Below are 57,339 nucleotides of genomic sequence, written 5' to 3'. Positions count from 1 at the left end.
TGGGCAGCCGGGGCCGATCGACACCTGGTGGCCTTCCGGGTCTCCCCCTGGCTCGTCCTGACGGCACTGGTGGCCTGCGGGATCACCCGGGCGGCGGACCTCTCCCCCGCCCTGGTGCTCGGCGTGCTGCTCGTGCCGGTCGGTCGGACCGACGTCGACACCGGCGCGATGCGGCTCGGTGCCGGGATCGCCGCCTGCGCTCGGAACGCGACCGCCCGGTCGACCGCGCTGCTCGTGCTCGCCGCCATGGGCTGGGTCCTGCACAGTGTGACCACGGGCTCCGGGTTCTGGACCGCGATCGTCTCGGAGTTCGCCATCACCCTGTGCGTCGGTGGGCTCGGCTCGCTCGTCGCGACGCTGTTGCCCCTCGCCGGGTCGGCCGGCAGCGCGCTGTGGGCGCACTCGCGGGCGCGCTACGCCTCGATCGCGGCCGTCGGCGTGGCCCTGGCCGCGGCGGTCTACTCCGGCCCCGCTGGCACCCACGTGTCGCCGGTCGCGCTGGCCCTGATCGCCTGTGCCTGCGTCGCCGCCGCGCTCGGCACCTGGCTGTGGGTCCGTGTCGCGGACGCCGACGCTGCCGACGCGCAGGCCTGACGGAGACGCCCACGCGCTGGCCTGTCGGCGGCGCCCACGCGCAGGCCTGTCGGCGGCGCCGCGTTCTGTCCACAGCCCCGACCAGCCGACGGCCTCCGTCCACAGCCCCGACCGACGTCCGCACCACCGCGTGGGCCGAGCATTACAGTGGCGGACGGCGCGCACCGAGCGACGGTGCGACGCACCACGACGGTGCCGGGGTGCACCGGACGAGCCCAGGGAGCGACGATGACCGAGACCCGATCCGACTACGACGCCACACGCTTCCGCGACGTCTTCGAGCACAGCTACACGTACGCCAACGGCTTCGCGCGGAACACCCACCGCTTCGCCGGACGCCCGGCCCTGCGCGACCCCGACACCGATCGCTCGTGGACCTACGCCGAGCTCGGTGACGCCGTCGACCGGGTCAGCGGGTGGCTGCTGCGGCACGGCGCCGAACGGGGCTCCGTCGTGATGGTCGAGCTGTTCAACGGCCCCGAGTTCGCCATGCTGTACCTGGCCTGCCACCGGATCGGCGCCGTGTTCTCCCCGACCAACTTCCGGCTCGCCCCGGACGAGGTCGCGTTCATCGTCGAGGACTCGGCGCCCGTCGTGCTCGTCCACGACGTCGTGCGGTCCACTGACGTCGCGGCGGCACTCGAGACCGCGCCGCACCGCCCCCGCCACGTCGTCGTGGTCGGCGCTGAGACGCACAAGGGTACGGGCACGGACGCCGCGACGCCCTTCGACGACCTGCTGACCGCTGACCCGGTCACCGCGGAGGAACTCGCCGCCACCGAGCCGCGCGACACCTTCGCCGAGACCACCCGGCTCTACACCTCCGGCACGACCGGCCGCCCGAAGCCGGTCCCGCTGCCGAGCCTGGTCGAGGTCCTCAGCGCCCACGACGTGGTCATGCACTTCCCGCTCAGCCCGTTCGACAAGACGCTCAACATGTCGCCGCTGTTCCACCGTGGCGGGCTGTACTCGGGCGGACCGAACCCCGTCTTCTACGTCGGCGCCGAGCTGACCACCCTGCGCCACTTCGACGCCGACCGTGTGCTCGACCTGGTGGAGTCGGAGCAGCTGACGTTCCTCATCGGAGCGCCGCCGAACCTCGTCCAGCTCGCCAACGCGCAGGAGCGCCGCCCGCGCGACCTGTCGAGCCTGCACGGCATCGTGACGATGGGCGCCCCGCTCGACCGCGCCGCCGCGCTCCGCTACCAGGAGCTGCTCTCACCGCGGATCTTCAACGGGTACGGCACCACCGAGACGTTCTGGAACACGTTCCTGCGCCCCGAGGACTTCCCCGACGGTGCTGGTTCGACCGGCCGCGCCTCGACCGACGACGACGTCGCGGTCGTGCGGGTGTACCCGGACCGGCTCGCCGACCCGTCGGACACGGTCCCGAAGGACGGCAGCGAGATCGGCGAGTTCGCGGTCCGCACCGTCAAGTCCGGCTACTCGTACCGGAACCCCGGGCTCGAGGCCGAGAAGTTCGCGAACGGCTGGTTCTACCCGGGTGACCTCGCCACGTGGGACGAGCACGAGCGCGTGACGATCGTCGGCCGCAAGGACGACATGGTCATCTCCGGCGGCGAGAACGTCCACCCGGTCCAGGTCGAGGCGGTGCTGCAGGAACACCCCGGCGTCGCCGACTCCATCGTCGTGGGCGTCCCCGACGAGCAGTGGGGCGAGGTCGTGGTGGCGTTCGTCGTCCGCGCCGACCGTGGCCTGCCCGAGGACGACACCGCGGCGGCCGCCGAGCTCGAGACGTGGACCAGCGACCACCCCGGCCTCGCGCGCTACAAGCGACCGCGCCGCTACCGGTTCGTCACCGAGCTGCCGTACAACGCGACCGGCAAGAAGGTGCACTACCTCGCCAAGGCGACCGCGCAGGACGAGGCGGACCGCTTCGTCGAGCCGTGAGTGGGCGGACAGGAGGCCCGTGGCGGGCCCGCCACGGGCCTCCCGTCCGACGACCGGACGCGGACCTGACGCGGACCTGACACGGACAGGACACGGACCGGCCGCGGACCGGCCGCGCGTCAGTGCGTGGGCGCGTTCCGCGCGAACAGCCCTGGCAGCAGCCCGCCGATCTTCGTGCCGACGCACAGGCTGACGAACGTCGCCAACGGGGTGGCCAACGCCACCGGGTCCAGCGTCGAGACGGCCACCAACCCGACGGTGCCGGGCACGAGCAGCAGGAACGCCGGGAAGAACGAGATCGTGGCCGGGACCACCGGCACCAGCCGCTCCACCAGGCGGGTCGCCACGAACAGCAGCGCGGCGGTCACGCCCGTCGCGACCACGCTGCCCCACAGCGGGCTCGTGCCGCTCACCAGGGCGTACGCCGTGACCATGACGGCGACCGACACCAGCGTCAGGCGCCAGCCGGAGCCGAAGACGAGTCCCAGGCCGAGCGCCAGCACGACCACCGCGACCCACGACACCCAGTAGGACGGCACCGCTTCCCAGCCGCCGCGGTCGGTCCCCACGCCGGCGACCTCACCGACCAGTGCCGCTGACCTCGGGTCGACGTGCAGCCCGGTGAGCGCACTGCCGGCCGCGATGCCGGCGGCCATGAAGCCGAGCATGATCACGCCCTGCACCAACCGCGATGCACCCGTGACGATGTCCGCCGCGGTCAGCTCCAGCAGCGCGTTCGTGATGAGCGCTCCGGGGACGAAGACCGCGACGGGGGCGCACACGGCGAACAGCGGCACGTGGGTGAACCCGGTCGAGGCGGCCACGAGCCCGACCACCGCGGTCGACATGAACGCCGCCAGGAAGGGGATGATCGCGACTGCCTCCCGGAAGCGACGGAGGAGCAGGCCGATCACGCCGACCAGCGCACCGACCCCGAGGACGACCAGGATCGCCCACCACGGGCAGCGGAACACGACGGCCAGCCCCGCGGCGGTCAGGGCGTTCCCGGCGATCCACGGCAGTGCTGCGGGCGGCCGGGTGCCCGCGCGGATGGCTCGGACGCGGGCCGGGATCTCGGTGAGCGCGATCGATCCGCTCTCGAGCCCGAGGACCAGCCGGTTCGCCCGGGCTGCCTGCCGGAAGGAGAGTTCGATCCCCTCGGCGTTGACGATCGTCGCCGAGCCGGTGGCGGTCTCGCTCACGATGACCAGAGCCGGCAACACCCCGACCGCGAGCTCCGGACCGATGCCCGCCGCGTCGCGGGCCTTCTCGAGCGCGGAGCGGACGTCCGTGACAGAGCTGCCCGCGTCGAGCAGCAGGGTGCCGAGCGTGCCGAGCAGCATGCCGACGGGCACGGTCTCGCCGTCGAGCACCTCGATGTGTGCCTCTGGTTGCCGGAGGACGCCACGCAGGTTGGCGAGTGCACTGCCGAGTCCGACCACAGGCGCCATGCTACCGACGCGACACGCCCCGGCTCGGACGCATCGGGACAGACGGTCTGCGCACTCCACGGTTGCTCCCCAGGTTCGACCCCTAGGTTTCCGAGCAATCGCAGATGCGAGAACTCACCTGTGCGGCCGAAGGGCTGTTCCTGATGGAAGCAGCGCTCTTGCCGTCTTCATCGACCCTGTACCGACCGACCACCCCTCGGGCTCCCGGAGCGACCTCCGGCACCTCGACCTACAAGGACCTCCTCGAGGAGGTCCGCGCCGCCGGACTCCTGGAACGCCGTGTCGGCTTCTACTGGACCGTCTTCGCCGTGCTCGTCACGATCGCCGCGGCCTGCTGGGTCGCCGTCGCGATGCTCGGCGGCTCGTGGTTCGTGCTCATCCCCGCCGGTGTGCTCGGCGCCGTCTTCACGCAGTTCGCGTTCCTGTCCCACGAAGCCGCGCACCGCCAGGTGTTCGCGTCGCGCAAGTGGAACGACAACGCCGGACGCGTCCTCGGCACCTTCATCGTCGGGCTGTCCTACACGTGGTGGATGAACAAGCACAACCGCCACCACGGCAACCCGAACACCATCGGCAAGGACCCCGACATCGCGCAGGACACGGTGTCCTTCATCGAGGAGGACGCAGCCGAGCGCAAGGGTCTGCTCCGCGCACTCACCCGTGTGCAGGGCTGGGCGTTCTTCCCGCTGCTGACGATGGAGGGCGCGAACCTGCACTTCCTCGGCGTCAAGGCGCTCGTCACCGGCCAGCACATCAAGGGCTCGGGGCGTGACCGCATCATCGAGGGCATCCTGCTCGTCGCCCGCTTCGGCCTGTACTTCTGGGCGGTCTTCGCGTTCATGCCGTTCCCCGTCGCCGTCGCCTTCATCGGCGTGCAGATGGCCGTCTTCGGCGTGATGATGGGCGGCTCGTTCGCGCCGAACCACAAGGGCATGCCGATCATCGCCGAGGGCGCCCGCATCGACTTCCTGTCCCGCCAGGTCCGCACCTCGCGCAACATCACCGGCGGCATCTGGGCGGACCACCTGTTCGGCGGCCTGAACCACCAGGCGGAGCACCACCTCTTCCCGAGCATGGCGCGCCCGAACCTGCGCAAGGCCAAGCCGATGGTGAAGGCACACTGCGCCAAGCACAACATCCCCTACACCGAGGCGTCGCTCGGCCGGTCGTACGCGATCGTCGTCGCGTACCTGAACCGCGTCGGGCTCGCTGCGCGTGATCCCTTCACCTGCCCGATGGTGACCGGATACCGCCTGCACTGAGCAGGTCCGCAACACTGGAACGGCGCGACCCCTCGGGGTCGCGCCGTTCCTGTGTGTGCCGGTGTGGTCGGGGCCGACAGGAGGCTCGGCGCACGGCGCGAGCACAGCCTCCTGTCCGGCGCGGTGCCGGCCCGACGGGCGGTACCCCCGGTGGGACTCGAACCCACAACTCAGCGATTTTAAGTCGCGTGCCTCTGCCAGTTGGGCCACGGGGGCGCGGCGGGACCAGCCTAGCGACGACGACGGCGGCCACCCCGTGGGGTGACCGCCGTCGTCGTGCGCTTGGGACTACTTCGAGTCGGCTGCGATCGGCTCGGCGTCCTTGGAGACGTCCTCGGCCGGGGTGGCGTACGCCGGACCAGCGGCGTCGGCGGGCTTGCCCTCCTCGGGAGCCGGGGCTGCGACGGCCTTGGGCTCGTCGGCGGCAGCGGGCTTGGGACGCGACGCGAACGCCTCGAACGCGGCGCGCGGGGTCTCACGGTCGTCGAGCGAGGCGATGTCACGGCCGAGGAAGAAGCCCCCGACCCAGTCGCCGATGACGCGCCACTTGCGCTCCCACGACGGCATCGCCAGGCCGTGGTAGCCGCGGTGAGCACCCCAGGCCAGGAAGCCCTTCATGGCGAACTTGCCCGACTGGAACACGCCGATGCCGAGGCCCAGGCCCGCGACGGCGCCGAGGTTCTCGTGCTTGTACTCGACCGTGGCCTCGTTCCGCATCACCGCGACCAGGTTCTTCGCGAGCTGCTTGGCCTGACGCACGGCGTGCTGGGCGTTCGGCACGCACATGCCGCCGACGCCGCCACCGGTCAGGTCGGGCACGGCCGCGACGTCACCACAGGCCCAGGCGTCGGGGACGACGGTGCCCTCGTTCACGACGCGCAGGTCGGGCTGCACGGTGATGCGGCCACGGGGCTCGAGCGGGAAGTCGGTGCCCTTGACCATCGGGTTCGCCATGACGCCGGCGGTCCAGATGATCAGGTCGGACTCGATGGTCTCGATCGACTCGTCCTTGGCCTTGAGCTGGCAGACGCCGCCCTCGGCCGACGCGAGCTGGGTCTCGAGGTGGACGGTCGCACCGCGGGACGCGAGGTTCTCGAGCACCCAGTGCGAGGTCTCCAGCGAGACCTCGGGCATGATGCGCCCCATGGCTTCGACCAGGTGGAAGTGCGTGTCGTCGAACGACAGCTCCGGGTAGCTCTTCAGCAGGTCGGACGCGAACGAGCGGAGCTCGGCGAAGACCTCGATGCCGGCGAAGCCACCACCGACGACGACGACGGTCAGCAGACGGTCGCGCTCGGGGCCGGCGGGCAGGGTCGCTGCCTTGGCGAAGTTCGTGAGGACCTTGTCGCGGATCGCGGCGGCTTCCTCGATGGTCTTGAGGCCGATCGCCTCGTCAGCGACACCGGGGATCGGGAACGTGCGGGAGACCGCGCCGGCCGTCATGACGATCTGGTCGTAGGACTCTTCCCACGGCTCGCCGAGCTCAGGGGTGATCGTCGCCGTCTTGGTGGCGTGGTCGACGTTCGTGACCTTCGCCGTGACGACCCGGGTCTTCTTGAGGTGACGACGGTGCGAGACGACCGCGTGACGCGGCTCGATCGAGCCGGCGGCGACCTCGGGCAGGAACGGCTGGTACGTCATGTACGGCAGCGGGTCCACCATGACGACTTCGGCTTCGCCCTGGCGAAGGTGCTTCTCGAGCTTCCAGGCGGTGTAGAAGCCGGCGTAACCGCCGCCGACGACGAGGATCTTGGGCACGGGGGATGATCTCCTTGGAGTGGGGTGGTTGCCGGGCGGCTGGTCAGTGTTCGCCGCCACCCGCCCCGACTCCAGCGTCTGCGAGCCCATCATACGCCCGGCACTCACACCGGTCGGGTGACCAGCTCGCGCGCTCGAGCGCGAGGTCACCGATGGGGTTCACGCCGGGTCCGGCAGCGAGGGCGTGGCCGACGAGGGCGTGCAGGCACTTCACCCGGACGGGCATGCCGCCCGCGCTGATGCCCTCGATCTCGTCGACGTGCTCGATCGACTCGCGGTCGGCGAGGTAGGACTCGTGCGCGGCGCGGTAGCGCTCTGCCATGTCGTCGGTCTCGAGCAGCGCGGCGAGTTCGGGCATGACGCCCGTCGCCTCGAGCGTGCTGACGGCAGCGGTGGCCGCCGGGTGGCACAGGTAGTACAGCGTCGGGAACGGGGTGCCGTTGCCCAGACGCGGCTTCGTCGCGACGACCGTGGGGTTGCCGCAGACGCAGCGTGCCGCGATGCCGACCACGTCACGAGCGGGGCGGCCGAGCTGCGCGGACACCACCTGCACGTCGTGGTCGGACGGCGGGTCGAACGGAGGGGTCGTCACGGGAACAAGAGGCTACCCGAGTTCCGCAGGGGCCGTGCGCCGTGTGACGCCCTCGCCCTACTTGCTGGTGCCGGTCCCGGAGACGTCCGGAGCGACGAGCTGCTGCGCGGTCTCGTCCGACAGACCGGACTTCAGGACCGAGGACATCATCGCCTGCACCCAGTCGACCTTGGGGGTCTGCACCTTCGCGCTGACGGGGGTCCCGGAGTCGGTGGTCGGGGTCGCGTCGCTGGTGCCGGCGCTCTCGCCCTTCCCCATCACGAGGAAGCTCTGCTCCCCCGGGTAGACGTAGAGGAGACGGTCGCGGGCCTGCGCCTCGATGTAGGCGGGGTCGTCCCAGCGTGCGACGTCCTTCTGCTTCTGCGCGACGTCGGACTTCTGCTCGGCGACCTGGCGCTGCTGCTGCGCGATCTGCTCCTGCTGCTGGATCAGCGTGCGGAGCGAGGGGGCCAGCACGACCACGAACAGCACGATGATCGCGAGCATGATCAGGCTGAAGCCGGAGAACCGGATCGAGCGCCACCAGGGCTGCTCGGCCACGGCACCCTCGGGCATGGCCACGGGGACGCGGCGGACGCGGGGGTTCTGGCTGGGCACGGTTCGATGATGACACGGCGGCGGAGGTGGGCCGATCCGCCGCGCGCGTGTTCTGCACCCTCTCAGCGACCGGCCAGGGCCTGGAGGCGCGACTCTCGTCCGCCCCGCGGCGCTCGGACCGTCCCGTGGTCGCGATGGGTGCCCGCAGCACACGCGACGGAACGCCGCCCTCCACGAGGAGGACGACGTTCCGGGACGTGCTGCGACCGGTTCGACTACGACCAGTGCGACGCGGACCGCGGGAAGGCCGTGCGACCGGCGTAGACCGCGGCGTCGCCGAGCTCTTCCTCGATGCGCAGGAGCTGGTTGTACTTGGCGACACGGTCCGATCGGGCCGGCGCACCGGTCTTGATCTGCCCACCGTCGACCGCCACCGCGATGTCGGCGATGGTGGTGTCCTCGGTCTCGCCCGAGCGGTGCGAGAGGATCGCGGTCATGCCGTGGCGCTGTGCCAGGGAGACGGCATCGAGGGTCTCGGTCAGCGTGCCGATCTGGTTCACCTTGACCAGGATCGAGTTGCCGGCCTTCTCGTCGATGCCCCGCTGCAGGCGCTTCGGGTTGGTGACGAAGAGGTCGTCGCCGACGATCTGGAGCTTGTCGCCGAGCTCGCTGGTGAGGTGCGTCCAGCCTTCCCAGTCGTCCTCGGCCAGCGGGTCCTCGATCGTGGCGAGCGGGTAGTCGCGGGCCAGGTCGACGAAGTACTGGGTGAACTCCTGGGAGGAGAGCTGCTTGCCCTCGAACGCGTACTTGCCCTCGGAGAAGAACTCGGTCGACGCGACGTCGAGCCCGAGTGCGATGTCCTTGCCGGGGGTGAAGCCGGCCTTCTCGATCGCGGCGAGCAGGAAGTCGAGCGCGGCGCGGTTCGACGCGAGCTCGGGGGCGAAGCCACCCTCGTCGCCGAGGCCGGTCGCCAGGCCCTGCTTCTTCAGCTCGCCCTTGAGTGCGTGGTACGTCTCGACGCCCCAGCGCAGGGCTTCGGAGAAGGACTCCGCGCCGTAGGGCACCAGGAAGAACTCCTGGATGTCGACGTTGGTGTCCGCGTGCGCGCCACCGTTGACGACGTTCATCAGCGGGACGGGCAGCGTGTGCGCGTTCGGGCCGCCGAGGTAGCGGAACAGCGGCAGGTCGGCCGAGTCGGCGGCGGCACGCGCGACGGCGAGCGAGGCGCCGAGGATCGCGTTCGCACCGAGGCGCGACTTGTTCTCGGTGCCGTCGAGCTCGATGAGCGCGGCGTCGACCAGGCGCTGGTCGGTGGCGTCGAAGCCCTCGAGCGCGGGGCCGACCTCGTCGAGGACGGCTTCGACGGCCTTGAGGACGCCCTTGCCGCCGTAGCGGGCCTTGTCTCCGTCACGGAGCTCGTACGCCTCGAAGGCGCCGGTGGAGGCACCGGACGGGACGAGCGCGCGCGAGACGACGCCGTCGTCGAGGAGGACCTCGACCTCGACCGTCGGGTTGCCTCGGGAATCGAGGACTTCGCGTGCTCCTACGGCATCGATCACGGCCACGGGGTACTCCCTACACGTTGCGGTTGTGGTGCTTGCGGAACGATCCTACCGACGCGCGGTGAACGGTTTCGCTGCACCCGGTGACGACTGTGGACGACTCAGTCGAAGGGGCGGAACTCCACACCCTCGAGTGACACGGTGTCGGCGTGCACGGTCGCGAACGCGCCGAAGCCCTGCGCCGCGAGTCCCGCCAGCAGGTTCTTCGTGTTCTTGGTCCGCCGTTCGAGCCGCACGCGCTGGTGCTGCTCGAGCGCCTCGGCCTTGAGCGCGGCGAGCTGGACTGGGTCGACGTCCTTGTCGTACACCAGGACGACGGCGTCGGCGGTGGCGTCCTCGGGCAGCGACACCAGGTCGACCAGGCGCTCGAACCCGAGCGAGAACCCGACCGCGGGGACGTCCTGCCCGAGGAAGCGGCCGATCATGCCGTCGTACCGGCCCCCGCCGCCCAGGCTGTAGCCGAAGTCGGGGTGCGCGACCTCGAAGATCGTGCCCGTGTAGTAGCCCATGCCGCGCACGAGCGTCGGGTCGAAGCGCAGGTCGACACCGGGCAGCGCCTCGCGCAGGCGCAGCAGGTCGGCGAACGCCTCGGCGTCGAGCCAGTCGGCCCCCGCGACGCTGTCCCAGTCGGCGGCCTCGAGCGCGCCGATGGTCGCTTCGAGCCCGGGCAGCTCGGCGCCCAGGTGCTCGCGGAGTTCGGTCGCGACGCCGCCGGCACCGATCTTGTCGAGCTTGTCGACGGTGATGAGGGCACGGTCGGCGGCCGCGGCGTCGGTGATGCCCCACGTCGCCAGGAGCGCGAGCAGGATGCGTCGGTCGTTGATCCGGATCGAGGTGCCCGTCACCCCGAGGGCGTCGAGCGCGGCGGTGGTGGCCCGGATGAGCTCGATCTCCGCCAGCTGCCCGGGTTCCCCGAGGACGTCGATGTCGCACTGCACGAACTGTCGGTAGCGCCCCTTCTGCGGCCGCTCGGCGCGCCACACGGGGGCGATCTGCACGGCGCGGAACACCGACGGCAGCTCGGCGCGGTGTGAGGCGTAGAAGCGTGCGAGCGGGACGGTCAGGTCGAAGCGCAGCCCCAGGTCGGCCAGGTCGAGCGGTGCTTCGGCACTGCGGAGGTCCTCGACCGACAGGCCGCGCTTCATGATGCCGAACGCGAGCTTCTCGTTGTCACCGCCGAGGCCCGAGTGCAGGCGTGCTGCGTCCTCGACGACAGGGGTCTCGATCTCGTCGAACCCGTGCCGGGCGTACACGCCGCGCACCACGCCGAGGACGTGCTCGCGCCGTGCCTTGTCGGCCGGGAGGAAGTCACGCATGCCACGGGGTGCCGTCACGGTCGTCGCCATGCGGTCAATCCTGTCAGATCGCGACCTCGGGGTTGCGGGCATGCTGAACCACTGATATTGTTCATCCAGAACCTCGGTTCGGCGGGTGCCTGATCCACCTGTCGAATCGTTCGCGAGGGCACCGTGCTGCAGAGTGCCCCGCGGTTCGAGCGGGCATCCCTGCCGGCGCACTGTCCCTGGTTGCGCCGACTGCCCGCTCGCGGGCGTCCTCCTTTTTTCGGGTTGGGAGGGCGCCCGCACTTCTCCCCCGCGTTCCCAGCCCGCCTGACCGCCGGCCTTCGGGGCCCGGTCCGCCGTCCCGCCATCTTCGGGAGGACCGCCCCGCGTCCGTCGCTCGGCCGTCCGGTCAGTCCCCTGCGCGTCCTCCGGCCTCCAGCGCTCGCACCGCGGCCCGCAGGCTCTCGATCGGGTCGATCCCGGCCCGACGCGCTGCCGCGATCTGCCCGAGCATGGAGACGCCCCAGGCATCGTCGACGCCAGGCGACTCGACGGCAACCGACCCGACGTCAGCCGACCCGACGCCAGCACCAGCCGCACCGACGACGGCCGCGACCACCGTGTCGGCGTCGCCCCGCTCCTCCAGGCGCTCCAGCAGCTTCACCGCACGCTCCATCGGCGGCATCGCCCGCGGGACCCCGTCGAACACGCTGGTGCGCGTCGACTTCTCCGCCGCCTTCGCCGCGCGCCACACCCTGACGACGTCCTCGACCGTGTCGGCCCGCTCGTCGCCGAACACGTGCGGGTGCCGCCGCACCATCTTCGCCCGCGCCGTCTCCGCCACGTCGTCCAGGTCGAACTCCCCCGCACGTTCGGCGATCCCCGCGTGCAGGACGACCTGGTAGAGCACGTCGCCGAGCTCCTCGCGGACGTCGTCGCGGTCACCGGCGTCGATGGCGTCGACGAGCTCGTACGACTCCTCGACGGCGTAGCGCGCGAGCGAGGCATGCGTCTGCTGCCGGTTCCAGACGCACCCGCTGTCCGGGTCGAGCAGGCGGTCGACGACGGCAGAGAGGTCCGAGACGGTCATCACATCAGTATCGGATAGGCTGGCGGAGGCGTGTCGGGAAGTCTGGTCGACGGACCGTTTCCCGAACCCTCACGGAGTCTCATGCTCGCAGCAGTCCGTTCCCCGCGCTTCAGCGCCGTCGCCCTCCTCACCGCAGCCGTGCTCGGGCTCGTCCTGGCGAACACGCCGATCGGCCCCGGCCTCGAAGCCCTGCTCGACGTCCACGCGCCGTGGGGTGCGATCGGGCTCGACCTGTCGGTGGCGCACTGGATCAGCGACGGGCTGCTCGCGGTGTTCTTCCTCCTCGTCGCGATCGAGCTGAAGCAGGAGCTCGTCGACGGTGAGCTCTCGAATCCGAAGACGGCCGTCGTGCCGGCCATCGCCGCGGTCGGCGGGGTGCTGGTGCCCGCTGGCATCTTCCTCGCGGTCACCTCGGGCACGCAGTACACGCACGGCTGGCCGATCCCGACGGCGACGGACATCGCGTTCGCCCTCGGGGTGCTGGCGATGTTCGGCCGGGGGCTGCCCTCGACCATCCGGGTCTTCCTGCTGGCGTTGGCGGTGCTCGACGACCTCATCGCGATCGTCATCATCGCCGTCGTGTTCGCCCACGACACCGACTTCCTGGCCCTCGGCGGCGCGGCGGTCGTCCTCGTGGCGTTCTGGCTGCTCGGTCGGATGCTCCGGCCCGGTCGCGCTGGGCAGACGTGGATCATCGTCGCGATGGTCGTGCTCGGTGTCCTGACGTGGTGGCTCGTGTACCACTCCGGTGTGCACGCCACGATCGCCGGGGTCGCCCTCGGGCTGGTGCTGCCGCGTCGCCCTGGGCACACCCTGCACGAGGGCGTCGAGCCCTGGTCGAACGCGATCGTGCTGCCGGTCTTCGCATTCGCCTCGGCCGCGGTGGTCATCCCCGCCGTGGGCATCGGCGAGCTCTCCCCCACGTTCTGGGCCGTCGTCCTGGCACTGCCCGTCGGCAAGGTGATCGGCATCACGCTGTTCGGCGCCGTCGCGACGCGGCTGTTCCGCGGTCCGGGTCGCCCGTCGCTGTCGTTCTGGTCGATCGTCACCGTGGGGGTGCTCGGCGGGATCGGGTTCACGGTGTCGTTGCTCATGAACGAGCTCGCGTTCGCGGGCAACGCCGAGATCGTCGACGAGGGTGTCCTCGCCGTCCTGGTCGGGTCTGGCATCGCGATGGTCGCCTCGGCGGTCGTGGTGTCGCTGCGGGCGCGGCACCACCGCGCGCGGCGCGCACTGTCCGAGGCCGAGGCGACGGAGTAGCTGCGCTTCCGACTCGGAACGACACCATCGATGTCGTACGACGTCGGATCTGTCGCGGGTCGCGCGGGTCTGCGCCCGGAACGACACGGCCGATGTCGTACGACTTCGGCCGTGTCGTTCGGGGTCGGCGACGGGCCGTGGGCGCGACCCCGTGACGGACGGGAGGCCCGGTGCCAGCTGGTACCGGGCCTCCCGTCCGACGCGGGGAGCGTCTAGGACGCGGCGGGCGCCTCCGCGGGGGCAGCCGCGCCGTACACCGCGGTGAGGATGCTCTCGACCCAGGTGATCAGCCCGTCGTCGGGCAGGGCCTCGCCGTGCGGCCGCGGCATCGGGATGCTCGACGCGTTCTGCTGCGGGAACCACTTGGCCCCGGGGAACATCCGCTTGAGGCGCACCTGCGACGAGTCCGCGAGCTCCTTGCCCGCGACCCGCAGGTTCGAGCCCATGACGACCACGTCGGACAGGCCCACCTGCTGCGCCATCCGCCGGAGGCGCGAGACCTCGACCAGCGTCTGCACCGGCTGCGGCGGCGTGCCGTACCGGTCGGTGAGCTCGTCGAGGACCATGGCGATCGCGTCGGGCTGCGCGGTCGGAGCCGAGGCCGCCGAGAGCTTCTGGTAGGCCTCGAGTCGGAGCCGCTCGGACTCGACGTAGTCCTCGGGGATGTGGGCGTCGACGGGGATCTCGAGCCGGAGCTCGGTCTGCCCCTCGGCCACGTCGCCACGGAACTGCGAGACGGCCTCGCCGATCATGCGCAGGTAGAGGTCGAAGCCGACCCCGGCGATGTGACCGGACTGCTCGCCGCCGAGCAGGTTGCCCGCGCCGCGGATCTCGAGGTCCTTCATCGCGACCTGCATGCCCGCGCCGAGCTCGTTGTTCGCGGCGATGGTCTCGAGGCGGTCCTGCGCGGTCTCGGACAGCGGCTTGTCGGCGTCGTAGAGGAAGTACGCGTAGCCGCGCTCACGACCACGACCGACGCGGCCACGGAGCTGGTGCAGCTGCGACAGCCCGTACTTGTCGGCCCGGTCGATGATGAGCGTGTTCGCGTTGGCGATGTCGAGGCCGGTCTCGATGATCGTCGTCGAGACGAGCACGTCGAAGCGCCGCTCCCAGAAGTCGACCATCACCTGCTCGAGCGTCCCCTCGGACATCTGGCCGTGCGCGACGGCGATGCGGGCGTCCGGCACGATCTCGGCCAGGTGCGCCGCGACCGACTGGATGTCCTTGACGCGGTTGTGCACGTAGAACACCTGCCCCTCGCGGAGCATCTCGCGCCGGATCGCCGCCGCGACCTGCAGGTCGGACTGCGGGCCGACGAAGGTCAGGATGGGGTGACGGTCCTCGGGCGGGGTGGCCAGGGTCGACATCTCGCGGATGCCCGTGACGGCCATCTCGAGCGAGCGCGGGATCGGTGTCGCCGACATCGCCAGGACGTCCACGTTGGTCTTGAGCTTCTTCAGCTGGTCCTTGTGCTCGACGCCGAAGCGCTGCTCCTCGTCGATGATGACCAGCCCGACGTCCTTGAACTGGACGCCCTGCGAGAGGATCCGGTGGGTGCCGATGACGATGTCGACCGTGCCGTCGGCCAGGCCCGCCAACGTCTCCTTCGACTCCTTCTCGGTCTGGAAGCGGCTGAGCGCACGGAGGTGCACGGGGAAGCCGGCGAAGCGCTCCTGGAAGGTCTCCATGTGCTGGCGGACGAGGAGGGTCGTGGGGACGAGCATCGCGACCTGCTTGCCGTCCTGCACGGCCTTGAACGCCGCTCGGATCGCCACCTCGGTCTTGCCGTAGCCGACGTCGCCGGAGAGCAGCCGGTCCATCGGGATCGGGCGCTCCATGTCGCGCTTGATCTCGTCGATGGTGGTGAGCTGGTCGGCGGTCTCGGCGAACGGGAACGCCTCTTCGAGTTCGCGCTGCCAGGGGGTGTCCGGGCCGAACGCGTGCCCCTTCGACGCCATGCGCGCGGAGTAGAGCTTGACGAGGTCGACGGCGATGTCGCGGACGGCCTTGCGCGCCTTGGACTTCGCCGACGCCCAGTCCGAGCCGCCCATCTTCGACAGGGTCGGGGACTCGCCGCCGACGTACCGCGAGAGCTGGTCGAGCTGGTCGGTCGGGACGAAGAGCTTGTCACCGGGGAACCCGCGCTTGGAGGGTGCGTACTCGAGCACCAGGTACTCGCGCTGCGTCTTCACGGCGTTGCGGCCGCCGCTGGACACCTCGCGCGAGACCAGCTCGACGAACTTGCCGATGCCGTGCGTGGCGTGCACGACGACGTCGCCCGGCTTGAGCTGCAGCGGGTCGACGACGTTCTTGCGGCGGCTGGCGAGCTTCTTGACGGTGCGGGCGCCCTGCTGTGCGGTCCGACCGTAGAACTCGGCCTCGGACAGCACCGCGATGCGCGGGTCGGGGATCGAGAAGCCGTGCTCGACCGCGGCCGTCGTGACGATCGCCACCCCGGGCTGCGGCGGCGCGGTCACGGCCTCGGCCCGGGCAGCGACCCCGGCGTCGGCGAGGACCTGCACGGCACGCTCGACGAGGCCCTGCCCCTGGGCGGTGACGACCACGGCCCACCCGTCGTCGGTGAGGGCCTTGACGTGGGCGATCGCACCGTCGGCGCTACCGGCGAAGCTCGGGACGGCGTCGGCCCGGACCCGGACGTACTCGCCTGCCTCGGCGGCGGCGTCCGCGTCGGACAGCGGCTCGTCCGCGCCGCTGTCGAACGGTGAGATCGTCCACCACGTGCGCTGCCCACGCGTCTGCTTGAGCTGCGGGACCGTCAGGAAGTTGCCGGCGTCGAGGTCGATCGGCGCCTGGGCCCCGGCCACGGCAGCGCTCCAGGCGGCCTGCAGGAACTCCTGGTTCGTCTCGGCCAGGCTGTGCGCCCGGCCACTGACACGCTCGGGCGAGAACACCGCGATCGTGGCGTCCGTCGGCAGGTACGTCGTCATCGGCACGAGTTCGCGGACCAGAGCGGGTGCCAGCGACTCCATGCCCTCGACCGGGATGCCCTCGGCGACCTTCGCCAGCATCTGCGACAGGTTCGGGAACTCGTGGAGCATCTCCCGAGCACGCTGTCGGACGTCCTCGCTGAGGAGGAGTTCGCGGGACGCCGTCAGCTCGACGGACTGCTGGTCGTCGTCCGTGGAGCGCTGGTCGGCGACCGAGAACGCCTTGATGCCGTCGATCTCGTCGCCGAAGAAGTCGACGCGCACCGGGTGGTCGGCCGTCGGCGGGAAGACGTCGAGGATCCCACCACGGACGGCGAACTCACCGCGGCGGGTGACCAGGTCGACACGGGCGTACGCCAGGTCCACGAGCTGCGCGGCGATCGCGGCGAGGTCGTTGCCCCGGCTGCCCGAGCGGAGCACCACGGGAGCGAGCTCGGTCAGGTTGCCGGCGATCGGCTGCAGCGCCGCGCGGACGCTCGCCACGACGACGGTGGTCGGGCGGTCCTCGCCCGACTCGGCAGCGGTCTGCCACCGCTGCAGGGCACGGAGCGTGGCGATCCGGGTGCCGACGGTCTGTGCGCTCGGCGACAGGCGCTCGTGCGGCAGGGTCTCCCATGCCGGGAACTCGAGGACCTGGGCGTCGGGGAGGTAGCTGGTGAGCGCGCCCCGGACGGCTTCGGCTTCGCGCCCGGTTGCCGTCACGACGAGGACGCACTGCGGGCCCTTCCGTTCGCCCATGAGCGCGGCCAGCAGCGGCACGCGCAGGCCGTCGACCACCGAGAAGTCGGCGTCACGGGGAGCGGCGCGGAGGACGCGATCGAACGCGGAGGCGCGCGAGAGCGCAGGGATGATGCCCGAGATCGTCACTCAGGACATGGTACCGGCGACGCCCGACAGCGACCGCGCCGTGCGCGACGGGCGAACGCCGCGGCCAGGTCAGGACGGCGCGTGGACGCGCTGCTGCGCCGCGAGGAGCCCGAGGTCCGCGATCGCCTCGACCGCGTCGGCGGCGTCCGCCAGCAGGTTCGGCAGGGTCTTCTTCTCAGTGGGCGAGAAGTCCCGCAGGACGTAGTCGGCCGGGTCCTGACGACCGGGCGGGCGGCCGATGCCGACGCGCACCCGGGAGAACTCGTTCGTGCCGGTGGCCTTGATGATGTCCCGCAGCCCGTTGTGCCCGCCGTGGCCGCCGTTGCCCTTGAGGCGCACGGTGTCGAACGGCAGGTCGAGCTCGTCGTGCACGACGACGAGGTCGGCGGGGGTCGCGCCGTAGAACCCGAGCACGCTCGAGACGGGACCGCCGGAGGTGTTCATGAACGACCCGGGCTTGGCCAGGACCAGTCGCGGGCCGCCCGGCACCAGGCGCCCCTCGGCCACGGTGTTCGGGGTCTTGTGCTTCTTGAACGTCGCACCCATCCGGGCGGCGAGTTCGTCGAGGACCATCTGGCCGACGTTGTGACGGTTGCCCGCGTAGTCGGGCCCGGGGTTCCCGAGCCCGACCACGACGAGCAACGCCGCGGGCGCAGCTTCCGTCATGAGCGCAGTGCCATCAGCGTCGACCAGACGTCCCTGACCGGGTGTTACTCGGAGTCGGAGGACTCGTCGACGGGCTCGGAGCCGCCCTCGGTGCCGGCCTCGGCACCCGCCTCGGCGGACTCCTCGTCGGCGGCGATGTCGTCGGCGGTCGCACGCGGGGTGACGATCTGGACGACGAGCGCCTCGGGGTCGGTCTCGAGCTCGGCGCCCTCGGGCAGCTGCAGCTCGGACGCGTGGACCTGCTTGCCGTCCTCGAGGCCCTCGACGTCGACGACGACGTGCTCGGGGATCGCCGTGGCGAGCACGAGCAGCGAGACGCTGGAGAGGTCCTGCACGTGGATGGTGCCGGAGAAGGACTCGCCCTCGATGACGACGGGGACGTCGACGGTGACCTTCTCGCCGCGACGCACGACGACCAGGTCGATGTGCTCGATGATCTGGCGCACCGGGTCACGCTGGACGTCCTTGACGAGGGCGAGCTGCGCCGAGCCCTCGATGTCGAGGTCCACGACCGCGTTCGCCGTACGGACGAGCAGCATGGTCTCGTGGCCCGGCAGGCTGACGTGCTGCGGCTCGGTGCCGTGGCCGTAGATCACGGCGGGGATCTTGTCGGCAGCGCGGAGCTTGCGTGCAGCGCCCTTGCCGAACTTGGTGCGGACTTCCGCTGCGAGCTTGGTGTAGTCGGCCATGGTGCCTCCTGGTCTGGGGACGACACCGGGGTGCCGGCATCGTGGGGGGTCTGTGGTGTTGCAACTCGAACGCGTGCACGCGTGAGGAACGTTCCCAGAGCTTGCCGGGCATCCGCCGCGTCGATCACGGCCGCGCGAACGCGACCCTCGCCGAAGTCGTCAGCAACTCTACCAGTACCCGTCCGGGCGTGTCGTCACGTCGGCGGTGCCCGGGCGCGCAGGCGGCTCGCGACCAGGGCGGGGCGGACGGGAGGCACGGGGCGGCGCCGCCACGTGCCTCCCGTCCGGCCGGTTCAACCAGCGTCGGCTGGCGCCGCCGGCGCGAGCCGCCGGATCGTGGTGTCGAGACGACGGTCGACGTCGCGCTGGTCCGGCCTGGTGCGCCGGAGCTCCGTGGAATCGCTCGCGGTCACGTGCAGCAGGCGGTCCCACGCAGCGTCGTAGAGCGCGTCGCGGTACCCGGAGGTCTCCTGACAGGCGACGTCCCGCTGTGCGATCGCGACCTCGGCGTCCTGCACCGGCGTCGAGCTGATGTTCGTGCCGTGGTCCATCTGGATCGACTGGGACGGCATGTCGCTCGGTGCCTGCGGCAGGTCGATCACGTCCGCGGGGGCCATGCACGTGCGCCACCGTCCAGCCGCGGTGACGACGGCGGGGTCCTCTCGTGCGGCCATCGTGGCCAGGTAGGTCAGGCGCTTCGCGACGATCGACGCCGACTGGACGGCTCCGTCCGGGTCCGCCGTCCCCAGCGTGCGGTACGCCTGCTGGAAGCACCGGTCCACCTCCCGCTGCGGCGCGTCGGCGAAGGCAGCGTTCCGCGCCGGGTCCTCACCCCAGGTCCGGATGCCGTCCGCGTCGGCGCCGGCCGTCGAGGCACCGTGGTACCCGCGTGTCCGGGCGGACTCGGCGTCGAGCGGGCGACTCCAGGCGAGCGCCGGCGCGGTGTTCCCCCCGGCCGGGGTGTCACGCTCGTCGGAGAGCGCATCGAGCCCGGCCGCGGTCGCCCACGGCGGTGCGGAGTCGATCCCGATGGTCCGCAGGCAGGGCTGGACCACCAGGCTGAACGCGTAGCTGTCCTTGTCGCTGCCCGGCTGCACGTACCCGTCCAGCGGCATCGTCCACGATCCCGGGTCGCGGTGGACGGTCGGTGCGACCGCGACGTCGGCAGGCTCGGGCAGGTGCTGGACGACGCCCGCCGCGAGGCCGATCACGACGAGGGCGAAGGTGCCGCGCTTCGCGGCGCGGGTGGTGATGTGCATGGGTCCCCCTGGACTGGTCCGTGCTGCGTGGTCTTCGGTCAGGAGCGGACGAGGCCGCGTTCGTGGGCGGTGATGACGACCTGGATGCGGTTCCGCAGTCCGAGCTTCTGCAGCACCGAGCGGACGTGCGACTTGACGGTCGCCTCGCTGAGGAAGACCGATTCGGCGATCTCCGCGTTGCTCAGTCCCTTCGCGACGAGCAGGAAGACCTCGCGCTCGCGGGCGCTCAGGACGTCGAGCACTTCGTCGCGCCGGCCCGTCCACTCCGGCACGCCGCCCTGGGCGCGGAGCAGGTCGAGCGCTTCGGCCTCGGTCGGCGCCGGACGCCCCTCGTGCACGTCGCGGATGGTGGCGGTGACCACGTCGGGCAGCGCGTCCTTCGTCAGGAAGGCGGCCGCCCCGGCGCGCAGCGCGGCCACCACGGCGTCGTCGCGGCGGATCGTGGTCAGTGCGACGACGCGGGGACGGTCGTCACCCGTGGAGCCGAGCCGGGTCATGGCCTCGATGCCGCTCATCACCGGCATCCGGAGGTCCAGCAGCAGGACGTCCGGACGCTCGGCGGCACACAGGTCGAGCGCGGCAGCACCGTCACCGGCTGTGCCGACGCAGGTCATGTCGTCCTGGGCCTCGACGAGCATCTGCATGCCCGAGGCGAAGAGGCGTTGGTCGTCGACGACGGCGACGCGGATCGCGGTCATCGGACGATCCCGTCGGCGGGGCCGACCACCGCGGTCGCGGCGTCCCCGTCGGCGGGGCCGGCCACCGCGGTCGCGGTGTCCCGCTCGGACTCCGTTGCTCCCCGGAGGGTCGGCACCCAGGCCGTGACGACGAACTCGTGCGGCAGGTCGCCGGCCCCGGCGCGCAGCCATCCGTCGACCAGCCGGGCACGCTCCTGCATCCCGAGGATCCCCGAGCCGTCACCGTCGAGTTCGACGAGCGGCGCTGATCCCCGGGAGGCGACCACGATGCCCAGCCCGGGCCCGCGCCAGTCCAGGACCACGCGGACGTCCGCCGTCCGACCCTGGTGCTTCAACACGTTCGTCAGGCTCTCCTGCACGATGCGGTGGACGGCGTTCCCGACCGTCGGCAGCACGTCGGCGCGGTCGCCGTGCTCGACGAGGTCCGCCGCCATGCCGAGCTCTCGCATGTCCGCGACCGACACGGGCAGGTCGCCGAGACAGTGCCGGACGTCGTCCCCCGCGCCCTGGATCCGTTCGACGAGCGCACGGACGTCCCCGAGCGCGGACCGACTCACCTCGGCGATGTCCTGCAGGGCTCGGGCCGCGTGCTCGTCGCGGACCGCGATCGCCGCCGCGCCCTGCGCCTGTGAGACGACCACGGCGAGGGAGTGTGCCAGCGAGTCGTGGACGTCCCGGGCGATGCGCGCGCGCTCCTGTTCGGCATGGAGCTCCACGGTCGTCACCTCGGTCTCGCGCTCGGCCTCGACGACCCGCACACGAGCGAGGCCGATGCGCCAGGACGCCCCGATCACCACACCGATCGCCCACCCGATGCCGCTCGCACCGGCGATCGCGAGTGCGACGAACGGGAGGTTGGTCCGCGTGCCGGCGGAGGAGGCGACCCAGAGCCCCCACACGTCCTGATCGGCCACGGTGGGGACGACCATCGCCCACGCAGCGGCCCCGCTGGCGACCGCGAGCGCCGGGACCGCGAGCCACCGGAGCAGGTCCGAGCGACCGGCACCGACGATGCCGACCACGATCGCGATGGCGAGGTATGCGGGCCACGTCGTGTCCGTGGGGCGGTGCAGCAGGCGGAGCGCCTGGAGCAGCGGCACGACGACGACCAGGCCGAGGGAGGTGGCCGGCATCCAGTTCCCCAGACCGATGGCGACCGCGAACGCGGACACGACGACGATGTGCTCGACGAGTCCCGAACGCCCCGCTTCGGCGACGATCCACAGCACGAGGTAGACGACGCCGATGGCCGGGGCGACCACGTGGCGACCGCGGCGACGGAGGAAGGAGCGCATGCCGTCGAGCGTATGGCGGAGCCCGGTGCGCCTGCGAGCCGCGGCGACGTCTTTCATCCGAGGTGATGAGGACGCGTCAGTGCGGACACGTCGCGTGCGTCACCGTCAGCGTCCGAGGTCGCGGCGGTGCCGCTGCGCGGCCGCCAGCACGTCGCGCGCCCGGTCGCTCGCGGTCTCGGCGTCGTCCCGGTCGCGTTCACGTCGGCGCACGTCGGCGGTGGCCCGGTCGAGCTCCTGCTGCAACGCGGCACGACGGTCCTCGGCGCTCGCGAGGTCCGTCTCGGCGCGGTCGAGGGCCGCGTCGGCGTCGCGGGACTCGCCGCGCGCCGTGCTCTCGGCCTGACGCGCGGCTCGGCGGTCCGCAGCGTGGTCGCGCGGAGGCGCTACCGCATCGGGCTCCGGCGCCGTCTTCGCCGTCTTCGTCGTCCTCGTCGTCTTCGTCGTCCTGGAGGCACGACTCGCCGTCGCGGTCCGGCGCGCGCTGGTGATCGGGATGGGGTCGGCGCCGCTGCCGGACCAGGCCTCCGGTACGGCGTCCGGCACGACGAGCGCGCCGTCGAGGTCGACGTCGTCGAAGCCCGCGCTCTCGAGCGGCTGGACGAGCAGGCCGGACCGGACCGCGGCACCGGCGTGCGGATCGGCCATCGCTGCCTCGATCGTCGCGCGGACCTGGGCGAGCACGGCGGCCGTCACGGGATGGCCCGCGTCGGACGCCAGGTCGGCGCCGGCCTGGGCGAGCGCTGCCACGACCTCGGCACGCTGATGCCGGAGTGCTGCGATCGCCGCCGGGTCCGCGTCCGCCTGGGCCTGGCGGATGGCCGGCCCGAGGGCGACCGCCTCGTCGAGGGCACCGTCGTGGGCGAGCAGGTCGACGACCCAGGCCGCGGGTGCGGGTTTCCGGAGCGCACCGATCGCGGTGGCGAGGTCGCGGTCCTGACCCCGTGTGGCGCGTTGCCGGGCGGTGCGCTCCGTGACGAAGTCGGCCGGGGCGACGAGGAGCAGGTCGCGGGCGGCCTCGGCGAGCGCGGTGGTGTCCACGCTCGCCGAGGCTACGCGCGCTGGCTCACCAGTCGTGGACGGTGCCGTCGGCCAGGCGGTTGAACGGCAGGTAGGCCTGTTCGTAGGGGTACTTGCCCGCTTCGTCCACGTCGAGGCTGACGCCGAGGCCCGGCTCGTCACCCGGGTGCAGGTACCCGTCGGTGAAGGTGAACGTCTGCCGGAACACCTGGTTGGTGCGGTCGCCGTGCTGCATGTACTCCTGGATGCCGAAGTTGTGGATCGCCATGCCGAGGTGCATCTGTGCGGCGAGCCCCACCGGCGAGATGTCGGTCGGCCCGTGGAAGCCGGACTTGATCTGGTACATCGCGGCGTAGTCCATCGTCTTCTTCAGCGGTGTCACGCCGCCCATGTGGGTGACGGCGCCGCGGACGTAGTCGATGAGCTGGTCGCGGATGATGTCCTTGAAGTCCCAGATCGTGTTGAACACCTCGCCGATCGCGAGCGGCGTGGTGGTGTGCTGCCGGACGAGCTTGAGCGCCTCTTGGTTCTCGGCCGGGGTGCAGTCCTCGAGCCAGAACAGGTCGTACGGCTCGAGGGACTTGCCGAGCTTGGCGGCCTGCAGCGGGGTCATCCGGTGGTGGCCGTCGTGCAGCAGCGGCAGCTCGGGGCCGAACTCGTTGCGGACGGCTTCGAACACGGTCGGCACGTGGCGCAGGTACGCGCGGGTGTCCCAGTCCTCCATCGCGGGGAACGCGCCCCGTTGCGCGGGCTCGAAGTCGTACCGCACGCCCTCGTTGCCCTCGGTGGTCTTGTTCGACGCGATGCCGTAGATCGACTCGAGCCCGGGGACGCCGGTCTGCACGCGGATGGACCGGTAGCCCTCTTCCTGGTGCGCGCGGATGGAGTCGAAGAGCTCGGGCAGTTCCTTGCCGGACGCGTGGCCGTACGCCATCAGTCCGGTGCGGGAGGCCCCGCCCAGCAACTGGTACAGCGGCATGCCGGCGACCTTGGCCTTGATGTCCCAGAGCGCCAAGTCGACCGCGGCGATGGCGGCCATCGTGACCGGGCCGCGACGCCAGTACGACGAGCGGTAGAGGAACTGCCAGGCGTCCTCGATCCGGCTGGCGTCCCGGCCGATGAGCAGCGGGACGACGTGCTCGGACAAGTAGGACGCGACGCCGAGTTCGCGGCCGTTCAGGGTCGCGTCGCCGAGGCCGGTGACACCGTCGGCCGTCGTGACCTTGAGCGTGACGAAGTTGCGGTCGGGGCTGGTGACGATGACCTCGGCCTTGTCGATCAGCTGCCCACGGTCGGCGCTCGCCCAGGTGTCCGGGCGGCCGGAGGTGACCCCGCCGGTCGAGCGCTCGTCGGTCGCTCCGGGGACGGGGGCAGCCGGGTTCGTGGTGCCGGTCTGGTCGTCGGTCATGCGGGGACTCCTTCGTGGTGGGCGGCGCGGACGGAACGGATGTGGTCGGCCGCTGCGGTGACGGCTGCGACCACCCCGGGGGTGTCGAGGTCGGGGGCGATCACGGCGAGGACGTCGTGCACGTCCGAGCCTGCACCGGGCGCGCCGCGGTCGGTCACGAGCTCGGGCTGCTCGGAGCAGTGCAGCCACCACGCGGCGAGCAGGGTGGCGGCACCGGGACCGATCTCGGCGTCCGGGTCGCGCTCGAGTCGGTGACGGAGGACGTCGACCACGCGGACGGGCAGCTTCTCGGAGCCGCCCGACGCGATCTGCGTCAGGGTGTGGCGGATGCGGGGGTTCGCGAAGCGGTCGACCAGGGCCGCACGGGCCTCGGCGATCTCGGTCGCAGGCAGGGGCAGCTCCTGCGCTGCCTCGTCCCACAGCTGCTCCACCGCGGTCCGGCAGTCGGGGTCGTCCATCGCCTGCGCGACGGTCTCGTGTCCGAGCAGCAGCCCGAGGTAGGCCAGCAACGAGTGCGCGCCGTTGAGCAGCCACAGCTTGCGTTGCTCGTACGGGGTGACGTCGTCGACCAGGCGGACGCCGGCGGACTCCCACGACGGACGCTCGATGCCGTCGAAGACGTCCTGCAGCACCCACTCGGCGAACGGCTCGGTGACGACGGGGGCCCGGTCGCCCGGCAGTGCACCCGGCAGCTCGGCGATGGCCGAGACGTCGTCCGACGTGGTGGCGGGGGTGATCCGGTCCACCATCGAGCTGGGGAACGTGACGGTCTGCTCGATCCAGCCGCGCAACGAGCCGTCGGGCACCGCGTCGAGCACGGCATCGCGGAGGACCTGCCCGTTGTGGGTGAGGTTGTCGAGGCTGACCAGGGCGATCCGGCCGCCGCCGGATGCGCGTCGGGCGTCGAGGCCGGCGACCAGGCGCGCGGGGACGTCCGATCCGGAGCGGTACCCCTGCTCGGTCACCGTCAGCGTGACCACGGTCGTGTCGGGCGATGCGAGGGCTGCGGCGAAGGCGGCGTCGTCACTGCCGGGGTGGGCGGCGACGATCGCGTCCACCACCTCGGCCGAGTCGCCGTCAGCGGCACGGGTGACGAGCGTGTAGCGGCATCCCTGCGCCGTCAGGGCGTCTGCGGCGTCCGGCGACCGCCCCGTGAAGGCCGTGATCCCCCACGGGGTGCCGTCGGCGTGGACCGTGTACCAGGCGAGGTGGGCACGCGCGAACGCGCCCACCCCCAGGTGCACGATGCCGGGGCGGCGCATCGTCATGCGGACACCGGGACCAGGGACCGCAGGTACGCCAGGTTGTCCGCCGTGCGCTCCTGGAGCGGCAGGTCGGTGGAGAAGTCCTCGATCGTGACCCAGCCGTCGTACCCGAAGGCGGCGAGGTCCTCGAAGTAGCCGGAGACCGATGCCTGCCCGGTGCGCAACGGCGCCCACTCGTGCTGCCAGACGCTGCTGCCGTCGGCCCGGGTGTCGCCGGTGTCGACCCACCGGGCGTTCTTCACGTGCACGTGCGCCAGGTACGGGCCGAGCAGCTCGAACGCCGCGAGGTGGTCTTCCTGCCCTTCGATGACGAGGTTGCCGAGGTCGTGGATGACGCCGACGTGCTCGGGGTCGAGTCCGTCGAGCAGGCGCAGCGCGGCCGAGGCCGACGGCGTGATCGTCATGTGGTGCAGCTCGACCAGCGCCTTGACGCCGAGTTCGGCGGCACGTGACACCGCCCACTCGAGGTCGGCGCGGGTGCGGTCGAAGAGCTCCGGGTACGTCTCGCCGGTCCGCTCGCGCACCTGCCGGTAGACGGGCATGCTGACGCGGACCTGCCGGGCGCCGAGCTCGCTCGTGACCCGCAGCATGGTGTCGACGTCGTCGTGGTCCGCCGCCTGCTGGTAGCCGCCGATGCCCGAGTACGCCAGGCCGGCCTGCTCGGTGATGCGGGCGATCTCGCCGACGCTGTCCTTTATGCCGGTGTACTGCCAGGTCGACTTGTTGCCGGCCCAGAAGGACCGGTCCGCGGGCACGGTCTGCCCCGGTGCCGGGCGGTCGTCGACGATCCGCCACTCGATGCCGTCCCAGCCCTGCGCGGCGAGGGTCTGCGCGGCTTCGGACGGGGTCCAGTCGGGGGTCGATGCGGTGAAGACGGAGAACTTCATCGTGCTGCTCCTTCGGTGGTGGTGTCGTCCGGTACCGGGACGACGGGGACGACGTCGTCGTACCGGCCGTCGATCACGTCGTCGATCCGGACGGGCTGGCCGAGCGTCGCGCTGACGTAGAGCCCCCGGACGACGGCCAGCGACGTCAGGGCCGCGTCGACGGTGACCCCGGGCTCGCGCCCGGTCCGGATGGCGTCGACGATGTCGGCGTACTGGCGACCGTGCCCGGCGAGGAAGTGCTCGGGCTCCTGCGGGCCGCCGACCACGTGCTCTGCGCCGACGACGTCCGCCTTCTGGTCGACCGGGTCGGACACCGCGGTCGTGTTCGCGCTGGCAGCCGCCGCCGCGAGGGCGTCGGCATCGGGCGCGACGTGGAAGTACGCCAGACGGTCGTCGTCGACGATGGCCGACCCCTGCGTGCCGTAGATCGCGTACCGGGCGGAGAGGCCGGGATAGGCGGCGGTCGTGCAGTGGATCACGCCGAGCGCTCCGTTGTCGAACCGCACGGTGGCGACGGCGGTGTCCTCGACCTCGATCCGGTCGTGGGCGAGCAGACCGACCTGGGCGGAGATCTCCACCGGGCGACCGAGGGTCCAGACGAGCAGGTCGACGGTGTGCACGCCCTGGTTCATCACCGCGCCGCCGCCGTCGAGCTCCCACGTCCCGCGCCAGTCCCCGGAGTCGTAGTACCCCTGCGACCGGTACCACGCCACACTCGCGACGCCCGAGGTGACGCGTCCGAAGCCACCACCGTGCGCTGCCTGGGCGACGGCCACCGAGGCCGGATCGAACCGGTGCTGGCTGATGACGCTGACGACGAGCCCGCGCGCACGAGCGTCCGCGGCCAGGCGTGCGATCTCACGGGCCCGGGGCATGGTGGTGTCGAGGGGCTTCTCGATGACGACGTGCTTGCCCTGCGACAGCGCGGCCTCGGCGAGCGCGACGTGCATGCCCGACGGCGAACAGATCGCGACGACGTCGATGTCGGTCTGGGCGATCGCTTCCTCGATGGTCTCGGTGGTGAGCGGCCGGGGCGCACCCGACGCCTCGATCTCGTCCGCGGCGCTCGTCGCCGCTGCGGGGAAGGCGTCGACGAGCGCGACGACGTCGAGGTCCGGGTTCGCGAGGGCGACACGGGCGTGGTGGCGTCCGATCACGCCGGCCCCGACGACGGCGAGCTTCAGTGGGGTGGTCATCGCAGGGTGACTCCGATCTGGTCGGTGAGGCTCCGGAAGGCTCGTCCGGCTCGGCCGAACGCGGCGGGTCCGGAGAACCCGCCGAGGGAGGTGAAGTCGCTGAGGTGCGGCTCGAGGGAGGCGTACCCGGCGTACCCGGCGTCACGCAGCGCGGTGAGCGTGAGCAGGAGTTCGCCGTCGCCTTCGCCCGCCGGCACGACGGAGTGGTCGGCGGCCAGGGCGTCCTTCACCTGCAGGTAGTCGACGTAGGGCGCGAGCCGAGCCCACCCGTCGGTGAACGGCCGCACGCCGCACTGCACGTAGTTCGCGTTGTCCCAGGCCAGTCGGAGCGAGGACGAGCCGACGCTCTCGACGATGTCGAGCACCCGGTCGGGCACGTCGCCGTAGATGTCCTTCTCGTTCTCGTGCAGGAGCGTGACGCCTTCCTGCGCGGCGAGGTCGGCGAGCGCCTGCATCCGGACGAGGACGTCGTCACGGACGCTCTCGGCGGTGCGGCCTGCGAAGTAGAACGAGAAGATCCGGATGTTCGTCGTGCCGAGGGCGTGGGCAGCGGCGATCGCGCGGCCCAGGCGGCCGACCTCGTGCTCGACGGGCTCGTCCACCGAGACCTTGCCGATCGGCGAGGCGATCGCGGACACGGACTGCCCACGCTCGTCGAACAGCCGGTGGAGGCCGGCGAGCTGGTCGTCGTCGAGGTCGACGACGTTCACACCCCAGGCGCTGCGGACCTCGATCGCGCTGGCGCCGAGCGCCTGCAGCACCGCCACCTGGATGGCGGGATCGGCGTCGATCTCGTCGCCGAAACCGGACAGTTCCCAACTGGGCTGGGTCATGTGATTCCCTTCGTTGCTTCGATCCTGCAGGAGCGGGGCGGAGCCGCACCGAGCCTCCAGGCAGTCTGTGGAGAACGCGCGCTACTTGACGGAACCGGCGGTCAGCCCGCCGACCAGGTAGCGCTGGAAGATCAGGTACAGGGCGACCACGGGGACCGCGCACACGATCGAGGCGGCCATCATCTGGCCGTAGATCGGGACCGCGCCACCCTCCTGGGTGGTGCCGAGCACCTGCAGGACGACCGCCACCGTGCGGGTGTTCGGGGTCGTCATGATCGTGGAGAACAGCACGTCGTTCCAGCCGAGCAGGAAGGCGAAGATCGCCGACACGACGATGCCCGGCCACGACAGCGGCAGCACGATCTTCGTGAGGATCTTGGTCGAGGACGCGCCGTCGATGCGTGCTGCCTCTTCCAGCTCCTTCGGCAGGCCGCGCAGGTAGGTGACCATCACCCAGGTGGAGAACGGCAGCGCGAAGGTCAGGTACGTGACGAACAGCCCCCACCGGGTGCCGATGATCTGCACGCCGGTCGCACTCGCGATGTTCGAGAACACCACGAACACGGGCAGCAGCAGGAGCGTGCCCGGGATCGACTGCAGTGCGAGCAGGCCGCGCAGGAACGTCAGGCGGCCGAGGAACCGGAAGCGGACCAGCACGTAGGCGGTCGACACGGCGAGGGCGGCACTGGCGATCGCGACGGCACCGGCCGTGAGCATGCTGTTCACCAGTCCTTGGCCGAGCGCGACCGTCGACCAGATGTTGACGTAGTTCGACAGCGTGAACTCGGACGGGAAGTACTCGCCCCGCGCGACGGCGACGTCGGAGTTCACCGAGCCGAACACGATGTAGAGCACCGGGACGGCGATGAACGCGATGATGACGGCGATCACGGTGACCAGCAGCCAGCGCGGCAGCAGACGCGTCACGTCGGTGTCGTACGGCCGCTTGCCGCGTCGGCGCTGTCCCGGCGCCGTGATGCTCTCGGTGAGCGTCGCCGTCGGGCGGGTCCTGGTGGCGTTGAACGAGGTCATGCGCGGGCCCCTTCGATGTCGGCGGCCGCCGGGGCGGCCAGCGTCGCGCGGTCGGCGCGCCGCTGCTTGCGGTTCGGTCCGGCGTCGTCACCGGTGTCCAGCTGCACGGCTCGCAGGTAGACGAACAGCGGGATGGCGACGATCACCAGGGAGCAGATCGCCATCGCCGCGGAGAGCCCGAAGCGGAACGACTGGAAGCTGGCGATGTAGGTCAGGACCGGCATGACCTCGACGCTCGAGGGGAGCGGGATGCCGAACAGCACGAACGGCAACGTGAAGTTGTTGATGTTGTGCAGGATCGCGATGATCACGGCCAGGCTGAGCGGCCCCCGCAGGTAGGGGAAGACCACGTAGCGCAGCTTGATCCACCAGGTCGCGCCGTCGAGCGACGCGGCTTCGTGGACCTCCAGGTCCACGGCCTGGAGGCCCGCCAGGCTGAGCAGGTACACGAACGGCCACGACGTCCAGACCATGACCGCGGCGAGCGCCCAGTAGGACGCCGCTCCGTTCAGCCAGAGCACGTCGGTGTGGAAGATCGCGTTCACGACGCCCTGCGGCTGCAGCATCGTGCGGAAGAACGTGCCGACGACGAACGCGGGCAGCACGTACGGGATGAGGTAGATCGACCGGACGAGGCCGCGTCCCGGGAACCGGTTCTGCGTCGAGATCGCCGCGGCGACCCCGATCGGCACGGTCACGGCGGTGACCAGCACCGCGAGCGACGACGAGATCCAGATCGAGTGCAGCAGGGGCGAGTCCGTGATGGCCTCGGCGAAGTTCGCGAACCCGATGAACGGGGCGCTGAACCACTGGCGGAGCGTGTACTGGTCGAGGTCGAGCATCGCGATGTACACGCCGACGAGCAGCGGCACCACGATGATCGCGGCCATGAGCACACCACCCGGGATGAGCATCCAGAGCGGGCGCTCCTTCTTGTACAGCGGGGTCTTCCCGTGCGGGCGGACCGGGCGCTCGGACGCCTGGCCGCGCGGTGCCTGGGTGTGCCTGTCGGTCTGCGTGGCGGTCATCACAGGCCTCCGTTCTTCTGCCGGTCGAGCGTTGCCTGGGCGTCCTTCTGGGCGTCCTGCAGACGCTTCCGGAGCTGGTCGTCGGTGACCTCGCCGCTCTTGAGCGACGGGATCGACTGCACGACGACGTCGACGAGGGCGAGCTGGATGTCGGACCAGGCCCCCGTGAACGCGGTCGGCTTGGAGAGCTTGCCGGCGTCGATGATCGGCTTGAGCTGCGGGTTGTCGTCCGCCAGCTGCTTCGCCGCGGCCGTGTTCGTCGGCAGGTTGCCGAACAGGTCGTAGTACTCGAGCTGGGCCTTCTTGCTGCTGACCTGCTTGATGAAGTCGAACGACAGGTCCTGCTTCGTGCCGTAGTCGGCCACGACGAAGTTGTCGCCGGACAGGATGCTGGCGGCCTCGATGCCGTCGGCCGGGCGCTCGGTGGCTCCGGGCGGCACGGTCGGCAGCAGCGCGAACTCGTAGTCGCCGTCGATCTTGGTGCCCTTGAAGGAGTTGATCGCGGTGGTCGTCGTCATCGGGAAGAACGCCGCCTTGCCGTCGGTGAACTGCGCGAGGGCCTGGGCGTTGTTCCACCCGATCGCGGACTTGTCGACGACGCCGTCCTTCGTCACCCAGTCGAAGTAGGTGCGGTAGGCGTTCTGCACCGCCGTACCGTCGAGCTCGGCCTTCGTGCCGTCCACGAGCGTGTTGCCGGCGTTCTCCGACATGCCCCAGATGAACTTCCACGGGTCGAACCCGTCGGCGTACGCGATGGCCATGCCGTGCACGTCACCGCTCGTGGTCGCCTTCGCGTCGGCGGTCAGCTGGTCCCACGTGGTGGGCATCGACGTGATGCCGGCCTTCGCGAGCAGGCTCTTGTTCACCGCCATGACGAACGGGCGGCTGGCGAACGGGATGCCGATCTGCTTCGACGCGCTCGGGCCGGAGATGCCGAACGAGGCCGGGTCGAACTGGTCCTTGCCGCCGACGGCCTGCCACTGCTTCGCGCCCATCTCGACGAACGCGCCCGTGGCGTAGGCCGTCGGGGTGAAGGTGGTGCCGATCGCGTAGACGTCGGGGCCCTGCCCGGAGATGACGCTGGTCTGGATGGCGGTCAGCTCCTCTTGTGCAGACGAGTACGTCTCCCACTGGATGTCCGCGCCGGTCGTGCGCTTGAACTCGGCCGCGGTGTCCTGCTGCCACTGCTTGCGCTGCTTGGGGTAGGTCGTGTCCGCGCCCATCATGACGCGGAGGGTGTTCGGGTCGTCGCCGCTGCCGTTCACGATCGCGCATCCCTGCAGGGAGAGCGCGGCGAGGGCGACCACGACCACGGAACCGATCAGGGTCCGTGCCTTCATGGGGGTTCCTCCTCGAGCCACACCGGGCAACGCTGCCCGGAGGTGACACCACTGTCCCGCGGGTGGCAACAACCGGCAACCGGTTGCCACTTGTTGCCAGATCGTCCTAGCTTCGGACCACCGGGGCACCGTCGCGCCGGATCACCAGGGAGGGTGCATGACCGAGATCGACACGTCCCGCCGTGTCACGATCCGTGACGTGGCCGACGCCACCGGGGTCGCGCCCTCGACCGTCTCACGGGCACTGTCACTGCCGGACCGGGTGAACCGCGTGACGCAGCAGCGCATCCAGGACGCCGCGCGCGAGCTCGGGTACGTCCCGAACTCGCAGGCCCGAGCCCTGACGTCCGGACGCACCCGCGCGGTCGCCGTCCTGGTGTCGGACATCACGAACCCGTTCTACTTCGACGTCATCCGTGGCACGCAGCACCAGCTCGCCGCAGCCGGGTGGACGCAGCTGCTGGTCGACACCGAGGAGTCCGCCGACGCCGAGATGGCCGCACTCAGCGCCGTCTCCGCGAAGGCCGACGGCGTGGTCCTCACCGCATCGCGCCTGTCCGACACCCAGATCGCCCGGTACGCCGAACGCACCCCGCTCGTCGTCGTCAACCGTCGGCCCGCCGGGGTCCCCTCGGTGCTGATCGACACGCCGGGCGGGGTCGAGCAGGCCGTGCAGCACCTGGTGTCGCTGGGCCACCGGGACGTGCTGTACGTCGCCGGTCCGGACAGCTCGTGGTCGAACGAACGGCGGTGGAAGGCCCTGGTGCAGGTCGCCAAGCGCCTGGACGTCCGCGTGGCCCGGATCGGTCCGCACGCCCCCTTCGTCGACTCCGGAGCCGCGGCCGCCGACGCCGCGGTGAACGCCGGCGCCACGGCGTGCATCGCGTTCAACGACCTGATCGCGATCGGGATGCTCGGTCGGCTCCGGGAGCGCGGCGTCCGCGTCCCCGAGGACATGAGCATCGTGGGCTGCGACGACATCTTCGGCGCCGACTTCTGCAACCCGCCGCTCACCACGATGACCTCGCCGATCGAGCGGGCCGGACGCGTCGCGATCACCATGCTGCTCGGCCGCCTGGGTGCGCTCCCCGCCGAGCAGTTCCCGGGGGAACGGATGCGCGGGGCGGTGGCGCTGCCGACCCACCTGACCGTGCGCGAGTCCACCGGACCCGCACCGGGCCTGGCGTCCGTCACCGACCCCGCCGGACCCGCACCGGGCCTGGCGTCCGTCACCGACCCGACCACCCCGTCCAGCTCGCCCTCGTGAAGGAGCCGACCATGACCACCACCGCGCCGCGCACGCTCGCCCCGCACCCCGACCGGCTGTTCCCGGCGGACCCCGCCGCGCGCACCGTCGCCCGCACCGTGTACGAGGCGGTCGCGGACGCGCCGATCATCTCGCCGCACGGGCACGTCGACGCGGCCATGATCGCTGCCGACCAGCCGTTCCCGGACCCGGCCGCGCTGCTCATCACGCCGGACCACTACGTCCTGCGGCTGCTGCACGCCAACGGTGTCCCGCTCGGGGCCCTGGGACGCGACCCGCAGTCGACGCCGTCCGGCCGGGAGATCTGGCAGCAGCTCGCCACGCACTGGGACGACTTCCTCGGGACACCGGTGCGGTACTGGTTCGAGACCGAGTTGCACGACGTGTTCGGGCTCGACCAGGCGCCCTCGGCCGCGAACGCCGACGCGCAGTACGACCGCATCGCCTCGGCGCTGCTGGAACCCGCGTTCCGACCGCGGGCCCTGTTCGACACGTTCGGGCTCGAGGTCCTCGCCACCACCGACGGTCCGGCGGACGACCTCGCTGCGCACGCGCAGCTCGCCGCCGACCCCACGTTCCGCGGACGGGTGGTCCCGACGTTCCGCGCCGACGCCGTCTTCGACCCGTCCCGACCGGACTGGAGGAGCGTGGTCGCATCGATCGGACAGGCTGCGGACATCGACACGAGGACCCACGAGGGGCTCCTGGCAGCACTCCGCGCGCGTCGCCAGTACTTCATCCAGCACGGTGCGACGGCGACGGACACCGGGGTGCTCGACGCCGGGTCAGCCCCGTTGCCCGCTGCGTCGCGCGAACGCATCCATGCTGCCGCGCTGCGGGGCCCGTCCGCTCTGTCCGAGGCCGACGCGGTGGCGTACCGGCACGACATGCTCTTCCGCTGGGCGGAGATGAGCGTCGACGACGGGCTCGTCATGCAGCTGCACCCCGGCGTCATCCGGAACCACCACACGCCGACGCTCGAGCGCTTCGGGCCGGACACCGGGCACGACCTGCCGGCGCTCGGGTCGTTCACGACGCCGTTGCGGCCGCTGCTCTCGGCCTTCGGCACGGCTCCCGGGTTCCACCTGGTGCTCTTCACCGTGGACGAGACCGTGTTCTCGCGCGAGATCGGGCCGCTCGCGGGCTTCTACCCCGCGGTGTACGCCGGCGCGCCGTGGTGGTTCATCGACACCCCGGCGGCGATCGGGCGGTACCGGGCGGCGATCACGGACTCGGCATCGTTCACGAAGACGTCCGGGTTCATCGACGACACCCGGGCGTACTGCTCGATCCCCGCGCGGCACGACATGGCGCGGCGTGCGGACGCGGCGTACCTGGCGTCGCTCGTGGTCACGCACCAGGTGTCCGAGGAGGACGCGGTCCGCACGGCGCAGCGCATCGTCTCCGACATCCCGCGCGCGACGTTCAAGTTGTAGGGGCGGCGCGGGGCGGAGCGGGGCGGGGCGCGCGCGGCGGGGCGGGGCGCGGCGGGCGCGGCGCGGTCGTTGGTGACGGGTTGGTTGCTCGGTGCGAGGACGTGGCGCCGCAACGGGCGAGCAACCTCGCACCGGCGGGGAAGCTCGCACGGTGCTCGCGCGGCGACCCCGCACCGTGCGAGATTGGCGGGCGGCGCGGGTCAGCGCGGGGCGGCGGCCCGGACGGCGCCGATGGCGGCGCGCATCTGCGGCTCGGGGTCGTCCTCGGGCCAGTGGCACTCGATCGACACGAGACCGCGGTAGCCGCCCGCGTGCACCGCGTCGAGGAACGCCGTCCACGGCCAGTCCCACTGCCCAGGAGGCTCGCGGTCACGATCGGACACGTGCACGTGCCCGACGCGGTCGGCCAGGGAGCGGACGGTGTCGAAGGACTCGTGCTCGGCCTGCACGTGGAACAGGTCCGCGACGACCCCGACGTCCCGCAGGTCGTGCTCGTCGAGGAACGCCACGGCCTCGGCGATCGTGTGGACGAGGTTCGTCTCGTCGCGGTTCAACGGTTCGAGCACGATGCGCAGGTCCTGCTCGGCAGCGACGTCCCGAGCCACCCGGACCACGCGTGCGAACCGGCGGCGGGCCTCGGCGTCGGGCATGTCCGGCGGGGCCGTGCGGGCGGTCCCGGATCCGAACACGATGACCGCGCCCGGTTCGGCGACCTGGGCGACGAGGGGCAGCACGGTGCCGAAGTACCCGTCGACGGTGTCGGCGTCGCCGGTCAGCAACGGGAGGTCGGGCGGGACGAACAGCGCGAACGAGCGGAACCGCTGGCCGTCGTAGACCGAGTCCCGCCGCCAGCCGTCACCGTCGCGGACGACCAGGTTGTTCGCGATCCCCGGCTCGACGTGGTCCGCGCCGGCTCGATGGACGGTGTCGGTCAGGGCTGCACCGGCGACGATGCCGATCCCGCTGAAGGCCATGCGTCCATGCTGCTCCGTCGGGGACGGTCGGAGCGGCGTTGCCACGCGTTGCCATCAGCCGCTCGGGGTCAGCCCTGCCAGCCGGGGGTGGCGAGGCCCGTCTCGTACGCGAAGACGACGAGCTGCGCGCGGTCTCGAGCCCCGAGTTTGATCATCGCGCGGGACACGTGGGTCTTGGCGGTCGCGGGACTGACGAAGAGCCGTTCGCCGATCTCGGCGTTCGTGAGGCCGGCCGCGACGAGGAGCATGACCTCGCGCTCGCGGTCGGTCAGGACGTCGAGCCCGGGTGCGAGGGCACTCGGCTTGGCGTGGGTCGCGAAGGCCTCGACCAGGGAGCGCGTCGGCCCGGGCGACAGCAACGACTCCCCCGCGACGACCGTCCGGATCGCACGCAGGAGCTCGGCGGGTTCGGTGTCCTTGACCAGGAAGCCCGCGGCGCCGGCACGGATCGCCTCGAAGACGTAGTCGTCCTCTTCGAAGGTGGTGAGGATCACGACGTGCACCGCGCCGAGGTCCGGGTCGGCGGAGATGCGCCGGGTCGCGTCGAGCCCGTCGGTGCCAGGCATCCGGATGTCCATGAGGACGACGTCGGGTCGCTCGTGCGTGACCACCTGCACCGCCGCGGCACCGTCGCCCGCTTCACCGACGACCGTCATGCCGGGCTCGGCGTCGACGAGGGCACGGAGTCCGGCGCGGATGAGCACCTGGTCGTCCGCGAGCACGACACGGATCGGCGACGAGCCGGGCTCGGGGTGCGGGAGCTCGGGCAACGTCATGCGCTCGTCTTCGGGGTCGTCGGGGTAGTCGGTGCCGTCGGGGTCGTCGGGGTCGTCTTCTGGGCCTCGGCGGCACGCGGCGGGCGCGGGCTCCCCGTGGGCAGTCGCGCCTCGACGCGCCACCCGCCGCCCGGACGAGGGCCCACGCGGAGCGTCCCGCCGACCGCTGCGGCACGTTCGCGCATGCCGGTGATGCCGTTGCCGGACTCACCGAACGCCGCCGTGTCCGACGAGACAGGTCGTCGGACGCCGACGTGATCGGTGTGCCCGCCACCGAGCGGTTCGACGGGTGACTCGTCCACGACGAGCAGGTCGACGACGTCCGGCCCGATGTCGATCGTCAGCCGGGCCCGGTGCTCGGGAGCGTGCTTCATCACGTTCGTGACCGACTCCTGGACGATGCGGAAGGCGTTGCGGTCCACGACGGCGTCGACCGAGGACGGGTCGCCGCTGACCTCGGCGGTGACGTCGAGTCCTGCGGCACGGGCACGGACGACGAGGTCGGGGATGCGGGCGAGCCCGGGCGACGGGTCACGCTCGGCGCGGGAGGGATCCGCGTCGACCGACCGCAGCACGCCGAGGATCGTCCGGAGCTCGACCAGGGCCTGCTTGCTCGTGTCGCGGATGCTCGTCAACGACTGCTGCGTCTGCTCGGGCAGGTCGGACCCGAGGTGCAGTGCCACCCCGGCCTGCAGGTTGATCAGGGACATGCTGTGCGCCACCGAGTCGTGGAGTTCCCGGGCGATGCGGACGCGTTCGTCGTCGGCCCGGGCACGTTCGGCAGCAGCGCGTGCACGACGGGCATCGGCAGCGCGCTGGACGCGGACCCGGACGAGCTCGGTGATCGCGATCGTCGCCGTGAGCCACGCGAGGGACAGTGTGAGCGTCGTCACCGAGGAGACCGGAGCGCGTCCCGCCAGTGTGTCGGCTGTCGGCAGCACGACCTGGGCGACCCCGGCGACGACGAACACCGCGGTCCGGTGTCCCCGGAACCAGGCGTTCGCGATCGCCATCGTCAGCGCGGCGACGAACGGACCACGGGGACTGACGACGAGCGCGTAGCCGATCGTGGTGCCGAGTGTGACGATCAGCACACTGACGGGCCAGCGCCACCGGAACGGCAGGACGATCACGCCGGCAACGAGCAGGCCGACCGCCAACGGGACGAGCGTGACCGGCTCGACACCCGCGCCGGCACCCCGCGCCCACGGAGGACCGGCCCCGTCGCCAGCGCCGCCGAACCCGGCGGGACCGCCGGACCATCCCGACGCAACGACGGTCCCGACGATCTGCACGAGTGCCACCGGGAGCACGCGGCCGACCCGCGCGAACCGGCGGCGGACCGGATGGTCGGCACCGGTGGCGCGCGGCTCGGCGGCGGTCGTCTCGGTGGTCATGCTCCGACTCTAGGGTCGCGCCGGCGGCCGGGCATCGGGCCGACGAGGGACCTGTGGACTACTCCCACGGGAGTACGTCCCTGTGGAGGAGGCGACGCCCTACGACTGCGGGAGCAGGCGGAAGAGCGGCCGCCTGACGGACGCGGGGCGGGCCTCCTGGCCGGAGTCTTGGACGTGTCGCACCAGCGGCACCGGAACCGACCCAGGAGGTCATGATGCTCACCACCCTCGCTGCCACCGCGCCGTACTGGCACGGCGGCGGGTTCCCCGTCTTCCCCGTCTTCCCCGTGTTCTTCCTCGTCGTGTTCCTGGTCGTGTTCCTGGTGTTCGGCGTCTGGCGCCGCGGCAGCTGGCGTGCGCGGTCGGACGCCCGATCCGTCCTCGCCGACCGCTTCGCCCGCGGCGAGATCGGTGCCGAGGAGTACCGCTCGCGGCTGTCGGAGCTCAGTCGGAAGTAGCGGGCAACGCGTCGAGGACCGCGGCGACGGTGTCGTCCACGGAACCGTGGATCGAGACCGACACCGCGGCCTCGTCCGCCTGCGGGAGCTCGAGCGTCGCGAACTGCGAGTCGAGCAGCGAGTTCGGCATGTACTCGTGGTGCCGGTGGGACTGCCGCTCGGCGATGAGGTCCCACGAACCGTCGAGGTACGCGATGACCAGGTCCGGCGCACTCGCCCGGAGCCGGTCACGGTAGGCCCGCTTGAGTGCGGAGTTCGCCATCACGCAGCGTTTCCCGTGCGCCTGCAGGTCGGCGATCGCGGCGGCGCAGGCGTCGAGCCAGGGCCAGCGGTCCTCGTCGGTCAGGGGTGTGCCCCGGCGCATCTTCTCCTTGTTGGCGGCCGGGTGCAGGTCGTCCGCGTCGACGAACTCCGCGGGCTCACCGCGGGCCACGAGTGCTCGGGTGAGCGCTTCGCCGACGGTGGACTTGCCGGAGCCGGAGACCCCCATGACCAGGACGGGAGGGCGGACGGTTCGGTCGCTCATCCCTCCACCGTACGGACCCGGTGAACTCTCTCCACAGGTTGCCGCAACACTGGTGCGGTCCCGAGCCACGGTCCGTAGGTTGGCCGCAGGACATCAGCACACCACTGCACGCAGCGGGTGCGGCCGTCGCGACGTCAGGACGAAGGAGACCACAGTGGCAGACAGCAACGGACAGGCGAACATCGGCGTGGTGGGGCTCGCGGTGATGGGGTCGAACCTCGCACGCAACCTCGCGTCGCGCGAGGGCAACACGGTCGCGGTGTACAACCGCACCTACGCACGCACCGAGGAACTCATGGACGAGCACGGTGACGCCGGGTTCATCGCGTCGGAGTCGATCGACGACTTCGTCGCCTCGCTGTCCAAGCCCCGCACGGCGATCATCATGGTGCAGGCGGGCAAGGGCACCGACGCCGTCATCGGCCAGCTCGCCGAACGGTTCGAGGAAGGCGACATCATCGTCGACGGCGGCAACGCCAACTTCCACGACACGATCCGCCGCGAGCACGAGCTGCGCGAGCAGGGCCTGAACTTCGTCGGCACCGGGATCTCCGGCGGCGAGGAAGGCGCGCTCAAGGGTCCGTCGATCATGCCCGGCGGCTCGAAGGAGGCCTGGGAGACCCTCGGCCCGATCCTGAAGTCGATCGCCGCGGTGGCCGAGGGCGAGCCCTGCGTGACGCACATCGGCACCGACGGCGCGGGCCACTTCGTCAAGATGGTGCACAACGGCATCGAGTACGCCGACATGCAGCTCATCGCCGAGTCCTACGACCTGCTCCGGCGCGCCGGCGGACACAGCGTCGACGAACTCGTCGAGATCTACAGCAAGTGGAACGAAGGCGACCTCGAGTCCTACCTGATCGAGATCACCGGCGAAGTGCTCAAGCAGCAGGACGCCGAGACGGGCAAGGCCCTCGTGGACGTCATCCGCGACGAGGCCGGCTCGAAGGGCACCGGCGTGTGGACCGTGCAGAACGCGGTCGGTCTCGGCATCCCGGTGTCCGGCATCGGCGAAGCGGTCTTCGCCCGCGCGGTGTCCTCGAAGCCGTCCCAGCGCGCCGCGGTGCAGCAGTCCGTGCAGCACCGCCCCGACATCGCCCAGGTCCCCGACACCTTCGAGGACGACGTCCGCGCCGCGCTCTACGCGTCGAAGGTCGTCGCCTACGCGCAGGGCTTCGACCTCATCATCGCCGGAGCCAAGGAGTACGACTGGGACGTCAACCTCGGCGACATCGCGAAGATCTGGCGCGGCGGCTGCATCATCCGCGCCCAGTTCCTCAACCGCATCGTCGAGGCGTACGACAAGAACCCCGAGCTCGAGTCGCTGCTCGTCGACCCGTACTTCGCCAAAGCCGTCGCCGAGGGTGAAGCCGCGTGGCGTCGCATCGTCGGCATCGCGGTCGCCTCGGGCATCCCCGCACCGGGCTTCGCGTCGGCGCTGTCGTACTACGACTCGTTGGCTTCCGAGCGACTGCCTGCCGCGCTCATCCAGGGGCAGCGCGACTTCTTCGGGGCGCACACCTACCAGCGCATCGACAAGGACGGCACCTTCCACACGCTGTGGTCGGACGACGAGCGTCGCGAGGTCGAACAGGAGCCCTCGACGCACTGACGGCTCGGTCGATCCCGTCGCCGGACGGGTCCTGCCACACGGTGGGGCCCGTCACGGCGCGGGTCGATCCCGCAGCGTGACGCGGCGACGCGGCTGCGGCGGCGCCGCGGGTCGCGGCGCCGCCGGTCACTCAGGCGACGATGCGCTCCCGCGCCAGCTCCGCCAGCAGCCGCTCGAGCTTCGGGCCCCGCCCCAGCAGTCGCCGTGAGCCCGGCGCAGTCCGCACGTGGAACGTGGCGACCGCCGTGGTGTCGTCCGGCCGGACGAAGTGGATCGCGACCGCACAGGCGTTCCGGTCGCCCGGCGCCGGGACGTCCTCGAGCCCGACGTGCATGACCCGACTCCACCGGACCACGAGCAACCGGGTCGCGCGACGCTCGTCGAGCTCCCACAGCGAGGCCTCCGTCGCCCCGAACGCCCACGTCACGCGCGGCCCGAGGGCGACACCGGACCGGAGTTCCTCGACCATGGTGCGGAGCTCGGTCGTCGGTGCCGCGGGCACGAGCCACACGGTGGGGTCGATCCGGCGGATGGCCATGGCGAGGGACTCGTCCTCGCGCCGTCGTCGGAGGGCCTGCATCCGGACGATCCCGGCGAGGACCACCGCGACGCCGATGCCGATCACGGCGACCTCGGCGATGCCGAACGCCGTGAGGTCGGCCTCGGGACTCCGCGCGACGACGATCGCGCGAGCGACGAGCAGCACGGCCCACAGCGCGACGATCACCCACCGCACGATCAGGAGTCGCCGGTCCGGGGACATCGACCGAGGGGCGTGCGGGTCCCGGGGGACACGGTCACGACGCCTCAGCACACCCTGATCCTCGCATGTCGCGCCCGAGAGCGGCACCGCTGCCCGGTGAACGCTCCCCGGTGGACACACGAGCCCGCGGCTGGAACCCAGAACCGCGGACGTACCATCGACGCGTGACCACCAGCGGACCGAACGACACCCGGACGCTGGACGACAGCTCCGGGCTGGACGACACCCGTCCCCTGCGCCGGCGTCGTCTGCTGGCCGGGCTCGTGGGGATCGTCGCTGCGCTGGCGTTCCTGGCGGTCGCCGAGCTCGGTGCGCTGGTCCTCGGGGGCGCCGGAAGTCCCCTCGTCGCCGTCGGCAGCGCGGTCATCGACCTGGCACCGGCCGGCGCGAAGGACCTCATGGTGGCGCTGTTCGGCACGGGCGACAAGGTCGCGCTCTTCGTGCTCATGGGCGTCCTCATGGTCGTGATCGCCGCGGGCGCCGGGGTCCTCGAACGACGACGACCGCCCTTCGGCGCCCTGGTGTTCGCGGTCGGTGGGGCGCTCTCGCTCCTCGCTGTCACGACCCGTTCCGGATCCGGCATGTGGGACGGACTGCCCTCGGTCCTCGGTGTCGGTGCCGCGATCGCCGTCCTCCGTCCACTCATCACCCGACTCCGCCGCTGGGAACTGGTGGCGGCGACCCCGACCGGCCGCCCCGGCGACCCGACCCACCAAGCCGCGATCCCGACCGGCCGCCCCGGCGACCCGGCCCGGCCGGAACGCCGTGCGTTCCTGGTGTGGACCGCGACCACGGCAGCCCTCGCCGTGGTCGTCGGCACCGGCGCCCGACTCGGGTCCGCAGCGATGCAACGGGCGGCTGCGGTCCGACGTGCGGTGCGCCTCCCGGCCGCTGCGACGCCGGCGCCGGCCGTCCCTGCCGGAGCCGACCTCGACGTCACCGGCATCACGCCCTACGTCACCCCGAACGCCGACTTCTACCGGATCGACACGGCGCTGCGCGTGCCCTCGATCGACCCGGCCGACTGGAGCCTGCGCATCCACGGCGCGGTCGCACACGAGGTGACGATCACCTGGGACGAGCTGCTGGCCCTGCCGCTCGAGGAGCACATGGCGACCCTGAGCTGCGTGTCGAACGAGGTCGGCGGCGACCTGATCGGCAATGCCCTGTGGCTCGGGTACCCGATCCGCGACCTGCTCGCCCGGGCACAGCCGAAGGCCGGCGCCGACATGGTGCTCTCGCGCAGCATCGACGGCTTCACCGCGGGCACGCCCCTCGACGTGCTGCAGGACACCGGCACCCAGGCCATGCTCGCCGTGGGCATGAACGGTGAGCCGCTGCCCGCCGAGCACGGTTTCCCGGTGCGGATGGTGGTCCCCGGGCTGTTCGGGTACGTCTCGGCGACCAAGTGGGTCACCGAGATGGAGGTCACGCGGTTCGCCGACGCGCAGGGCTACTGGACGCCTCGGGGCTGGTCCGAGCGCGGTCCGGTCAAGCTCGAGTCACGGATCGACACGCCTGCGAACGGGTCGTCCGTCACGGTGGGCGACCGGGTCGCGATCGCCGGGGTCGCCTGGCAGCCGCACACCGGCGTCAAGGCGGTCCAGGTCAAGGTCGGCGGAGAGGACTGGCAGGACGCGGAACTCGCCGACTCGGTCTCGGCGGACACGTGGCGCCAGTGGGTCTACCGGTGGACCGCGACCTCGGGCGACCACGAGGTCCGCGTCCGCGCCGTCAGCACCGATGGGCAGGTCCAGACGAGTGTCGAGCGGCCTCCCGCACCGAACGGCGCCACGGGCTGGGACGCGATCACGCTGTCCGCACGCTGACGCGACACGGCATGCGCCACGGCCGGGAGGCCCGGTGCCGGTCAGGCGGGCAGGCTCGCCACGACGCAGGTGCCGTCCACGGCGTCGTCCCGCTCGATGCGCGTCGCGAAGTCGTGCGCCGCGAACGCCGCCGCTGACGCGTCCGCCTGCAGCTCCGACACCTCGATGACCAGGGAACCGCCCGGCCGCAACCACTCCCCGGCTCCCGCGGCGATCCGCCGGTGCAGGTCGAGGCCGTCGGGTCCGCCGTCGAGCGCCACCCGGTGCTCGTGGTCCCGCGCCTCGGTCGGCATCGTCGCGACCGCGTCGGTCGGCACGTACGGGGCGTTCACGGCGATCACGTCGACCGTGCCCCGGAAGCGTGCCGGCAGCGCAGCGAACAGGTCGCCGGCGACCACGATGCCCCGGTCGCCGATGTTCTCGGCAGCGACGTCCACGGCGTCCGGGTCGACGTCGGAGGCGACGAGGTCGAGGGCACCGACCCGCTCGAGCAGTGCGACGGCGATCGCCCCGGCACCGCAGCACAGGTCGACCACGCGGTCGTAGCGGTGCAGGAGCGCCGCGGCCTGGGCCACCACGACGCCGGTGCGGGCCCGGGGAACGAAGACCCCGGGCGTCACCCGGATGCGGTGCCCGTCGAAGGCCGCCCAGCCGAGCACGTACTCCAGGGGCTCGCCGCCGAGCCGTCGCTGCACGAGGGAGCGCAGCCGCACCGCGTCACCGTCGCCGGCGTCGAGGAGCAGGTCAGCTTCGTCCTCGGCGAAGACGCTCCCCGCCGCCCGGAGTCGGGCGGCGAGGCCGAGTCGTGCGGGATGGTCCTGACGCGCGGGGTGGATCAGGCTGCACCGTCGAACATCGACGTGACCGACCCGTCGTCGAAGACCTCGTGGATCGCGCGGGCGAGCAGCGGGGCGATCGGCAGGATCTCGAGGCGGTCCCAGCGCTTCTCCGGCGGGACGGGCAGCGTGTCGGTGACCACGACGCGGTCGATGAACTCGCTCTGCAGCAGTTCGGTCGCCGGGTCCGAGAACACGGCGTGGGTCGCGGCGACCACGACGCCGATGGCCCCGGCGGCCTTGAGTGCCTCTGCGGCCTTGGCGATGGTGCGCCCGGTGTCGATGAGGTCGTCGACGAGCAGGCACCAGCGTCCCGAGACGTCACCGACGATCTCGTGCACGGTGACCTGGTTCGGCACGAGCGGGTCGCGGCGCTTGTGGATGATCGCGAGCGGGGCGCCGAGCTTCTCGGACCAGATGTCGGCCACGCGCACGCGACCCATGTCCGGGGAGACCACCGTCAGCATCGACGGGTCGAGGATCTCCTTGAAGTGCTCGAGCAGGACCGGCATCGCGAACAGGTGGTCGACGGGACCGTCGAAGAAGCCCTGGATCTGTGCGGCGTGCAGGTCGACGCTCATGATGCGGTGGGCACCGGCGGCCTTGAACAGGTCGGCGACGAGTCGAGCCGAGATGGGCTCGCGCCCGCGGCCCTTCTTGTCCTGGCGCGCGTACGGGTAGAACGGCGCGACGACGGTGATGCGCTTGGCCGAGGCACGCTTCAGGGCGTCGACGATGATGAGCTGCTCCATGAGCCACTCGTTGATGGGTGCCGTGTGCGACTGGATGACGAACGCGTCACAGCCGCGGACGGACTCGTCGAACCGGACGTACAGCTCGCCGTTGGCGAAGGTGCGTGCGTCGGTGGGGACGAGGTCGACGCCCAGTTCCTCGGCGATCTGCTCGGAGAGCTCGGGGTGTGCCCGCCCCGAGACGAGGACGAGTCGTTTCTGGCCGGTCGTCTTGATTCCGGACAAGTGCCGTACTCACTCCCTGGCCCACCGGGCCGTGTGTCCGAGGACCCGGATCCGGGCTCTCGTGTGACGGCGGGTGGCCGTCGAGAAGGTGTCATCTGCCTCGCGCGCGCCGAGCCGCCTCGGCCGCCGGCGTGCCGGGTCGGTGTTCCGAGACCCAGTCGTCGGTGTTGCGCTGTGGGGCGTAGCTGATCGCGAGCGACCCGGCAGGCACGTCCTTGCGAACGGTCGTTCCTGCGCCGGTGTACGCCCCGTCACCAATCCTAACCGGGGCGACGAACACGTTGTGCGAGCCGGTCCGGACGTTCGAACCGACCTCGGTGCGGTGCTTGTGCACGCCGTCGTAGTTCGCGGTGATCGTGTTCGCGCCGATGTTGGAGTCCTCGCCGACCTCGGCATCGCCGATGTACGACAGGTGCGGGACCTTGCTGCCCCGTCCGATGCGGGCGTTCTTCGTCTCGACGAACGTGCCGATCTTGCCGTCCGCGCCGAGCACGGTCCCCGGACGCAGGTAGGCGAAGGGTCCGACCGAGGCGTTGTCCCCGATGACGGCGAGCGTGGCGTCGACCCGGTTGACGGTGGCACCGGCGCCGACCTCGGTGTCGCGGAGGGTCGTGCCGGGTCCGACGACGGCACCGGCGGCGATGGCCGTGGCGCCGATGAGCTGCGTGTCGGGCAGGATCTCGGCGTCGGCCTCGATCGTGACGTCGAGGTCGATCCACGTCGAGCGGGGGTCCTGCACGGTGACCCCGGCGAGCTGGTGCGCCCGGACGATGCGGTCGTTGAGCACCCGGGCGGCGTCGCCGAGCTGCGCACGGTCGTTGATGCCGGCGAGCAGCCAGGGGTCGTCGAAGCGCAGCACGTCGATGTGCCCGCCGCGCGCCGCGATGAGGGCCGGCGCGTCGGTGATGTACTTCTCGCCCTGCACGTTCGCCGTGGTCAGCGAGGGCAGCACGGCGCGCAGGTGGGTGACGTCGAACGCGTAGATGCCGGCGTTCGCCTCGGTGATCGTGCGCTGCTCGTCGGTCGCGTCCTTGTGCTCGACGACGCCGACGAACGCCCCGTGCTCGTCGCGGAGGATGCGTCCGAGCCCGGTCGGGTCCGGCGCGATCGCGCTGAGGAACGTGACGGCGTTCGTCGCGGTGGTGTGGACCTGGACGAGCTGTCGGAGCGACGCCGGGTCGACGAGGGGCACGTCGCCGGAGAGCACGACGACCGCCCCGTCGAAGTCGGCGGGGAGCGCCTGCACGGCGACCTCGACCGCACGACCCGTGCCGGGCACCTCGTCCTGGTCGACGACGATCGCGCCGGGCAGCCGCTCGGTGACCTCGGCCGCGACGCGCTCGCGCTCGTGCCGGACGACGACCGCGATGTGCTCGGGCTGCAGGGACTCGGCCGTCCGCAGCACGTGGGCGATCAGGGGCAGGCCGGCGATCCGGTGCAGCACCTTCGGGGTCGTGGACTTCATGCGCGTGCCCTGCCCGGCGGCGAGGACGACGACGGCGATCCGCTGGTCGGTCATGTCCCCATCCTGGCCCACGCGGCGACCGGGCACCAACGCGTGCCGGACTCGTGCGGATCCGTCGCGGGCTCCCGCACTGCGCGCGGGACGGGAGGCGCGCACGACACGATCGACGTCGTACGACAACGGGGGTGTCGTTCCGAGTCGACGGCCCAAACCGGGCGCGGCCCACACGACACGATCGACGTCGTACGACAACGGGGATGTCGTTCCGAGTCGACCACCCCGCCGCGCACCACCCCGCCGCGCACCACCCCGCCGCGCACCACCCCGCCGCGCACGGCCCCGCCGCGCGGGCTCCCGCACGCGGGTCAGCGCGCGGTGCGGGACTCGTCGCGCACGAAGGCCATCAGCACCAGTCCGGCGACCAGGACGACCACCACGCCGATGATGCCGAACCGGGTGGAGCCGCCGAGGGTCACCGCGATGCCGAACATCGCCGGAGCGATGAACGACGCCGCCCGACCGGTGGTGGCGTAGAGGCCGAAGAGCTCGCCCTCTCTGCCCGGGGTCGCCAGGCGGGACAGGTACGCCCGCGAGGACGACTGCACCGGCCCGACGAACGCGCACAGGGCCAGTCCGAGCACCCAGAAGCCGACCTGGGCGGTCCCGACGAAGAACACCGCCGCGCCGCACACCGCCAGTCCGACGAGCGACACCATGATGAGCGCGCGGGACCCGAAGCGGTCGTCGAGCCGTCCTGAGGCGAAGGTCGCGATCCCGGCGACGACGTTGGCCGCGATGGCGAAGAGGATGACCTCGGACGCACTGAACCCGAACACCTGCGCGGCGATGATGCCCCCGAACGTGAACACGCCCCCGACGCCGTCGCGGAAGACGGCGCTGGCGACCAGGAACGACAGCACGTTCCGGCGCTCGCGCCACAGCCGCGCGATGTCCCGACCCAGGTCGCGGTAGGCGCTCCACAGGCTGCCGCGACGCGTCGGGTCGGCCGGTGCCTCGGGGACGACCAGGAACAGCGGGACGGAGCTGACGGCGAGCCACACCGCGGCGATGCCGATGGCGACGCGCACGTCCCACTGCCCGGTGGCGACGGTCGCGGGCAGGTTCAGCAGCCCGGCCGTGTCGCCGGCGCCGAAGTCCTGGATGCAGAGCACGAGCAGCACGACGAGCAGCACGATGCCGCCGAAGTAGCCCGCAGCCCAGCCGATCGCCGAGATGCGCCCGGTGCGCTCCCCGGTGGCGACCTGCCCGAGCATCGCGTTGTACCCGACGCAGGCGATCTCGTACGCGACGGTCCCGATGCCGATGAGCGCCGCGCCGAGCACCAGGAAGGGCTGACTCGGGGCGACGAAGACCATCGCGCCGATGGACAGTGCGACGCCGATCGTGGCGACGAGCACCGACCGACGCCGGTGCCCGGACGAGTCCGCGAGCCGTCCGACGGCCGGGGCGACGATCGCGACGACGATGCCCGCGATGGTCAGCGCCGTCGAGACGACCGCGGCGTTGTGGGCGAGTTCGCGTTCGACGGCCTGACGGGCAGCGGCGGAGCCGTCCTCGGCGGCGACGAGGGCGGGGTCCACGAACGCCCGGCTGGCCAGGTAGGTGCTGAAGACGAACGTGGTGACGACCGCGTTGAAGGCGGCGGACCCCCAGTCCCACAGCGCCCACGACACGAGGGCGCGGCGGTCGGTGCGCTGCGGCAGCGGAGCGACGGTCATGGGCGAACCGTAGCGCGTCCGGGTGACGCACCGGTGGCCCCGGACCGGGGCACGGAGACGGGAGGCGCGGTGGCACCTGGCACCGCGCCTCCCGTCCGCACCGTGCGCGGTTCCGGACGCGGTGCGCGTCCGAGGGCCCTCGCACCGTGTCCACGAGCGCGCACTGCGTGCGCGCAGCGCCCGTCAGGCGGGGACGCCGCCGGGGTAGACGACGGACTTGAGCGACTCCGGGTCGGTGTCGCTCTCGAGCGCCTGCCGCACGTCGTCGAGCCCGTAGCGGCCGGTGACCAGCGAGTCCAGGTCGACCTGGCCGGACGCGACCAGCTCGATCGCGACCGGCCACGTGTTCGTGTACCGGAAGATGCCGGTGACCGTGACCTCGAGGTTCTGGATGTGCTCGACCGGCAGGGTCATCTCGGAGTTGCCGAGCCCGACCAGGACCGCGGCACCGGCTGGTCCGACCGCCTTGATGCCGTCGGACACGGCGCGGGGCGCACCGCTGGCGTCGATGAACGCGTCCACGGGGACGAGGTCGCGCGTGACGTCCACCGCGGTGGGGTCGACGACCTCGGTCGCGCCGTACGACAGCGCCCGCTCGCGCCGTTCGGGCACCAGGTCGCTGATGACGATCCGGGTCGCGCCGAACGCCCGGGCCGCCTGCGCGCAGATGATGCCGATCGGTCCGGCGCCCGCGATCAGGACCGAAGCGCCGGGGACGATCCCGGCCTTGCGGACGGCGGCGATTCCGACGGACAGGGGCTCGAGCAGGGCGCCGGCCTCGAAGGACACGGCGTCGGGCAGGGTGTGGGCGAACTCGGCCTCGATCGTGACGTACTCGGCGAAGGCCCCGTCGACCGGCGGCGTCGCGTAGAAGCGCATGTGCGGGCAGAGGTTGTAGCGGCCGGCCAGGCACTGCGCGCACCGGTGGCAGGGGCGCTGCGGCTCGATCGCGACGCGCTCCCCCACGCGGGACGGCTCGACGCCCGCACCGACGGCGACGATCGTGCCGGAGAGCTCGTGGCCGAGCACCAGGGGCTCCTCGACGACGAAGTCGCCGATCCGGCCGTGGCGGAAGTAGTGCACGTCGGAGCCGCAGACGCCGACGGCGGCGACCCGGACGAGCACGTCGCCCGCGTCGACGGCGGGGACGGGGCGGTCCTCGACGGTCAGGTCGTCCTGGCCGAGCAGGACGCTGACGCGCTGGGTGTCGGGCTGCGACGCGGTGTCGGGCCGGGGTGCGGTGGTGCTCATGGTGTGGTCGCTTCCTGGTGCAGAGGGGTGTGGACGAGGGTGCCGGAGGGGTCGTCGAGCAGGTCGTGGAAGCCGATCTCGGCCGCACCGCGCAGCAGGACGTCACGGCCGAGGGCGGTCGGGACGATGCGGACGCGGTCGGCCATCGCGGCCATGGACTGGGCCCGGACCGCGGTGACGATGCGGTCCCCGACGTGCCCGAGCAGCGTGCCGAGGAAGCCGCCGAGTGCGACGACCTCGGGGTTGACGGTGTGGATCGCGTTGCGCAGCCCGGTGGCGAGGGCGGCGACCTGGCGGTCGACGACGGCCTGCACCTCGGGCCCGCCGGTGTCGAGCGCGGCGGCGAGCGCCACCAGGTCGTCCGCGGGGACCCCGGTGACGGCGACCAGGGCCGCGCGCGAGGCCTCGGTCTCCAGGCAGCCGACGGCGCCGCAGTGGCAGCGGATCCCGTTGTCGGCGACGAAGGTGTGCCCGAGCTCCCCGGCGTACCCGTCGGCGCCGCTCAGGGGTCGACCGGCGCTGATGACACCGCCGCCGATGCCCGATGCGCCGCCGTTGAGGTAGATGAGGTCCGCGACACCCTGCCCGCTGCCGTACAGGTGTTCGGCGAGCGCACCGAGGTTGGCGTCGTTCGCCACCCGCACCCGCCGCCCGGTCGCCGCGGCGAGGGGCTCGGCGAAGGGCTCGTCGCGCCAGCCGAGGTGCGGGGCGTACCGGACCAGGCCGTCCTCGACGCGGACGGTGCCGGGGATCGCGACGCCGATGCCCACGGTGCGCAGGGGCCGCAGGGTGTCGTGCATCCCGTCGAGGAGTCCGGCGACCAGCCCGACGGCCTCGGGCGCGGTCGGGCGCGACTCGGTGTGCGAGGTCACGCGGTGCCGGATGGTGCCGTCGAGGGCGACGAGCGCGACGGTGACGGCGTCGATCTCCACCGTGACGGCGACGGCCACCACGTCGGACGCGGCCCGGACGACGGGGCTCGGACGCCCGACCCCGACCGCGGGCGCGGCGCCGGCGGGGGTTCCCGCTCCGCCGGCGCCGTCGGACTCGGTGACCAGGCCGAGCCCGACCAGCTCGCCGACCAGGGCCAGCGTGGTGGAGCGGTTCAGCCCGGTACGGCGGGTGACCTCGGCGCGGGTGACCGGCCCGGACTCGTGCACGAGCCGGAGCACGCGCGCGACGTTGCCGCCGGCGGCCGCACCGCGCGCGACGGTGGGCCGCCCGACGTTGCTCATCGAGACCGGGAGAAGGCGGCGTCGAACGCGGCGTCCGGCGGCGCGATGGTGCCGAGCCCCCGGACGAACGCCAGCGCCTCGGGGCCGCCGACGAGCCGGTCCATGCCCGCGTCCTCCCACTCGACGCTGGTCGGCCCGGTGTACCCGATGTGGTTCAGCACACGGAACACCCGTTCCCACGGCACGTCCCCGTGCCCGGCCGTCACGAAGTCCCACCCACGGCGGGGGTCGCCCCACGGCAGGTGCGAGGACAGCCGACCGTTCCGACCGTCGAGCTGCTTGACCGACTCCTTGCAGTGCACGTGGTAGACGCGGTCGGCGAAGTCGAGCAGGAACGCGGCGGGGTCCAGGTCCTGCCACACGAAGTGCGACGGGTCGAAGTTGAACCCGAACGCCGGCCGGTCCGCGAAGACCTCCAGCGTGCGCTTGGCGGTCCAGTAGTCGTACGCGATCTCCGACGGGTGCACCTCGAGCGCGAAGCGGACGCCGACTTCTTCGAAGACGTCGAGGATCGGCGACCAGCGGTCGTGGAAGTCCTGGTACCCGGCGTCGATCATCCCGGGCGGCACGGGCGGGAACCCGGCGACGGTCTTCCAGATCGAGGACCCGGAGAACCCGGTGACGGTGTCCACGCCGAGTGCGGCTGCGGCACGGGCGGTCCACTGCAGTTCCTCGGCGGCCCGCCGCCGGACGCCCTCGGGGTCGCCGTCACCCCAGACGTGCGCCGGCACGATGTCCTCGTGCCGCTGGTCGATGGGGTCGTCGCACACGGCCTGGCCGACCAGGTGGTTCGCGATGGTCCAGACGCCGAGGCCGTTCTCCGCCAGGATGCGCTTGCGGTCGGCGACGTACTCCGGGTCGGTCGCGGCGCGACGGACGTCCAGGTGGTCGCCCCAGCAGGCGATCTCCAGCCCGTCGTAGCCCCATTCGCCGGCGAGCCGGGCGACCTCGGTGAAGGGCAGGTCCGCCCACTGGCCGGTGAAGAGCGTGACCGGCCTGGAGGCCCGTGGTCCGTCCGTCATGATGCTTCCTTCCGTCGTCGGTTCACCAGGTGTCGGGTCGAGCGCCGAGCGGGACCGTCGCCGGTCGTTCGACGTGGGAGGTCACGGGCACGACCGTGTGCTCACGGGCGGCCGTCGCGACAGCCTCCATCACCTCGAGCACGTGGTACGCCAGTTCCCCGGACGCCCGGTGTGGGCGGTCGGTGGCGATCGCGTGCGCCATGTCCGCGAGCCCGTAGCCGCGACCGGCGTCGGCGTACCCGCCGCGGACGGGCAGGTCCCGCCACGAGCGGTCCTCGGCGGTCGCCACGGCAGCGGTCTCCGAGAACGCGTTCGGGTCGGGTACCGCGAGGGTGCCCGCGGTGCCGTACACCTCGAACAGCGGCGACCGGGTGGCCCACACCTCGAACGAGACGGTGACCGTCGAGACGACCCCGCCCTGGTGTTCGAGGATCGCCACCACGTGGGTGTCGACGTCGACCGGGATCGGTGCGCCCGCCGAGGGCCCCGTGGCGACGGTGCGCTCGCGGGTCGACCGGGTGGCGCTGCCGCTGACCCGGACGACCGGGCCGAAGAACGACACCAGGCTGGTCAGGTAGTACGGGCCCATGTCGAGCAGCGGTCCGCCGCCCGGCTGGTAGTAGAACGCCGGAGCCGGGTGCCAGAGCTCGTGGCCCGGGGCGCTCCACGAGACCGCCGCGCCGACGGGTGTGCCGATCATGCCGTCGTCGAGCGCGGCACGGGCCGTCTGGATGCCGGTCCCGAGCACGGTGTCCGGCGCGCTGCCGACCCGCAGGCCGGCGGCTCGGGCGTGATCGAGCACGGGAGCGGCCTCGGCGGTGCTCGTCGCCAGCGGCTTCTCGCCGTAGACGTGCTTGCCCGCGGCGAGCGCCCGTTCGGCGACCTCGGCGTGTGCGGCCGGGATCGTCAGGTTGAGCACGACGTCGACCTCGCCGTGCGCGAGCAGCTCGTCGACGCCGAGCGCCAGGACGCCCTGCTCCGCGGCGACCGCGGCGGCACGCTCGGTGTCGAGGTCGGCGACCGCGGTCAGGCGCAGGTTCGGCAGGCCGGGCAGGTGCTGCAGGTACTGCCGGCTGATGTTCCCGACGCCGACCATGCCGACCCGCAGGGCAGTGTCGTTCAGGGTTGCGTCGTTCCGTGCTGCGTCGCTCATCGCGCTGCCCACAGGATCCCCCGTTCGATCACGGTGCGGAGCGGTTGTGACTCGACGACCTCGAGCCGGTGCCCGGGCGCCGAGACGAACACGCGTCCCTTCCCCCACTGCCGGGTCCAGATCGCGGGCGAGGTGACCGGGCGGTTCCACGCGTCGAAGTCGCGGACGCCCTGCGTGGTGGTCGCCAGCACGTCGTTGTACTCGTCGCTGAGGACCCAGTACTGCTCGGTGACGAGGTCGAAGTCGTCGATGCCCTGCGTGATCTCGTGCGTCCGCCCGAGGTCGGTCATCTGCACCGTGTACGGCAGGTAGTTGTCGCTCTGGTCGCCGACGCGTTCCGCCGGGGGCTTGCCCGCGTGGTGGGCGAACTGGCCGCCGATCATGTGCAGGTAGTCGGCGTTGGCCCGGAACGCGTCCGCGATCCCGCCGTGCCACCCGGCGAGTCCGGCGCCGTTCAGCACCGCGCGCTGCAGGCCGGCGAACTCGTCGTCGGCGATCGTCGACATCGTGACGACCTGGACGATCAGGTCCACCGTCTCCATCACGGACGCGTCGGCGTAGACCGCGGTGGAGTCGGACACGTGGACGTCGAAGCCGTTGTCCCGCAGGAACGGCAGGAAGGCGTCGGTGGTCTCGACGGGCTGGTGACCGTCCCAACCACCACGGACGACGAGGGCTGTCCGCGTGGCCATCAGATCGCCGTCCAGCTGCTGCCGTCGGCGGCACTGCGTTCGACCGCGTCCAGCACGCGCTGCACGTGCAGCCCGTCCTCGAACGAGGGCGACGGGTCGGTGCCGCTCGTGATCGCGTCGACCAGGTCCTTCACCTGGTGACTGAAGGTGTGCTCGTACCCGATCAGGTGCCCGGTGGGCCACCACGCCGCCATGTAGGGGTGCTCGGGTTCGGTCACCAGGATGCGTCGGAAGCCCTGCTCCCCCGCGGGGGCGGACGACTCGTACAGGCGGAGTTCGTTCATCGACTCGAGGTCGAACTGGATCGCCCCGGTGGACCCGGAGACCTCGAGCGTCAGGCCGTTCTTCCGGCCGGTGGCGTAGCGGGTGGCCTCGAACGTGCCGATGGCCCCGTCCGCGCTGCCGCCGCTCAGGCGTCCGAGGAAGAACGCGGCGTCGTCGACGGTGACCTGCCCGCGCTCGGTGGACGCGGTGCCGGAGAGTCCGACGCCCTCGGCCAGCAGTGGGCGTTCGTGCACGAAGGTCTCGAGCGTGCCGGACACGGTGGCGAGCTGTGCGCCCGTGACGTGCTCGGCGAGGTCGATCGCGTGCGCACCGATGTCACCGAGCGAGCCGGAGCCGGCGAGCGCCTTGTCCAGGCGCCACGTCATCGGGCCGTCCTCGTCGGTCAACCAGTCCTGCAGGTACAGCGCGCGGACCTGTCGGACCGTCCCCACCCTGCCGTCCGCCACCAACTGCCGGGCGAACGCGATGGCGGGGACCCGGCGGTAGCTGAACCCGACCATCGCCCGGACGCCGCGCTCGCGCGCAGCGCGGGCGGCGTCGACCATCGCCTCGGCCTCGGCCACGGTGTTGGCGAGCGGCTTCTCGCAGAGCACGTGCTTGCCGGCCCGCAGTGCGGCGATCGCGATCTCGACGTGCGAGGAGCCGGGCGAGACCACGTCGACGACGTCGATCTCCGGGTCGGCGACCACGGCCCGCCAGTCCGTCGACGCGCGTTGCCAGCCGTACTGCACGCGGGCTGCTTCGGTGCGGTCGGGATCGCGTCCGACGACCACGGTCATCTCGGGCTCGGCATCGAGGTCGAAGAACCTGGGCGCCGTCCGCCATGCCTGTGAGTGCGCGGCTCCCATGAAGCCGTGCCCGATCATCGCCACCCGGAGGGGTCTGCGTGCCATCCGTTCGCTCCCTTGCGATCACGTCCTTGCCAGAGTCAACACTACCGCTTATGTTGGGCGCGGCAACATTTTGTTTCGACGACGAACGGTGACCACCATGGCAGCGACGCCCACCCGTGCAGACAAGTTCTCCTTCGGTCTCTGGACCATCGGTTACAACGGCTCGGACCCCTTCGGCGGCCCCACCCGCCCCCAGCTCGACGTGGTCGAGGCGGTCGAGAAGCTCGACGAGCTCGGCGCCTACGGCCTGACCTTCCACGACGACGACCTGTTCGCGTTCGGTTCGACCGACGCTGAGCGCCAGACCCAGATCGACCGGCTCAAGGGCGCGCTCGAGTCCACCGGCATCCAGGTGCCGATGGTCACGACGAACCTGTTCTCCGCCCCGGTCTTCAAGGACGGCGGCTTCACCTCGAACGACCGCCAGGTCCGCCGCTTCGCGCTCCGCAAGGTGCTGCGCAACGTCGACCTCGCCGCCGAGCTCGGCGCGAAGACGTTCGTCATGTGGGGTGGCCGCGAGGGCGCCGAGTACGACAGCGCCAAGGACGTGCAGGCCGCGCTCTCCCGCTACAAGGAGTCGGTCGACCTGCTCGCGCAGTACGTCACCGACAAGGGCTACGACATCCGCTTCGCCATCGAGCCGAAGCCGAACGAGCCCCGCGGCGACATCCTGCTGCCGACGCTCGGCCACGCGATCGCCTTCATCGACACGCTCGAGCGCCCGGAGCTGTTCGGCGTGAACCCCGAGGTCGGCCACGAGCAGATGGCGGGCCTGAACTTCACGGCCGGCATCGCCCAGGCGCTCTACCAGGGCAAGCTCTTCCACATCGACCTCAACGGCCAGCGCGGCATCAAGTACGACCAGGACCTGGTGTTCGGCCACGGCGACCTGCAGAACGCGTTCTCGCTCGTCGACCTGCTCGAGCACGGCGCGCCCCAGGGCGGCGTCGCGTACGACGGCCCCCGGCACTTCGACTACAAGCCGAGCCGCACCGAGGACATCTCCGGCGTCTGGGACTCCGCAGCGGCGAACATGCGCATGTACCTGCTCCTCAAGGAGCGCGCGCAGGCCTTCCGCGCCGACCCCGAGGTCCAGGCAGCGCTGGCCGCGTCCAAGGTCGACGAGCTCTCGCAGCCCACGCTGAACCCGGGAGAGTCCTACGACGACGTGCTCGCCGACCGTTCGGCGTTCGAGGACTTCGACGCCGACGCGTACTTCGGCGGCAAGGGCTTCGGCTTCGTCCGGCTGCAGCAGCTGGCCGTCGAGCACCTGATGGGCGCACGCGGTTGAACGACGTCACCCCGGGAACGGTCGACGCCGGCGACGGGACCCTCGTCGCCGGCGTCGACTCCTCGACGCAGTCCTGCAAGGTCACGATCCGCGACGCCCACACCGGCGCCGTCGTCCGTGAGGGCCGCGCCGCCCACCCCGACGGCACCGCCGTCGACCCGCAGCACTGGTGGGACGCGCTCGGCGCCGCGGTCGCGGACGCCGGCGGGCTCGACGACGTGGCGGCGATCGCGATCGCCGGGCAGCAGCACGGCATGGTCACGCTCGACGCCGACGGTCGGATCGTCCGCGACGCCCTGCTCTGGAACGACGTCCGCAGCGCCGACGCGGCAGCGCAGATGGTCGACGAGCTCGGCCGGGAGGCATGGGTCACCCGCACGGGTCTGGTCCCGGTGGCCTCGTTCACCGGCCCCAAGCTGCGCTGGCTCCGCGACGCGGAACCCGAGAACGCAGGCCGGGTGGCGGCCGTGGCACTCCCCCACGACTGGTTGTCGTGGCGGCTGCGCGGCTTCGGCCCCGCGGACGACAGCGTGCACGGCCCGGACCTGGACGCCCTGGCGACCGACGCCTCGGACGCCAGCGGCACCGCGTACTGGGACCCCGCACGCGGCGAGTACGACGCCGAGCTGTTCGAGCTCGCCCTCGGCCGGCCGATGCATGTCGCCGGTGACGGCTCCGCCGACGCCGACGCCGTCGTCGTCCCACACGTCGTCGCACCGGACGCCGCGATGGGCACCCTCGACTCCGCAGTCACCCTGCCCGGCGGCGCGGTCGCTCCGGCCGGTCTCGTCGTCGGCGCCGGCACCGGGGACAACGCGGGCGCGGCGCTCGGCCTGGGCCTCGGCCCAGGCGACGTCGCGGTGTCCCTCGGGACCAGCGGGACGGTGTTCGGCGTGACCGACGCCGCGCTCGCGGACCCGAGCGGGACCGTGGCGGGCTTCGCCGACGCGACGGGGGCACGCCTCCCGATCGTCACGACGCTCAACGCGGCCCGCGTGCTCGAGGTGATCGGCGGCCTGCTCGGCGTGGACCACGACGAACTCGGCGCCCTGGCGCTCCGCGCGCCGGTCGGGGCCGACGGCCTGGTGCTCGTGCCGTACTTCGTCGGCGAACGCACCCCGAACCGGCCGGACGCGACCGCGTCCCTGGTCGGGATGACGCCCGCGACGACGGACCGGGAGCACCTGGCCCGTGCCGCGTTCGAGGGCATGCTCTGCGCACTCGCGGACGGGCTGGCGGCGGTCGAGGCGAACGGCGTCACCGTCGAGCGGCTGTTGCTCATCGGCGGGGCCGCACGCAACGAGGCCGTCCGGACGATCGCGGCGCAGGTGTTCGGGCGTGACGTGCACCTGCCCGAGCCGGGCGAGTACGTCGCCGCCGGGGCTGCGCGACAGGCAGCGTGGGCGCTGACGGGCACCCTGCCGACCTGGCTCCTCGCGACGACCACCGTCGCCGCGGACCCGCGCCCCGAGGTGCTGGAGCGCTACCGGGACGCCGTCGCCGCGTCCTGACCACCCGATCACCGTGCCCCCGGGACCCGACGCTCGGGTCCCGGGGGCATGATCGTCCCTGGAGGACACCGATGCCGCTGACCGACCTGCCCCTGACCGAGCTCCGCTCCCACCGCCCGACCGTGCGGGAGCCTGACGACTTCGACGCCTTCTGGGCCGCCACGGTCGCCGAGGCCCGCGCCGCTGCCGAGCACGCCGGCGCGGTCGCCACGACGACCCCGGC

General features: G+C 71.8%; 49 protein-coding genes and 1 tRNA gene (1 of these 50 cut by a window edge). 12 read left to right on the top strand and 38 right to left on the bottom strand.

Features of this window, described 5'->3' with window-relative positions; genetic code table 11:
• Window positions 1-594: the 3' portion of an Ig-like domain-containing protein gene (locus tag BIU90_RS18725; RefSeq protein ID WP_071300457.1), read on the top strand. It extends 1,818 nt beyond the left edge of the window; only the last 594 of its 2,412 coding nucleotides appear in the window; its start codon lies beyond the left edge, outside the window; its stop codon occupies window positions 592-594.
• A 228-nt stretch (window positions 595-822) separates the two neighbouring features.
• A complete protein-coding gene (locus BIU90_RS11955; RefSeq protein ID WP_071300481.1) occupies window positions 823-2,505 on the top strand; it encodes a class I adenylate-forming enzyme family protein in 1,683 nt (560 codons plus the stop codon).
• A 119-nt stretch (window positions 2,506-2,624) separates the two neighbouring features.
• On the opposite strand, the gene BIU90_RS11950 is transcribed toward BIU90_RS11955, so the two are convergent.
• A complete protein-coding gene (locus BIU90_RS11950) occupies window positions 2,625-3,956 on the bottom strand; it encodes a threonine/serine exporter family protein (RefSeq protein WP_083403926.1) in 1,332 nt (443 codons plus the stop codon).
• A 104-nt stretch (window positions 3,957-4,060) separates the two neighbouring features.
• On the opposite strand from BIU90_RS11950, the gene BIU90_RS11945 reads away from it, so the two are divergent.
• The gene (locus tag BIU90_RS11945) at window positions 4,061-5,218 is read left to right on the top strand and encodes an acyl-CoA desaturase (RefSeq protein ID WP_139195249.1); all 1,158 of its coding nucleotides are present in this window, start codon (window positions 4,061-4,063) and stop codon (window positions 5,216-5,218) included.
• A 142-nt stretch (window positions 5,219-5,360) separates the two neighbouring features.
• On the opposite strand, the gene BIU90_RS11940 is transcribed toward BIU90_RS11945, so the two are convergent.
• From BIU90_RS11940 to BIU90_RS11910, 7 genes are all read right to left on the bottom strand, one after another.
• Window positions 5,361-5,434 (bottom strand) — tRNA-Leu (locus tag BIU90_RS11940).
• 72 nt (window positions 5,435-5,506) lie between these two features.
• A complete protein-coding gene (locus BIU90_RS11935) occupies window positions 5,507-6,976 on the bottom strand; it encodes an NAD(P)/FAD-dependent oxidoreductase (protein WP_071300456.1) in 1,470 nt (489 codons plus the stop codon).
• 43 nt (window positions 6,977-7,019) lie between these two features.
• A complete protein-coding gene (locus tag BIU90_RS11930) occupies window positions 7,020-7,568 on the bottom strand; it encodes a DUF501 domain-containing protein (RefSeq protein ID WP_071300455.1) in 549 nt (182 codons plus the stop codon).
• Window positions 7,569-7,625: 57 nt separating this feature from the next.
• Window positions 7,626-8,165, bottom strand: a complete 540-nt coding sequence (locus BIU90_RS11925) for a septum formation initiator family protein (protein WP_217640919.1) — start codon at window positions 8,163-8,165, stop codon at window positions 7,626-7,628.
• 215 nt (window positions 8,166-8,380) lie between these two features.
• Window positions 8,381-9,670: a phosphopyruvate hydratase gene (gene eno, locus BIU90_RS11920; RefSeq protein ID WP_071300454.1), complete on the bottom strand. Its 1,290-nt coding sequence runs from the start codon at window positions 9,668-9,670 to the stop codon at window positions 8,381-8,383.
• A 98-nt stretch (window positions 9,671-9,768) separates the two neighbouring features.
• The gene (gene hisS / locus BIU90_RS11915; protein ID WP_071300453.1) at window positions 9,769-11,013 is read right to left on the bottom strand and encodes a histidine--tRNA ligase; all 1,245 of its coding nucleotides are present in this window, start codon (window positions 11,011-11,013) and stop codon (window positions 9,769-9,771) included.
• Window positions 11,014-11,359: 346 nt separating this feature from the next.
• On the bottom strand, window positions 11,360-12,040 hold the full coding sequence (locus tag BIU90_RS11910) for a MazG family protein (RefSeq protein ID WP_071300452.1): 681 nt from the start codon (window positions 12,038-12,040) through the stop codon (window positions 11,360-11,362).
• A gap of 81 nt (window positions 12,041-12,121) precedes the next feature.
• Here BIU90_RS11910 and nhaA point away from each other — a divergent pair, with 81 nt between their 5' ends.
• Window positions 12,122-13,300, top strand: coding sequence for a Na+/H+ antiporter NhaA (gene nhaA, locus BIU90_RS11905; RefSeq protein WP_071300451.1), 1,179 nt, complete (start codon window positions 12,122-12,124; stop codon window positions 13,298-13,300).
• A gap of 212 nt (window positions 13,301-13,512) precedes the next feature.
• Here the strand turns inward: nhaA and mfd are convergent, their stop codons facing one another.
• The 15 genes from mfd to BIU90_RS11830 all read right to left on the bottom strand — a co-directional run bounded on the left by mfd (window position 13,513) and on the right by BIU90_RS11830 (window position 31,728).
• Window positions 13,513-17,115, bottom strand: coding sequence for a transcription-repair coupling factor (gene mfd, locus BIU90_RS11900; protein ID WP_071300450.1), 3,603 nt, complete (start codon window positions 17,113-17,115; stop codon window positions 13,513-13,515).
• Window positions 17,116-17,184: 69 nt separating this feature from the next.
• Window positions 17,185-17,781 (bottom strand): aminoacyl-tRNA hydrolase, encoded by a 597-nt coding sequence (gene pth / locus BIU90_RS11895; protein ID WP_071300449.1) that lies wholly within the window; start codon window positions 17,779-17,781, stop codon window positions 17,185-17,187.
• Between the two features lie 44 nt (window positions 17,782-17,825).
• Complete coding sequence (locus BIU90_RS11890) at window positions 17,826-18,470, bottom strand: 50S ribosomal protein L25/general stress protein Ctc (RefSeq protein ID WP_071300448.1); 645 nt, start codon at window positions 18,468-18,470, stop codon at window positions 17,826-17,828.
• 293 nt (window positions 18,471-18,763) lie between these two features.
• On the bottom strand, window positions 18,764-19,729 hold the full coding sequence (locus tag BIU90_RS11885; protein WP_071300447.1) for a hypothetical protein: 966 nt from the start codon (window positions 19,727-19,729) through the stop codon (window positions 18,764-18,766).
• A 38-nt stretch (window positions 19,730-19,767) separates the two neighbouring features.
• A complete protein-coding gene (locus tag BIU90_RS11880; protein WP_071300446.1) occupies window positions 19,768-20,427 on the bottom strand; it encodes a response regulator transcription factor in 660 nt (219 codons plus the stop codon).
• Entirely contained in the window at window positions 20,424-21,722 is a 1,299-nt protein-coding gene (locus BIU90_RS11875; RefSeq protein WP_071300445.1) for a sensor histidine kinase, read from the bottom strand. The genes BIU90_RS11880 and BIU90_RS11875 overlap by 4 nt, the downstream gene beginning before the upstream one ends.
• A 105-nt stretch (window positions 21,723-21,827) precedes the next feature.
• Window positions 21,828-22,760: a hypothetical protein gene (locus BIU90_RS11870; RefSeq protein ID WP_071300444.1), complete on the bottom strand. Its 933-nt coding sequence runs from the start codon at window positions 22,758-22,760 to the stop codon at window positions 21,828-21,830.
• A 25-nt stretch (window positions 22,761-22,785) separates the two neighbouring features.
• Window positions 22,786-24,147 carry a D-mannonate dehydratase ManD gene (gene manD / locus BIU90_RS11865; protein WP_254787034.1) on the bottom strand — a complete coding sequence of 454 codons (1,362 nt, stop codon included), beginning with the start codon at window positions 24,145-24,147 and terminating at the stop codon, window positions 22,786-22,788.
• Window positions 24,144-25,415, bottom strand: coding sequence for a mannitol dehydrogenase family protein (locus BIU90_RS11860; protein ID WP_217640918.1), 1,272 nt, complete (start codon window positions 25,413-25,415; stop codon window positions 24,144-24,146). Before BIU90_RS11860 ends, manD begins: the two co-directional genes overlap by 4 nt.
• Window positions 25,412-26,299, bottom strand: a complete 888-nt coding sequence (locus BIU90_RS11855; RefSeq protein WP_071300443.1) for a sugar phosphate isomerase/epimerase — start codon at window positions 26,297-26,299, stop codon at window positions 25,412-25,414. Before BIU90_RS11855 ends, BIU90_RS11860 begins: the two co-directional genes overlap by 4 nt.
• Window positions 26,296-27,495: a Gfo/Idh/MocA family protein gene (locus BIU90_RS11850; RefSeq protein WP_071300442.1), complete on the bottom strand. Its 1,200-nt coding sequence runs from the start codon at window positions 27,493-27,495 to the stop codon at window positions 26,296-26,298. Before BIU90_RS11850 ends, BIU90_RS11855 begins: the two co-directional genes overlap by 4 nt.
• A complete protein-coding gene (locus tag BIU90_RS11845) occupies window positions 27,492-28,328 on the bottom strand; it encodes a sugar phosphate isomerase/epimerase (protein WP_071300441.1) in 837 nt (278 codons plus the stop codon). The genes BIU90_RS11850 and BIU90_RS11845 overlap by 4 nt, the downstream gene beginning before the upstream one ends.
• An 81-nt stretch (window positions 28,329-28,409) precedes the next feature.
• Entirely contained in the window at window positions 28,410-29,360 is a 951-nt protein-coding gene (locus BIU90_RS11840) for a carbohydrate ABC transporter permease (protein WP_071300440.1), read from the bottom strand.
• Window positions 29,357-30,388: a carbohydrate ABC transporter permease gene (locus BIU90_RS11835; RefSeq protein WP_071300439.1), complete on the bottom strand. Its 1,032-nt coding sequence runs from the start codon at window positions 30,386-30,388 to the stop codon at window positions 29,357-29,359. The genes BIU90_RS11840 and BIU90_RS11835 overlap by 4 nt, the downstream gene beginning before the upstream one ends.
• Window positions 30,388-31,728, bottom strand: coding sequence for an ABC transporter substrate-binding protein (locus tag BIU90_RS11830; protein ID WP_175470202.1), 1,341 nt, complete (start codon window positions 31,726-31,728; stop codon window positions 30,388-30,390). The genes BIU90_RS11835 and BIU90_RS11830 overlap by 1 nt, the downstream gene beginning before the upstream one ends.
• Before the next feature lie 157 nt (window positions 31,729-31,885).
• On the opposite strand from BIU90_RS11830, the gene BIU90_RS11825 reads away from it, so the two are divergent.
• Both BIU90_RS11825 and uxaC read left to right on the top strand, forming a co-directional pair.
• The gene (locus BIU90_RS11825; RefSeq protein WP_254787033.1) at window positions 31,886-32,995 is read left to right on the top strand and encodes a LacI family DNA-binding transcriptional regulator; all 1,110 of its coding nucleotides are present in this window, start codon (window positions 31,886-31,888) and stop codon (window positions 32,993-32,995) included.
• Between the two features lie 11 nt (window positions 32,996-33,006).
• Window positions 33,007-34,431 carry a glucuronate isomerase gene (gene uxaC / locus BIU90_RS11820; protein WP_071300474.1) on the top strand — a complete coding sequence of 475 codons (1,425 nt, stop codon included), beginning with the start codon at window positions 33,007-33,009 and terminating at the stop codon, window positions 34,429-34,431.
• A 200-nt stretch (window positions 34,432-34,631) separates the two neighbouring features.
• Here the strand turns inward: uxaC and BIU90_RS11815 are convergent, their stop codons facing one another.
• The 3 genes from BIU90_RS11815 to BIU90_RS11805 form a co-directional block, all read right to left on the bottom strand.
• Window positions 34,632-35,405, bottom strand: coding sequence for a sugar phosphate isomerase/epimerase (locus tag BIU90_RS11815; RefSeq protein ID WP_071300438.1), 774 nt, complete (start codon window positions 35,403-35,405; stop codon window positions 34,632-34,634).
• Between the two features lie 68 nt (window positions 35,406-35,473).
• Entirely contained in the window at window positions 35,474-36,181 is a 708-nt protein-coding gene (locus BIU90_RS11810) for a response regulator transcription factor (protein WP_071300437.1), read from the bottom strand.
• Window positions 36,178-37,578 carry a sensor histidine kinase gene (locus BIU90_RS11805; protein ID WP_071300436.1) on the bottom strand — a complete coding sequence of 467 codons (1,401 nt, stop codon included), beginning with the start codon at window positions 37,576-37,578 and terminating at the stop codon, window positions 36,178-36,180. The genes BIU90_RS11810 and BIU90_RS11805 overlap by 4 nt, the downstream gene beginning before the upstream one ends.
• Before the next feature lie 212 nt (window positions 37,579-37,790).
• On the opposite strand from BIU90_RS11805, the gene BIU90_RS11800 reads away from it, so the two are divergent.
• Window positions 37,791-38,036 (top strand): hypothetical protein, encoded by a 246-nt coding sequence (locus BIU90_RS11800; RefSeq protein WP_071300435.1) that lies wholly within the window; start codon window positions 37,791-37,793, stop codon window positions 38,034-38,036.
• Here BIU90_RS11800 and BIU90_RS11795 read toward each other — a convergent pair.
• The gene (locus BIU90_RS11795; RefSeq protein WP_071300434.1) at window positions 38,023-38,562 is read right to left on the bottom strand and encodes a gluconokinase; all 540 of its coding nucleotides are present in this window, start codon (window positions 38,560-38,562) and stop codon (window positions 38,023-38,025) included. The two genes, BIU90_RS11800 and BIU90_RS11795, sit on opposite strands and share 14 nt — an antisense overlap.
• A 154-nt stretch (window positions 38,563-38,716) precedes the next feature.
• On the opposite strand from BIU90_RS11795, the gene gndA reads away from it, so the two are divergent.
• Complete coding sequence (gene gndA, locus BIU90_RS11790; protein WP_083403924.1) at window positions 38,717-40,174, top strand: NADP-dependent phosphogluconate dehydrogenase; 1,458 nt, start codon at window positions 38,717-38,719, stop codon at window positions 40,172-40,174.
• Window positions 40,175-40,304: 130 nt separating this feature from the next.
• Here gndA and BIU90_RS11785 read toward each other — a convergent pair whose 3' ends face one another.
• Window positions 40,305-40,937, bottom strand: coding sequence for a hypothetical protein (locus tag BIU90_RS11785; RefSeq protein ID WP_071300433.1), 633 nt, complete (start codon window positions 40,935-40,937; stop codon window positions 40,305-40,307).
• Between the two features lie 164 nt (window positions 40,938-41,101).
• On the opposite strand from BIU90_RS11785, the gene BIU90_RS11780 reads away from it, so the two are divergent.
• On the top strand, window positions 41,102-42,766 hold the full coding sequence (locus tag BIU90_RS11780) for a molybdopterin-dependent oxidoreductase (protein WP_368086279.1): 1,665 nt from the start codon (window positions 41,102-41,104) through the stop codon (window positions 42,764-42,766).
• Between the two features lie 41 nt (window positions 42,767-42,807).
• Here the strand turns inward: BIU90_RS11780 and BIU90_RS11775 are convergent, their stop codons facing one another.
• The 10 genes from BIU90_RS11775 to BIU90_RS11730 form a co-directional block, all read right to left on the bottom strand.
• Window positions 42,808-43,602, bottom strand: a complete 795-nt coding sequence (locus BIU90_RS11775; RefSeq protein ID WP_071300471.1) for a putative protein N(5)-glutamine methyltransferase — start codon at window positions 43,600-43,602, stop codon at window positions 42,808-42,810.
• Entirely contained in the window at window positions 43,602-44,579 is a 978-nt protein-coding gene (locus BIU90_RS11770; RefSeq protein ID WP_071300432.1) for a ribose-phosphate diphosphokinase, read from the bottom strand. The genes BIU90_RS11775 and BIU90_RS11770 overlap by 1 nt, the downstream gene beginning before the upstream one ends.
• A gap of 91 nt (window positions 44,580-44,670) precedes the next feature.
• The gene (glmU, locus tag BIU90_RS11765; protein ID WP_071300431.1) at window positions 44,671-46,098 is read right to left on the bottom strand and encodes a bifunctional UDP-N-acetylglucosamine diphosphorylase/glucosamine-1-phosphate N-acetyltransferase GlmU; all 1,428 of its coding nucleotides are present in this window, start codon (window positions 46,096-46,098) and stop codon (window positions 44,671-44,673) included.
• A 311-nt stretch (window positions 46,099-46,409) separates the two neighbouring features.
• On the bottom strand, window positions 46,410-47,783 hold the full coding sequence (locus BIU90_RS11760; RefSeq protein WP_071300430.1) for an MFS transporter: 1,374 nt from the start codon (window positions 47,781-47,783) through the stop codon (window positions 46,410-46,412).
• 183 nt (window positions 47,784-47,966) lie between these two features.
• Window positions 47,967-49,034, bottom strand: a complete 1,068-nt coding sequence (locus BIU90_RS11755; RefSeq protein ID WP_071300429.1) for an NAD(P)-dependent alcohol dehydrogenase — start codon at window positions 49,032-49,034, stop codon at window positions 47,967-47,969.
• Window positions 49,031-50,269: an ROK family transcriptional regulator gene (locus BIU90_RS11750; RefSeq protein ID WP_071300428.1), complete on the bottom strand. Its 1,239-nt coding sequence runs from the start codon at window positions 50,267-50,269 to the stop codon at window positions 49,031-49,033. The genes BIU90_RS11755 and BIU90_RS11750 overlap by 4 nt, the downstream gene beginning before the upstream one ends.
• Window positions 50,266-51,291 carry a sugar phosphate isomerase/epimerase gene (locus BIU90_RS11745; RefSeq protein WP_071300427.1) on the bottom strand — a complete coding sequence of 342 codons (1,026 nt, stop codon included), beginning with the start codon at window positions 51,289-51,291 and terminating at the stop codon, window positions 50,266-50,268. The genes BIU90_RS11750 and BIU90_RS11745 overlap by 4 nt, the downstream gene beginning before the upstream one ends.
• 22 nt (window positions 51,292-51,313) lie before the next feature.
• Window positions 51,314-52,444: a Gfo/Idh/MocA family protein gene (locus BIU90_RS11740; protein WP_071300470.1), complete on the bottom strand. Its 1,131-nt coding sequence runs from the start codon at window positions 52,442-52,444 to the stop codon at window positions 51,314-51,316.
• Complete coding sequence (locus tag BIU90_RS11735) at window positions 52,441-53,136, bottom strand: ThuA domain-containing protein (protein ID WP_071300426.1); 696 nt, start codon at window positions 53,134-53,136, stop codon at window positions 52,441-52,443. The genes BIU90_RS11740 and BIU90_RS11735 overlap by 4 nt, the downstream gene beginning before the upstream one ends.
• Window positions 53,136-54,314, bottom strand: coding sequence for a Gfo/Idh/MocA family protein (locus BIU90_RS11730; protein WP_071300425.1), 1,179 nt, complete (start codon window positions 54,312-54,314; stop codon window positions 53,136-53,138). The genes BIU90_RS11735 and BIU90_RS11730 overlap by 1 nt, the downstream gene beginning before the upstream one ends.
• A 97-nt stretch (window positions 54,315-54,411) precedes the next feature.
• Here BIU90_RS11730 and xylA point away from each other — a divergent pair, with 97 nt between their 5' ends.
• The 3 genes from xylA to BIU90_RS18370 form a co-directional block, all read left to right on the top strand.
• The gene (gene xylA / locus BIU90_RS11725) at window positions 54,412-55,605 is read left to right on the top strand and encodes a xylose isomerase (protein WP_071300469.1); all 1,194 of its coding nucleotides are present in this window, start codon (window positions 54,412-54,414) and stop codon (window positions 55,603-55,605) included.
• Window positions 55,602-57,116: a xylulokinase gene (gene xylB, locus BIU90_RS11720; protein ID WP_071300424.1), complete on the top strand. Its 1,515-nt coding sequence runs from the start codon at window positions 55,602-55,604 to the stop codon at window positions 57,114-57,116. The genes xylA and xylB overlap by 4 nt, the downstream gene beginning before the upstream one ends.
• A gap of 71 nt (window positions 57,117-57,187) precedes the next feature.
• On the top strand, window positions 57,188-57,339 hold a 152-nt coding region (locus tag BIU90_RS18370), incomplete at its 3' end, for an acetylxylan esterase (protein WP_139195252.1).

Origin of the sequence: Curtobacterium sp. MCBA15_001 (genome assembly GCF_001864835.1) — a bacterium.
Lineage (GTDB): Bacteria > Actinomycetota > Actinomycetes > Actinomycetales > Microbacteriaceae > Curtobacterium.
This window is presented reverse-complemented; position numbering and strand designations above follow the sequence as displayed.

Excerpts from the sequence above, each read along its gene's own strand:
- BIU90_RS11955 (WP_071300481.1), top strand. The coding sequence starts at position 823 with ATGACCGAGACCCGATCCGACTACGACGCCACACGCTTCCGCGACGTC.
- BIU90_RS11950 (WP_083403926.1), bottom strand. The coding sequence starts at position 3,956 with ATGGCGCCTGTGGTCGGACTCGGCAGTGCACTCGCCAACCTGCGTGGC.
- BIU90_RS11945 (WP_139195249.1), top strand. The coding sequence starts at position 4,061 with ATGCGAGAACTCACCTGTGCGGCCGAAGGGCTGTTCCTGATGGAAGCA.
- hisS (WP_071300453.1), bottom strand. The coding sequence starts at position 11,013 with ATGGCGACGACCGTGACGGCACCCCGTGGCATGCGTGACTTCCTCCCG.
- BIU90_RS11910 (WP_071300452.1), bottom strand. The coding sequence starts at position 12,040 with ATGACCGTCTCGGACCTCTCTGCCGTCGTCGACCGCCTGCTCGACCCG.
- nhaA (WP_071300451.1), top strand. The coding sequence starts at position 12,122 with ATGCTCGCAGCAGTCCGTTCCCCGCGCTTCAGCGCCGTCGCCCTCCTC.
- pth (WP_071300449.1), bottom strand. The coding sequence starts at position 17,781 with ATGACGGAAGCTGCGCCCGCGGCGTTGCTCGTCGTGGTCGGGCTCGGG.
- BIU90_RS11890 (WP_071300448.1), bottom strand. The coding sequence starts at position 18,470 with ATGGCCGACTACACCAAGCTCGCAGCGGAAGTCCGCACCAAGTTCGGC.
- BIU90_RS11885 (WP_071300447.1), bottom strand. The coding sequence starts at position 19,729 with ATGCACATCACCACCCGCGCCGCGAAGCGCGGCACCTTCGCCCTCGTC.
- BIU90_RS11880 (WP_071300446.1), bottom strand. The coding sequence starts at position 20,427 with ATGACCGCGATCCGCGTCGCCGTCGTCGACGACCAACGCCTCTTCGCC.
- BIU90_RS11875 (WP_071300445.1), bottom strand. The coding sequence starts at position 21,722 with ATGCGCTCCTTCCTCCGTCGCCGCGGTCGCCACGTGGTCGCCCCGGCC.
- manD (WP_254787034.1), bottom strand. The coding sequence starts at position 24,147 with ATGACCGACGACCAGACCGGCACCACGAACCCGGCTGCCCCCGTCCCC.
- BIU90_RS11860 (WP_217640918.1), bottom strand. The coding sequence starts at position 25,415 with ATGACGATGCGCCGCCCCGGCATCGTGCACCTGGGGGTGGGCGCGTTC.
- BIU90_RS11855 (WP_071300443.1), bottom strand. The coding sequence starts at position 26,299 with ATGAAGTTCTCCGTCTTCACCGCATCGACCCCCGACTGGACCCCGTCC.
- BIU90_RS11850 (WP_071300442.1), bottom strand. The coding sequence starts at position 27,495 with ATGACCACCCCACTGAAGCTCGCCGTCGTCGGGGCCGGCGTGATCGGA.
- BIU90_RS11845 (WP_071300441.1), bottom strand. The coding sequence starts at position 28,328 with ATGACCCAGCCCAGTTGGGAACTGTCCGGTTTCGGCGACGAGATCGAC.
- BIU90_RS11840 (WP_071300440.1), bottom strand. The coding sequence starts at position 29,360 with ATGACCTCGTTCAACGCCACCAGGACCCGCCCGACGGCGACGCTCACC.
- BIU90_RS11835 (WP_071300439.1), bottom strand. The coding sequence starts at position 30,388 with ATGACCGCCACGCAGACCGACAGGCACACCCAGGCACCGCGCGGCCAG.
- BIU90_RS11830 (WP_175470202.1), bottom strand. The coding sequence starts at position 31,728 with ATGAAGGCACGGACCCTGATCGGTTCCGTGGTCGTGGTCGCCCTCGCC.
- BIU90_RS11825 (WP_254787033.1), top strand. The coding sequence starts at position 31,886 with ATGACCGAGATCGACACGTCCCGCCGTGTCACGATCCGTGACGTGGCC.
- uxaC (WP_071300474.1), top strand. The coding sequence starts at position 33,007 with ATGACCACCACCGCGCCGCGCACGCTCGCCCCGCACCCCGACCGGCTG.
- BIU90_RS11815 (WP_071300438.1), bottom strand. The coding sequence starts at position 35,405 with ATGGCCTTCAGCGGGATCGGCATCGTCGCCGGTGCAGCCCTGACCGAC.
- BIU90_RS11810 (WP_071300437.1), bottom strand. The coding sequence starts at position 36,181 with ATGACGTTGCCCGAGCTCCCGCACCCCGAGCCCGGCTCGTCGCCGATC.
- BIU90_RS11805 (WP_071300436.1), bottom strand. The coding sequence starts at position 37,578 with ATGACCACCGAGACGACCGCCGCCGAGCCGCGCGCCACCGGTGCCGAC.
- BIU90_RS11800 (WP_071300435.1), top strand. The coding sequence starts at position 37,791 with ATGATGCTCACCACCCTCGCTGCCACCGCGCCGTACTGGCACGGCGGC.
- BIU90_RS11795 (WP_071300434.1), bottom strand. The coding sequence starts at position 38,562 with ATGAGCGACCGAACCGTCCGCCCTCCCGTCCTGGTCATGGGGGTCTCC.
- BIU90_RS11785 (WP_071300433.1), bottom strand. The coding sequence starts at position 40,937 with ATGTCCCCGGACCGGCGACTCCTGATCGTGCGGTGGGTGATCGTCGCG.
- glmU (WP_071300431.1), bottom strand. The coding sequence starts at position 46,098 with ATGACCGACCAGCGGATCGCCGTCGTCGTCCTCGCCGCCGGGCAGGGC.
- BIU90_RS11760 (WP_071300430.1), bottom strand. The coding sequence starts at position 47,783 with ATGACCGTCGCTCCGCTGCCGCAGCGCACCGACCGCCGCGCCCTCGTG.
- BIU90_RS11755 (WP_071300429.1), bottom strand. The coding sequence starts at position 49,034 with ATGAGCACCACCGCACCCCGGCCCGACACCGCGTCGCAGCCCGACACC.
- BIU90_RS11750 (WP_071300428.1), bottom strand. The coding sequence starts at position 50,269 with ATGAGCAACGTCGGGCGGCCCACCGTCGCGCGCGGTGCGGCCGCCGGC.
- BIU90_RS11745 (WP_071300427.1), bottom strand. The coding sequence starts at position 51,291 with ATGACGGACGGACCACGGGCCTCCAGGCCGGTCACGCTCTTCACCGGC.
- BIU90_RS11740 (WP_071300470.1), bottom strand. The coding sequence starts at position 52,444 with ATGAGCGACGCAGCACGGAACGACGCAACCCTGAACGACACTGCCCTG.
- BIU90_RS11735 (WP_071300426.1), bottom strand. The coding sequence starts at position 53,136 with ATGGCCACGCGGACAGCCCTCGTCGTCCGTGGTGGTTGGGACGGTCAC.
- BIU90_RS11730 (WP_071300425.1), bottom strand. The coding sequence starts at position 54,314 with ATGGCACGCAGACCCCTCCGGGTGGCGATGATCGGGCACGGCTTCATG.
- xylA (WP_071300469.1), top strand. The coding sequence starts at position 54,412 with ATGGCAGCGACGCCCACCCGTGCAGACAAGTTCTCCTTCGGTCTCTGG.